The organism is Mycobacterium simulans (genome assembly GCF_900232995.1).
In the GTDB taxonomy this organism is placed as follows: domain Bacteria; phylum Actinomycetota; class Actinomycetes; order Mycobacteriales; family Mycobacteriaceae; genus Mycobacterium; species Mycobacterium simulans.
Genome location: NZ_OCVX01000003.1, coordinates 160,837 through 216,523, shown reverse-complemented (window position 1 = coordinate 216,523; position 55,687 = coordinate 160,837). Strand labels below are relative to the sequence as shown.

The 55,687-nt window shown below is 63.7% G+C and carries 66 protein-coding genes and 3 pseudogenes (1 of these 69 cut by a window edge); 58 read left to right on the top strand and 11 right to left on the bottom strand.

What is annotated here, in order from left to right:
* The first annotated feature begins 224 nt into the window (after positions 1-224).
* Positions 225-1,001, top strand: a complete 777-nt coding sequence (locus MSIMFI_RS01705; RefSeq protein WP_191495896.1) for a crotonase/enoyl-CoA hydratase family protein — start codon at positions 225-227, stop codon at positions 999-1,001.
* A 4-nt stretch (positions 1,002-1,005) separates the two neighbouring features.
* Here the strand turns inward: MSIMFI_RS01705 and MSIMFI_RS01700 are convergent, their stop codons facing one another.
* Together MSIMFI_RS01700 and MSIMFI_RS01695 are read right to left on the bottom strand one after the other, a co-directional pair.
* On the bottom strand, positions 1,006-1,482 hold the full coding sequence (locus MSIMFI_RS01700; RefSeq protein WP_186245577.1) for a DUF3060 domain-containing protein: 477 nt from the start codon (positions 1,480-1,482) through the stop codon (positions 1,006-1,008).
* A 26-nt stretch (positions 1,483-1,508) separates the two neighbouring features.
* Positions 1,509-1,886, bottom strand: a complete 378-nt coding sequence (locus tag MSIMFI_RS01695) for a DUF3060 domain-containing protein (RefSeq protein WP_186241666.1) — start codon at positions 1,884-1,886, stop codon at positions 1,509-1,511.
* 196 nt (positions 1,887-2,082) lie between these two features.
* On the opposite strand from MSIMFI_RS01695, the gene MSIMFI_RS01690 reads away from it, so the two are divergent.
* The 8 genes from MSIMFI_RS01690 (at position 2,083) to MSIMFI_RS01655 (ending at position 10,459) form a co-directional block, all read left to right on the top strand.
* Positions 2,083-2,730: a TetR/AcrR family transcriptional regulator gene (locus tag MSIMFI_RS01690; protein ID WP_191497968.1), complete on the top strand. Its 648-nt coding sequence runs from the start codon at positions 2,083-2,085 to the stop codon at positions 2,728-2,730.
* A 238-nt stretch (positions 2,731-2,968) separates the two neighbouring features.
* The gene (gene rpsL / locus MSIMFI_RS01685) at positions 2,969-3,343 is read left to right on the top strand and encodes a 30S ribosomal protein S12 (RefSeq protein ID WP_003879423.1); all 375 of its coding nucleotides are present in this window, start codon (positions 2,969-2,971) and stop codon (positions 3,341-3,343) included.
* Positions 3,343-3,813 (top strand): 30S ribosomal protein S7, encoded by a 471-nt coding sequence (gene rpsG, locus MSIMFI_RS01680; protein ID WP_067324208.1) that lies wholly within the window; start codon positions 3,343-3,345, stop codon positions 3,811-3,813. Before rpsL ends, rpsG begins: the two co-directional genes overlap by 1 nt.
* A gap of 73 nt (positions 3,814-3,886) precedes the next feature.
* A complete protein-coding gene (gene fusA, locus MSIMFI_RS01675) occupies positions 3,887-5,992 on the top strand; it encodes an elongation factor G (protein ID WP_191495895.1) in 2,106 nt (701 codons plus the stop codon).
* A gap of 83 nt (positions 5,993-6,075) precedes the next feature.
* Positions 6,076-7,266: an elongation factor Tu gene (gene tuf / locus MSIMFI_RS01670; protein ID WP_186241668.1), complete on the top strand. Its 1,191-nt coding sequence runs from the start codon at positions 6,076-6,078 to the stop codon at positions 7,264-7,266.
* Between the two features lie 259 nt (positions 7,267-7,525).
* On the top strand, positions 7,526-8,335 hold the full coding sequence (locus MSIMFI_RS01665) for an SHOCT domain-containing protein (RefSeq protein WP_186241669.1): 810 nt from the start codon (positions 7,526-7,528) through the stop codon (positions 8,333-8,335).
* 63 nt (positions 8,336-8,398) lie between these two features.
* Positions 8,399-9,226: a mycofactocin-coupled SDR family oxidoreductase gene (locus MSIMFI_RS01660; RefSeq protein ID WP_191495894.1), complete on the top strand. Its 828-nt coding sequence runs from the start codon at positions 8,399-8,401 to the stop codon at positions 9,224-9,226.
* 9 nt (positions 9,227-9,235) lie between these two features.
* On the top strand, positions 9,236-10,459 hold the full coding sequence (locus MSIMFI_RS01655) for an NAD(P)/FAD-dependent oxidoreductase (protein ID WP_191495893.1): 1,224 nt from the start codon (positions 9,236-9,238) through the stop codon (positions 10,457-10,459).
* Between the two features lie 494 nt (positions 10,460-10,953).
* On the opposite strand, the gene MSIMFI_RS01650 is transcribed toward MSIMFI_RS01655, so the two are convergent.
* Genes MSIMFI_RS01650 through mftR form a run of 4 tightly spaced genes read right to left on the bottom strand, consistent with a single transcriptional unit; the run spans position 10,954 to position 14,396 of the window.
* Complete coding sequence (locus MSIMFI_RS01650) at positions 10,954-12,171, bottom strand: VOC family protein (protein ID WP_191495892.1); 1,218 nt, start codon at positions 12,169-12,171, stop codon at positions 10,954-10,956.
* Complete coding sequence (locus tag MSIMFI_RS01645) at positions 12,168-12,704, bottom strand: RNA polymerase sigma factor (protein ID WP_191495891.1); 537 nt, start codon at positions 12,702-12,704, stop codon at positions 12,168-12,170. Before MSIMFI_RS01645 ends, MSIMFI_RS01650 begins: the two co-directional genes overlap by 4 nt.
* A gap of 52 nt (positions 12,705-12,756) precedes the next feature.
* Complete coding sequence (locus MSIMFI_RS01640) at positions 12,757-13,803, bottom strand: DUF2332 domain-containing protein (protein WP_191495890.1); 1,047 nt, start codon at positions 13,801-13,803, stop codon at positions 12,757-12,759.
* Positions 13,800-14,396: a mycofactocin system transcriptional regulator gene (gene mftR, locus MSIMFI_RS01635; RefSeq protein WP_191495889.1), complete on the bottom strand. Its 597-nt coding sequence runs from the start codon at positions 14,394-14,396 to the stop codon at positions 13,800-13,802. The genes MSIMFI_RS01640 and mftR overlap by 4 nt, the downstream gene beginning before the upstream one ends.
* 88 nt (positions 14,397-14,484) lie before the next feature.
* Here mftR and mftA point away from each other — a divergent pair, with 88 nt between their 5' ends.
* The 7 genes from mftA (at position 14,485) to mftG (ending at position 21,123) form a co-directional block, all read left to right on the top strand.
* Positions 14,485-14,574 carry a mycofactocin precursor MftA gene (gene mftA, locus MSIMFI_RS01630; protein ID WP_066907308.1) on the top strand — a complete coding sequence of 30 codons (90 nt, stop codon included), beginning with the start codon at positions 14,485-14,487 and terminating at the stop codon, positions 14,572-14,574.
* A 3-nt stretch (positions 14,575-14,577) separates the two neighbouring features.
* Positions 14,578-14,910, top strand: coding sequence for a mycofactocin biosynthesis chaperone MftB (gene mftB / locus MSIMFI_RS01625; protein ID WP_396819281.1), 333 nt, complete (start codon positions 14,578-14,580; stop codon positions 14,908-14,910).
* Positions 14,907-16,106: a mycofactocin radical SAM maturase gene (mftC, locus tag MSIMFI_RS01620; protein ID WP_191495887.1), complete on the top strand. Its 1,200-nt coding sequence runs from the start codon at positions 14,907-14,909 to the stop codon at positions 16,104-16,106. The genes mftB and mftC overlap by 4 nt, the downstream gene beginning before the upstream one ends.
* Positions 16,107-16,108: 2 nt before the next feature.
* Complete coding sequence (gene mftD, locus MSIMFI_RS01615; protein ID WP_191495886.1) at positions 16,109-17,293, top strand: pre-mycofactocin synthase MftD; 1,185 nt, start codon at positions 16,109-16,111, stop codon at positions 17,291-17,293.
* Positions 17,294-17,519: 226 nt separating this feature from the next.
* Positions 17,520-18,248 (top strand): mycofactocin biosynthesis peptidyl-dipeptidase MftE, encoded by a 729-nt coding sequence (mftE, locus tag MSIMFI_RS01610; RefSeq protein ID WP_186241679.1) that lies wholly within the window; start codon positions 17,520-17,522, stop codon positions 18,246-18,248.
* Complete coding sequence (mftF, locus tag MSIMFI_RS01605) at positions 18,245-19,657, top strand: mycofactocin biosynthesis glycosyltransferase MftF (protein WP_186241680.1); 1,413 nt, start codon at positions 18,245-18,247, stop codon at positions 19,655-19,657. The genes mftE and mftF overlap by 4 nt, the downstream gene beginning before the upstream one ends.
* A gap of 8 nt (positions 19,658-19,665) precedes the next feature.
* The gene (gene mftG, locus MSIMFI_RS01600) at positions 19,666-21,123 is read left to right on the top strand and encodes a mycofactocin dehydrogenase MftG (protein ID WP_191495885.1); all 1,458 of its coding nucleotides are present in this window, start codon (positions 19,666-19,668) and stop codon (positions 21,121-21,123) included.
* On the opposite strand, the gene MSIMFI_RS28850 is transcribed toward mftG, so the two are convergent.
* The gene (locus tag MSIMFI_RS28850) at positions 21,050-21,868 is read right to left on the bottom strand and encodes a PE family protein (RefSeq protein ID WP_396820117.1); all 819 of its coding nucleotides are present in this window, start codon (positions 21,866-21,868) and stop codon (positions 21,050-21,052) included. The genes mftG and MSIMFI_RS28850 overlap by 74 nt on opposite strands.
* A gap of 55 nt (positions 21,869-21,923) precedes the next feature.
* Positions 21,924-22,358, bottom strand: a pseudogene (locus MSIMFI_RS01590) (cytochrome P450); the annotation flags it as partial.
* A gap of 368 nt (positions 22,359-22,726) precedes the next feature.
* On the opposite strand from MSIMFI_RS01590, the gene rpsJ reads away from it, so the two are divergent.
* The 11 genes from rpsJ to rpsQ are packed head-to-tail and all read left to right on the top strand — an operon-like array spanning position 22,727 to position 28,375.
* The gene (gene rpsJ / locus MSIMFI_RS01585) at positions 22,727-23,032 is read left to right on the top strand and encodes a 30S ribosomal protein S10 (RefSeq protein WP_003873519.1); all 306 of its coding nucleotides are present in this window, start codon (positions 22,727-22,729) and stop codon (positions 23,030-23,032) included.
* 15 nt (positions 23,033-23,047) lie between these two features.
* Positions 23,048-23,701 (top strand): 50S ribosomal protein L3, encoded by a 654-nt coding sequence (rplC, locus tag MSIMFI_RS01580; protein ID WP_186241683.1) that lies wholly within the window; start codon positions 23,048-23,050, stop codon positions 23,699-23,701.
* Positions 23,701-24,381 carry a 50S ribosomal protein L4 gene (gene rplD, locus MSIMFI_RS01575; protein ID WP_191495884.1) on the top strand — a complete coding sequence of 227 codons (681 nt, stop codon included), beginning with the start codon at positions 23,701-23,703 and terminating at the stop codon, positions 24,379-24,381. Before rplC ends, rplD begins: the two co-directional genes overlap by 1 nt.
* Positions 24,381-24,683 carry a 50S ribosomal protein L23 gene (rplW, locus tag MSIMFI_RS01570; protein ID WP_085233441.1) on the top strand — a complete coding sequence of 101 codons (303 nt, stop codon included), beginning with the start codon at positions 24,381-24,383 and terminating at the stop codon, positions 24,681-24,683. The genes rplD and rplW overlap by 1 nt, the downstream gene beginning before the upstream one ends.
* Positions 24,684-24,715: 32 nt before the next feature.
* The gene (gene rplB, locus MSIMFI_RS01565; RefSeq protein WP_191495883.1) at positions 24,716-25,558 is read left to right on the top strand and encodes a 50S ribosomal protein L2; all 843 of its coding nucleotides are present in this window, start codon (positions 24,716-24,718) and stop codon (positions 25,556-25,558) included.
* A 39-nt stretch (positions 25,559-25,597) separates the two neighbouring features.
* Positions 25,598-25,879: a 30S ribosomal protein S19 gene (gene rpsS, locus MSIMFI_RS01560; RefSeq protein ID WP_006245110.1), complete on the top strand. Its 282-nt coding sequence runs from the start codon at positions 25,598-25,600 to the stop codon at positions 25,877-25,879.
* Positions 25,880-25,907: 28 nt separating this feature from the next.
* Positions 25,908-26,465, top strand: coding sequence for a 50S ribosomal protein L22 (rplV, locus tag MSIMFI_RS01555; protein WP_186241686.1), 558 nt, complete (start codon positions 25,908-25,910; stop codon positions 26,463-26,465).
* Positions 26,465-27,310 carry a 30S ribosomal protein S3 gene (gene rpsC, locus MSIMFI_RS01550; protein WP_191495882.1) on the top strand — a complete coding sequence of 282 codons (846 nt, stop codon included), beginning with the start codon at positions 26,465-26,467 and terminating at the stop codon, positions 27,308-27,310. The genes rplV and rpsC overlap by 1 nt, the downstream gene beginning before the upstream one ends.
* A 3-nt stretch (positions 27,311-27,313) precedes the next feature.
* Positions 27,314-27,730, top strand: a complete 417-nt coding sequence (gene rplP, locus MSIMFI_RS01545; RefSeq protein ID WP_191495881.1) for a 50S ribosomal protein L16 — start codon at positions 27,314-27,316, stop codon at positions 27,728-27,730.
* Positions 27,730-27,972, top strand: coding sequence for a 50S ribosomal protein L29 (rpmC, locus tag MSIMFI_RS01540; RefSeq protein ID WP_186241688.1), 243 nt, complete (start codon positions 27,730-27,732; stop codon positions 27,970-27,972). Before rplP ends, rpmC begins: the two co-directional genes overlap by 1 nt.
* A gap of 7 nt (positions 27,973-27,979) precedes the next feature.
* Positions 27,980-28,375 (top strand): 30S ribosomal protein S17, encoded by a 396-nt coding sequence (gene rpsQ / locus MSIMFI_RS01535; RefSeq protein ID WP_191497967.1) that lies wholly within the window; start codon positions 27,980-27,982, stop codon positions 28,373-28,375.
* Between the two features lie 500 nt (positions 28,376-28,875).
* On the opposite strand, the gene MSIMFI_RS27675 is transcribed toward rpsQ, so the two are convergent.
* Positions 28,876-29,175 carry a hypothetical protein gene (locus MSIMFI_RS27675; protein ID WP_224770273.1) on the bottom strand — a complete coding sequence of 100 codons (300 nt, stop codon included), beginning with the start codon at positions 29,173-29,175 and terminating at the stop codon, positions 28,876-28,878.
* Here MSIMFI_RS27675 and MSIMFI_RS01530 point away from each other — a divergent pair.
* The 17 genes and pseudogenes from MSIMFI_RS01530 to MSIMFI_RS01450 all read left to right on the top strand — a co-directional run bounded on the left by MSIMFI_RS01530 (position 29,056) and on the right by MSIMFI_RS01450 (position 45,675).
* Positions 29,056-30,297, top strand: a complete 1,242-nt coding sequence (locus MSIMFI_RS01530) for a cytochrome P450 (protein WP_224770218.1) — start codon at positions 29,056-29,058, stop codon at positions 30,295-30,297. The genes MSIMFI_RS27675 and MSIMFI_RS01530 overlap by 120 nt on opposite strands.
* A gap of 114 nt (positions 30,298-30,411) precedes the next feature.
* A complete protein-coding gene (locus MSIMFI_RS01525) occupies positions 30,412-32,760 on the top strand; it encodes an arylsulfatase (RefSeq protein WP_224770035.1) in 2,349 nt (782 codons plus the stop codon).
* Entirely contained in the window at positions 32,741-33,415 is a 675-nt protein-coding gene (locus MSIMFI_RS27670; protein ID WP_224770034.1) for a hypothetical protein, read from the top strand. Before MSIMFI_RS01525 ends, MSIMFI_RS27670 begins: the two co-directional genes overlap by 20 nt.
* A gap of 6 nt (positions 33,416-33,421) precedes the next feature.
* Positions 33,422-34,357, top strand: a complete 936-nt coding sequence (locus tag MSIMFI_RS01515; RefSeq protein WP_191495878.1) for a DUF4436 domain-containing protein — start codon at positions 33,422-33,424, stop codon at positions 34,355-34,357.
* Between the two features lie 129 nt (positions 34,358-34,486).
* On the top strand, positions 34,487-35,407 hold the full coding sequence (locus MSIMFI_RS01510) for a DUF4436 domain-containing protein (RefSeq protein WP_191495877.1): 921 nt from the start codon (positions 34,487-34,489) through the stop codon (positions 35,405-35,407).
* Between the two features lie 14 nt (positions 35,408-35,421).
* Entirely contained in the window at positions 35,422-36,318 is an 897-nt protein-coding gene (locus tag MSIMFI_RS01505) for a formylglycine-generating enzyme family protein (protein ID WP_191495876.1), read from the top strand.
* A 152-nt stretch (positions 36,319-36,470) separates the two neighbouring features.
* A complete protein-coding gene (locus tag MSIMFI_RS01500) occupies positions 36,471-37,430 on the top strand; it encodes a DUF4436 domain-containing protein (RefSeq protein ID WP_191495875.1) in 960 nt (319 codons plus the stop codon).
* A 191-nt stretch (positions 37,431-37,621) separates the two neighbouring features.
* Positions 37,622-37,795: pseudogene (locus tag MSIMFI_RS29500) on the top strand (hypothetical protein); the annotation flags it as partial.
* A 202-nt stretch (positions 37,796-37,997) separates the two neighbouring features.
* Positions 37,998-38,312 (top strand): PE family protein, encoded by a 315-nt coding sequence (locus MSIMFI_RS01490; protein WP_191495874.1) that lies wholly within the window; start codon positions 37,998-38,000, stop codon positions 38,310-38,312.
* Positions 38,309-39,610, top strand: coding sequence for a PPE family protein (locus tag MSIMFI_RS01485; RefSeq protein ID WP_191495873.1), 1,302 nt, complete (start codon positions 38,309-38,311; stop codon positions 39,608-39,610). The genes MSIMFI_RS01490 and MSIMFI_RS01485 overlap by 4 nt, the downstream gene beginning before the upstream one ends.
* A gap of 59 nt (positions 39,611-39,669) precedes the next feature.
* The gene (gene esxG, locus MSIMFI_RS01480; RefSeq protein ID WP_186241698.1) at positions 39,670-39,963 is read left to right on the top strand and encodes a type VII secretion system protein EsxG; all 294 of its coding nucleotides are present in this window, start codon (positions 39,670-39,672) and stop codon (positions 39,961-39,963) included.
* 35 nt (positions 39,964-39,998) lie between these two features.
* Positions 39,999-40,289, top strand: a complete 291-nt coding sequence (locus tag MSIMFI_RS01475; RefSeq protein WP_191495872.1) for a WXG100 family type VII secretion target — start codon at positions 39,999-40,001, stop codon at positions 40,287-40,289.
* Positions 40,290-40,403: 114 nt separating this feature from the next.
* Positions 40,404-40,940, top strand: a pseudogene (locus tag MSIMFI_RS01470) (DUF1906 domain-containing protein); the annotation flags it as partial.
* A gap of 1,501 nt (positions 40,941-42,441) precedes the next feature.
* Positions 42,442-43,611: a PPE family protein gene (locus tag MSIMFI_RS01465; RefSeq protein WP_186245581.1), complete on the top strand. Its 1,170-nt coding sequence runs from the start codon at positions 42,442-42,444 to the stop codon at positions 43,609-43,611.
* Between the two features lie 116 nt (positions 43,612-43,727).
* Entirely contained in the window at positions 43,728-43,937 is a 210-nt protein-coding gene (locus MSIMFI_RS01460) for a PE domain-containing protein (protein ID WP_186241705.1), read from the top strand.
* 11 nt (positions 43,938-43,948) lie between these two features.
* Positions 43,949-45,142: a PPE family protein gene (locus MSIMFI_RS01455; RefSeq protein ID WP_191495870.1), complete on the top strand. Its 1,194-nt coding sequence runs from the start codon at positions 43,949-43,951 to the stop codon at positions 45,140-45,142.
* Positions 45,143-45,351: 209 nt separating this feature from the next.
* Positions 45,352-45,675, top strand: a complete 324-nt coding sequence (locus MSIMFI_RS01450; RefSeq protein ID WP_186245582.1) for a DUF732 domain-containing protein — start codon at positions 45,352-45,354, stop codon at positions 45,673-45,675.
* A gap of 93 nt (positions 45,676-45,768) precedes the next feature.
* Here MSIMFI_RS01450 and MSIMFI_RS01445 read toward each other — a convergent pair whose 3' ends face one another.
* Complete coding sequence (locus tag MSIMFI_RS01445; protein WP_191495869.1) at positions 45,769-47,262, bottom strand: MauE/DoxX family redox-associated membrane protein; 1,494 nt, start codon at positions 47,260-47,262, stop codon at positions 45,769-45,771.
* Positions 47,263-47,755: 493 nt separating this feature from the next.
* Here MSIMFI_RS01445 and MSIMFI_RS01440 point away from each other — a divergent pair, with 493 nt between their 5' ends.
* The 14 genes from MSIMFI_RS01440 to rplO all read left to right on the top strand — a co-directional run bounded on the left by MSIMFI_RS01440 (position 47,756) and on the right by rplO (position 55,223).
* A complete protein-coding gene (locus MSIMFI_RS01440; RefSeq protein WP_191495868.1) occupies positions 47,756-47,971 on the top strand; it encodes a hypothetical protein in 216 nt (71 codons plus the stop codon).
* Complete coding sequence (locus tag MSIMFI_RS01435; protein ID WP_224770033.1) at positions 47,968-49,191, top strand: MFS transporter; 1,224 nt, start codon at positions 47,968-47,970, stop codon at positions 49,189-49,191. Before MSIMFI_RS01440 ends, MSIMFI_RS01435 begins: the two co-directional genes overlap by 4 nt.
* 502 nt (positions 49,192-49,693) lie before the next feature.
* Positions 49,694-50,137 carry a hypothetical protein gene (locus MSIMFI_RS01430; protein ID WP_224770032.1) on the top strand — a complete coding sequence of 148 codons (444 nt, stop codon included), beginning with the start codon at positions 49,694-49,696 and terminating at the stop codon, positions 50,135-50,137.
* Positions 50,134-50,583 (top strand): transglycosylase family protein, encoded by a 450-nt coding sequence (locus tag MSIMFI_RS01425; RefSeq protein ID WP_191495867.1) that lies wholly within the window; start codon positions 50,134-50,136, stop codon positions 50,581-50,583. Before MSIMFI_RS01430 ends, MSIMFI_RS01425 begins: the two co-directional genes overlap by 4 nt.
* Positions 50,584-51,137: 554 nt before the next feature.
* Positions 51,138-51,506: a 50S ribosomal protein L14 gene (gene rplN, locus MSIMFI_RS01420; RefSeq protein ID WP_003403649.1), complete on the top strand. Its 369-nt coding sequence runs from the start codon at positions 51,138-51,140 to the stop codon at positions 51,504-51,506.
* On the top strand, positions 51,507-51,824 hold the full coding sequence (gene rplX, locus MSIMFI_RS01415; RefSeq protein ID WP_067235443.1) for a 50S ribosomal protein L24: 318 nt from the start codon (positions 51,507-51,509) through the stop codon (positions 51,822-51,824). It abuts the gene before it with no gap.
* 2 nt (positions 51,825-51,826) lie between these two features.
* Positions 51,827-52,399, top strand: coding sequence for a 50S ribosomal protein L5 (gene rplE / locus MSIMFI_RS01410; RefSeq protein WP_186241712.1), 573 nt, complete (start codon positions 51,827-51,829; stop codon positions 52,397-52,399).
* Positions 52,400-52,403: 4 nt separating this feature from the next.
* A complete protein-coding gene (locus MSIMFI_RS01405; protein WP_011739072.1) occupies positions 52,404-52,589 on the top strand; it encodes a type Z 30S ribosomal protein S14 in 186 nt (61 codons plus the stop codon).
* A gap of 22 nt (positions 52,590-52,611) precedes the next feature.
* Complete coding sequence (rpsH, locus tag MSIMFI_RS01400; protein WP_191495866.1) at positions 52,612-53,010, top strand: 30S ribosomal protein S8; 399 nt, start codon at positions 52,612-52,614, stop codon at positions 53,008-53,010.
* Between the two features lie 10 nt (positions 53,011-53,020).
* Complete coding sequence (gene rplF / locus MSIMFI_RS01395) at positions 53,021-53,560, top strand: 50S ribosomal protein L6 (protein ID WP_191495865.1); 540 nt, start codon at positions 53,021-53,023, stop codon at positions 53,558-53,560.
* Between the two features lie 2 nt (positions 53,561-53,562).
* Entirely contained in the window at positions 53,563-53,931 is a 369-nt protein-coding gene (gene rplR / locus MSIMFI_RS01390) for a 50S ribosomal protein L18 (protein ID WP_186241714.1), read from the top strand.
* Between the two features lie 19 nt (positions 53,932-53,950).
* Positions 53,951-54,607 (top strand): 30S ribosomal protein S5, encoded by a 657-nt coding sequence (gene rpsE, locus MSIMFI_RS01385; protein WP_186241715.1) that lies wholly within the window; start codon positions 53,951-53,953, stop codon positions 54,605-54,607.
* A complete protein-coding gene (gene rpmD / locus MSIMFI_RS01380; RefSeq protein WP_085249099.1) occupies positions 54,604-54,786 on the top strand; it encodes a 50S ribosomal protein L30 in 183 nt (60 codons plus the stop codon). Before rpsE ends, rpmD begins: the two co-directional genes overlap by 4 nt.
* Complete coding sequence (gene rplO / locus MSIMFI_RS01375; protein ID WP_186241716.1) at positions 54,783-55,223, top strand: 50S ribosomal protein L15; 441 nt, start codon at positions 54,783-54,785, stop codon at positions 55,221-55,223. Before rpmD ends, rplO begins: the two co-directional genes overlap by 4 nt.
* A 71-nt stretch (positions 55,224-55,294) precedes the next feature.
* Here the strand turns inward: rplO and MSIMFI_RS01370 are convergent, their stop codons facing one another.
* On the bottom strand, positions 55,295-55,687 hold the end of the coding sequence (locus MSIMFI_RS01370; RefSeq protein ID WP_191495864.1) for an LLM class flavin-dependent oxidoreductase. It continues 543 nt past the right edge of the window; only the last 393 of its 936 coding nucleotides appear in the window; its start codon lies off the right edge, out of view — the gene reads right to left on this strand; its stop codon occupies positions 55,295-55,297.

The following is a 55,687-nucleotide window of genomic DNA, read 5'->3' as shown; positions in this document are numbered from 1 at the left end:
CCCAGACCCTCCCCGCGAATCCCCCGATTTCCTGATCCCGTCGCGCAGGCCGCAGCTTCAGCGGTAGTGGGTTTGCACTACGATCCGTATGTGGCGTGTGTCGTGAGCGATCACCGAAGCAGCCCGATCTACCAGCGGTACACCCGGATGCGCAGCAATGCTCCGGCCCGCCGAAGGGGCGCCACCGATTTCGTTCGTCGATTTCCTCGGGTGTGGGTGGCGATATGAGTGATTCGGTGCGTGTGGAGCGCAATGGTCCGGTGACCACTGTGATCATTAACCGGCCAGCGGCACGCAACGCGGTCAACGGCCCAACCGCGGCCGCGTTGCACACCGCGTTCGCGCAATTCGACCGTGACGACACCGCTTCGGTGGCCGTATTGTGCGGTGCGGGCGGCACCTTTTGCGCGGGTGCTGATTTAAAGGCTTTCGGTACACCGGAAGCCAACGCTGTGCACCGAACGGGCCCGGGTCCGATGGGCCCGTCGCGAATGATGCTGTCAAAACCGGTGATCGCCGCGGTCAGCGGCCACGCCGTGGCCGGGGGATTGGAATTGGCGCTGTGGTGTGATCTGCGAGTGGCTGAGGAGGATGCCGTTTTCGGCGTGTTCTGTCGCCGCTGGGGGGTTCCCCTGATCGACGGCGGCACCGTGCGGCTGCCGCGATTGATTGGACACAGCCGCGCCATGGACATGATCCTCACGGGTCGCGCGGTAAAGGCCGACGAAGCGCTGGCGATGGGGTTGGCTAATCGAGTCGTTCCCAAAGGCCAAGCCCGGCAGGCGGCCGAGCAGTTGGCGGCCGAACTTGCCGCATTGCCACAACAGTGCCTGCGAACGGATCGGCTATCGGCGCTGCACCAGTGGGGTTTGCCCGAGTCGGCAGCGCTCGACGTAGAGTTCGCCAGCATCTTCCGCGTCGCCGGCGAAGCGATGGAGGGTGCCGGACGATTCGCAGCGGGTGCCGGCCGACACGGCGCACCCGCGACTCCCGCCGACTAGCGCGTCACTCCTTCTTGATGCTGTTGCCCGAACCGAGGTTGTCGATTGTCGGGTCACCATTTTTGTAAGTGATGGTGTTGTCAAGCCCCACCACACTGAGGCGCTGGTCGATCTTGTCGAAGGTGATCTTGTTGTTCGCGCCGCCGATGGTCACCGTCTGGCAGGTACCGGTCACGGTCAGGGTGTTGTCCGAGCCGGCCACGTTCAGTGATTTCCCGTCGGCGCAGTCAAGGGTCGCGGTCGTCCCGAGTGAGCCGTAGGTAAGCGTGTTGCCGATCTCGATCGAAGCGGTTGTGGTCGCGCCGGTTGTGGTTGTGGGCGCCGCGGTTCCGGGGCTGGTCGTCGTCGTTGCGGTAGTGGGCTTCGCGGGACTGGTGGTGGTTTCTCCCGGCGGGTTGGCAGTCGAACTGCAGCCAGCCAGCCCGAAGGTTGCCAGGATTGCGGCTAACCCGAAAGCGAACGCGGTGTAGTGGGAGCGCATGGTTCCTCGATTCACGTCGGAGTGCTTCAGGGGCCTACCCGCTGGATCCGGTTGACCATGCCTAGTTCGCGGCCGCGGTCCCAGATGAATGGGTCACCGTTCTTGTAGAACACCGTCGCGTCCCAACCGTAAACCGTGATGTCGTTGACGACTGCGTCGGCGACGACCGTGTTGGATGAGCCCATGACGGTGACCGCCCAGCAGGTGCCCTTCGCGGTGACGATGTTGGAGGTGCCATTGACAATCAGGGTGGATTCGTTGCAATCCAGGGTCCGCTCGAGACCCTGCCCGGTGACATGCGTGTCGCCGTTCTTGGCGTGCGCGACAGGCGGTGGGGCGGCGGGCGTTACAGCGATGGTGATGACGCAGGTAGCCAGCACCGCTAAGACGGTTGTCCGGTTCACCGCGGGCCCCCCTTCGTTGGCGGGTGGTCTGCTGGATCGAGACCTGGGTTGAGATTACGTGCATTCGCGTGCGCCGCGACAGACCTAAGCGCATTTGTCGCCGGGCCCCGGCGTCAGCTGCTTTCATGACCGAGTCAACTAGAGTCATTAGTTGACCCGACCGTCGCCCGCCATCCCAACCGAAGGGCAAGCCGCCATGCCAGCTCAGCCGGAATCACCGTCAGTGGGTAGCCGCCCACGCGGCGGCAAATCCCCGGCCCGCCCGGCCAAGTTGAGCCGCGAATGCATCGTCGACGGCGCCCTGACCTTCCTGGACCGCGAGGGCTGGGACTCACTGACCATCAATGCGCTGGCCACCCAGCTCGGGACCAAGGGACCGTCGCTGTATAACCACGTCAACAGCCTGGAGGATTTGCGTCGCGCGGTGCGGATTCGAGTCATCGACGACATCATCACGATGCTGAACCGCGTCGGCAAGGGCCGCGCGCGCGACGACGCGGTGCTGGTCATGGCCGGTGCTTACCGCAGCTACGCCCACCACCACCCCGGCCGATACTCGGCGTTCACCCGCATGCCGCTGGGCGGCGACGACCCCGAATACACCGCTGCAACCAGAGGCGCCGCCGCTCCGGTCATCGCGGTGTTGTCGTCCTACGGCTTAGACGGTGACGAGGCGTTCTATGCCGCGCTCGAGTTCTGGTCGGCATTGCATGGGTTCGTGTTGCTGGAGATGACCGGCGTGATGGACGACATCGATACTGACGCGGTGTTCACCGACATGGTGTTGCGGCTGGCGGCCGGCATGGAGCGGCGCACCGCGCAGGGCGGCAGCGGGCCGAGCTGAGATGTCACCCGCACCGCTTTGACCTGCCAGACGGGCGGCAGGTATTGTGGTAGCTCGTGCCTGGCGGCTTACGGCGCCTGACGTAAGGGAACGGATGCCGGGCTAATTCGCATGTCCATGATGCATCGGAGCGCCTCCGGTGTTCGGTGCGTGCGACACACCCGGCCGCGGGGTAGTGCGTTCGGGGAAAACCGCAGTACAGACGTGACATAGAACGCCCAACACAGAAAGCCAGTAGATGCCAACCATTCAGCAGCTGGTCCGCAAGGGTCGTCGGGACAAGATCGGCAAGGTCAAGACCGCGGCTCTGAAGGGCAGCCCGCAACGCCGTGGCGTATGCACCCGCGTGTACACCACCACTCCGAAGAAGCCAAACTCGGCGCTTCGGAAGGTCGCACGTGTGAAGCTGACAAGTCAGGTTGAGGTCACGGCATACATCCCCGGTGAGGGCCACAACCTCCAGGAGCACTCGATGGTGCTGGTGCGTGGCGGCCGGGTGAAGGACCTGCCCGGTGTGCGGTACAAGATCATCCGCGGATCTCTGGACACCCAGGGCGTGAAGAACCGCAAGCAGGCTCGCAGCCGTTACGGCGCCAAGAAGGAGAAGAGCTAATGCCGCGCAAGGGGCCCGCGCCCAAGCGTCCGTTGGTCAACGACCCGGTCTACGGGTCGCAGCTGGTCACCCAATTGGTGAACAAAGTCCTGCTGAAGGGGAAGAAATCGCTGGCTGAGCGCATTGTTTATGGTGCGCTCGAGCACGCTCGCGAAAAGACCGGAACTGATCCCGTCATCACCCTCAAGCGCGCTCTCGACAACGTCAAGCCGGCCCTGGAGGTGCGTAGCCGACGCGTCGGCGGTGCGACCTACCAGGTGCCTGTCGAGGTGCGTCCCGACCGGTCGACCACGCTGGCGCTGCGCTGGCTCGTCAGCTTCTCGCGGCAACGTCGGGAGAAGACGATGATCGAGCGCCTGGCGAACGAGATCCTGGATGCCAGCAACGGACTCGGGGCCTCCGTCAAGCGGCGTGAAGACACGCACAAGATGGCCGAGGCAAACCGCGCCTTCGCGCACTATCGCTGGTAGTAGCCGCCGGCTAGCACGCTGGGCGCACCCGATAGCGAACTAACCAAGCAACCGAAAGAGTGGGAAGACTTCTGTGGCACAGAAGGACGTGCTGACCGACCTGAGCAGGGTCCGAAACTTCGGCATCATGGCGCACATCGATGCCGGTAAGACCACGACAACCGAACGCATCCTGTACTACACCGGCATCAACTACAAGATCGGTGAGGTCCACGACGGCGCCGCCACCATGGACTGGATGGAGCAGGAGCAGGAACGCGGCATCACCATCACCTCCGCCGCGACCACGACGTTCTGGAAAGACAACCAGCTCAACATCATTGACACGCCTGGGCACGTCGACTTCACCGTCGAGGTGGAGCGCAACCTGCGCGTGCTCGACGGGGCGGTGGCAGTCTTTGATGGCAAGGAGGGCGTCGAACCGCAGTCCGAGCAGGTCTGGCGGCAGGCCGACAAGTACGACGTCCCGCGCATTTGCTTCGTCAACAAGATGGACAAGATCGGCGCCGACTTCTACTTCTCGGTGCGCACGATGGAGGAGCGCCTTGGGGCCAACGCGGTTCCCATCCAGCTGCCCATCGGCTCCGAGGCAGACTTCGAGGGCGTCGTCGACCTGGTCGAGATGAACGCCAAGGTGTGGCGCGGTGAGACGAAGCTCGGCGAGACCTACGACACCATCGAGATCCCGGCCGACCTTGCCGAGCAGGCCGAGGAGTACCGCACCAAGCTGCTCGAGGTCGTCGCGGAGACCGATGAGGAGCTGCTGGAGAAGTACCTCGGCGGCGAAGAACTGACCGTCGACGAGATCAAGGGCGCGATCCGCAAGCTGACGATCGCTAGCGAGATCTACCCGGTGCTGTGCGGCAGCGCGTTCAAGAACAAGGGCGTGCAGCCAATGCTCGACGCCGTCGTCGACTACCTGCCGTCGCCGCTGGACGTGCCCCCGGCAATCGGGCACGCCCCCGGCAAGGAGGAAGACGAGGTTGTCCGCAACGCGACAACCGACGAACCCTTCGCGGCGCTGGCGTTCAAGATCGCGACGCACCCCTTCTTCGGCAAGCTCACCTACATCCGGGTGTACTCCGGCAAGGTGGACTCCGGCGCCCAGGTCATCAACGCCACCAAGGGCAAGAAGGAGCGTCTGGGCAAGCTGTTCCAGATGCACTCGAACAAGGAAAACCCGGTGGACACCGCCGCAGCCGGACACATCTACGCGGTGATCGGGCTCAAGGACACCACCACCGGTGACACCCTGAGCGACCCGAGCAACCAGGTCGTATTGGAATCGATGACGTTCCCGGCTCCGGTGATCGAGGTGGCCATCGAGCCCAAGACCAAGAGCGACCAGGAGAAGCTGAGCCTGTCGATCCAGAAGCTCGCCGAAGAGGACCCGACCTTCAAGGTGCACCTGGATCAAGAGACCGGCCAGACCGTGATCGGCGGCATGGGTGAGCTGCACCTAGACATCCTGGTGGACCGGATGCGCCGCGAGTTCAAGGTCGAGGCGAACGTCGGCAAGCCGCAGGTGGCGTACAAGGAGACCATCAAGCGGCTCGTGCAGAACGTCGAATACACCCACAAGAAGCAGACGGGTGGCTCCGGCCAGTTCGCCAAGGTCATCATCAACCTCGAGCCGTTCACCGGTGAAGAGGGCGCGACCTATGAGTTCGAAAGCAAGGTCACCGGTGGGCGCATCCCGCGTGAGTACATCCCGTCGGTAGATGCCGGTGCGCAGGATGCCATGCAGTATGGCGTGCTGGCCGGCTACCCGCTGGTGAACCTGAAGGTCACGTTGCTCGACGGCGCCTACCACGAGGTGGACTCCTCGGAAATGGCCTTCAAGATCGCAGGGTCGCAGGTGCTCAAAAAGGCTGCGGCGCAAGCGCAGCCGGTGATCCTGGAACCGATCATGGCGGTCGAGGTGACCACACCCGAGGACTACATGGGTGACGTGATCGGAGACCTGAACTCCCGCCGTGGCCAGATCCAGGCCATGGAGGAGCGGGCAGGTGCGCGCGTCGTTCGGGCGCACGTGCCGCTGTCGGAGATGTTCGGCTATGTCGGCGACCTTCGGTCCAAGACTCAAGGCCGGGCGAACTACTCCATGGTGTTCGACTCGTACTCCGAAGTGCCGGCGAACGTGTCGAAGGAAATCATCGCCAAGGCGACTGGCGAGTAAGCTGGCCCGGTTACTACCGCGGCAAAACTAGATAACAATCAAAACTGCTTTTACAAGCACCAACAGTCCAGGAGGACACAGAAGTGGCGAAGGCGAAGTTCCAGCGGACCAAGCCCCACGTCAACATCGGGACCATCGGTCACGTTGACCACGGCAAGACCACACTGACCGCGGCTATCACCAAGGTCCTGCACGACAAGTTTCCGGACCTGAACGAATCCAAGGCGTTCGATCAGATCGACAACGCGCCCGAGGAGCGCCAGCGCGGTATCACGATCAACATCGCACACGTGGAGTACCAGACCGATAAGCGTCACTACGCGCACGTCGACGCCCCGGGCCACGCCGACTACATCAAGAACATGATCACCGGTGCCGCCCAGATGGACGGCGCGATCCTGGTGGTCGCCGCCACCGACGGCCCGATGCCGCAGACCCGCGAGCACGTGCTGCTGGCCCGTCAGGTCGGCGTGCCCTACATCCTGGTCGCGCTGAACAAGGCCGACGCGGTTGACGACGAGGAGCTGCTGGAGCTCGTCGAGATGGAGGTCCGCGAGCTGCTGGCCGCCCAGGAATTCGACGAGGACGCCCCGGTTGTGCGGGTGTCGGCGCTCAAGGCACTCGAGGGCGACGCCAAGTGGGTAGAGTCCGTCGAGGAGCTGATGAACGCCGTTGACGAGTCGATCCCGGACCCGGTCCGCGAGACCGACAAGCCGTTCCTGATGCCCGTTGAGGACGTCTTCACCATCACCGGCCGCGGCACCGTGGTCACCGGTCGTGTGGAGCGCGGCATTATCAACGTGAACGAGGAAGTCGAGATCGTCGGTATCCGCCCGTCCACCACCAAGACCACCGTCACCGGTGTGGAGATGTTCCGCAAGCTGCTCGACCAGGGGCAGGCCGGTGACAACGTCGGTCTCCTGCTGCGTGGCGTCAAGCGTGAGGACGTCGAGCGCGGCCAGGTCGTGACCAAGCCCGGCACCACCACGCCGCACACCGAGTTCGAGGGCCAGGTCTACATCCTGTCCAAGGACGAGGGTGGCCGGCACACGCCGTTCTTCAACAACTACCGTCCGCAGTTCTACTTCCGCACCACCGACGTGACCGGTGTGGTGACGCTGCCCGAGGGCACCGAGATGGTGATGCCCGGTGACAACACCAACATCTCGGTGAAGCTGATCCAGCCCGTCGCCATGGACGAGGGTCTGCGGTTCGCGATCCGCGAGGGCGGCCGCACCGTCGGCGCCGGCCGGGTCACCAAGATCATCAAGTAGACAAGAGAATCTGTCGCCATCAGGCCCGGATTGCCCATCGCGGCAATCCGGGCCTGATTCTTTGTCGGGTTGCCGCGAGGTCCGCGACACTAACATCACGCACACGACATGCCGAAAAATGGGTACCTGCCTTGAATTTCGGTGAAACGGTGACCAGCACCGCGCGATCCGACGCCTTGTTGTGATCGGTAACCCCATCGTGGGCGCTAGTCTGACACGAGCAATCCGGCCCCAAACCTGAAACGTGAGGAGCAGGCCCGTGTTGGCGCGCTATATCAAGATGCAGTTGTTAGTGCTGTTGTGCGGCGGCCTGGTCGGGCCGATCTTCTTGATCGTCTACTTCACCCTCGGGTTCGGCAGCCTGATGTCGTGGATGTTCTACGTCGGTCTGATCATCACCGTGGCCGACGTACTGGTTGCGCTCGCGTTGACCAACTGGGGAGCCAAGACGGCTGCCAAGACAGCCGAGCTGGAGCAAAACGGGGTACTGGCGCTCGCGCAAATCACCGGGCTCACCGAGACCGGGACCCGCATCAATGAACAACCGGTCGTTAAGGTGCACCTGCACATTTCCGGGCCCGGGATTGTGCCGTTCGACAGCGAAGACCGAGTCATCGCCAGCGTAACCCGGCTGGGGAATCTGACGGCGCGCAAACTCGTCGTGCTGGTCAATCCGACAACTCAGCAATACCTGATCGACTGGGAACGAAGCGCTCTGGTCAACGGGCTGGTGCCGGCGCAGTTCACCGTCGCCGAAGATAACCAGACCTACGACCTAAGTGGGCAGGCCGGCCCGTTGATGGAGATTCTGCAGATCCTCAAGGCCAACGGCATTCCGCTCAACCGGATGGTCGACATCCGGTCGAATCCGGCGCTGCGTCAGCAGATCCAGGCCGTGGTCCGCCGCGCGGCCCAGCAAACACCGGCGGCCGCGGGCGGGGCGCCCGCTACGACCCAGCAAGCGTCGATCGCCGAGCGGCTTCAAGAGCTGGAATCGCTGCGTGCCAGCGGAGTGGTGAACGACGACGAATATGCCAGCAGGCGGGCTCAGATCATTTCCGAAATCTGACTCTCCAGCCGGGCCCCGAGGCAAGTTAGAACACGTTTCAGTTTCGCTGCTAGCCTGTCAATCGTGGCTGAACAAGCTGGATCACTGCACGGGCGGGTGGCGTTCGTCACCGGCGCCGCCCGTGCCCAAGGCCGGTCGCACGCCGTGCGCTTGGCCCGAGAAGGTGCCGACATCATCGCCTTAGACATCTGCGCGCCGGTGTCTGCCAGCCTGACGTATGCGCCGGCGACCCCGGAGGATCTCAACGAGACCGTCCGCGCGGTGGAAGCCGAGGGCCGCAAGGTGCTGGCCCGAGAGGCCGACATCCGCGACGACGCGGCGCTGCGGCAACTGGTGGCCGACGGCGTCGAGCAATTCGGCCGGCTCGACATTCTGGTGGCCAACGCTGGAGTGCTGGGCTGGGGCCGGGTCTGGGAACTCACCGATGAACAGTGGGACACGGTCATCGGCGTCAACCTGACCGGCACCTGGCGCACCCTGCGGGCCGCGGTGCCCGCGATGATCGAGGCCGGCAACGGGGGTTCCATCGTGGTCGTCAGCTCATCGGCGGGTCTGAAGGCGACGCCGGGCAACGGACATTACGCCGCCAGCAAGCACGGACTCACCGCGCTGACCAACACATTGGCGATCGAGCTTGGCGAATACGGGATCCGGGTCAACTCCATCCATCCCTACTCGGTCGACACCCCGATGATCGAGCCGGAGGCGATGATGCAGGTGTTCGCCAAGCATCCCCGATACGTGCATAGCTTTCCGCCAATGCCGTTGCAGTACAAGGGCTTCATGACTTCCGACGAGGTATCCGATGTCGTTGTGTGGCTCGCTGGTAACGGCTCGGGAACACTGTCCGGCACCCAGATTCCGGTGGACAAGGGCGCCTTGAAGTACTAGCTGGCGATCGTGTATGAACACCACGTGACCAGTAGCGAAGGCGTAAACGAGTTTGACACGACGTTTGAAAAAGGGATCGTGATCGTCGGCGGCGGACTGGCCGCGGCCCGAACCGCCGAGCAACTGCGTCGGGCAGGATATGCGGGCCGTCTGACCATCGTCAGCGACGAGGTGCACTTGCCCTACGACCGGCCGCCGCTGTCCAAGGAGGTGCTGCGCAGCGAGGTCGACGATGTGGCTCTCAAACCGCGCGAGTTCTACGACGAGAAGGACATCACGCTTCGCCTGGGTTCGGCTGCCTCCAGCCTGGACACCGCCGCGCAGACGGTGACCCTGGTCGACGGAACCGTGCTGGATTACGACGAACTGGTAATCGCGACGGGTTTGGTGCCCCGGCGCATTCCCAGCTTTCCCCATCTCGAGGGCATTCGGGTGCTGCGGTCGTTCGACGAATGTATGGCGCTGCGCGAGCACGCATCGTCGGCCAAACGCGCTGTGGTCGTTGGTGCCGGGTTCATCGGCTGTGAAGTCGCGGCTAGTCTGCGCGGACTTGGTGTCGACGTGGTGTTGGTCGAGCCGCAGCCGACGCCGCTGGCCTCGGTTCTCGGCGAGCAGATCGGGGCGCTGGTGACGCGATTGCACCGCGACGAGGGGGTCGATGTGCGCACCGGGCTCGGGGTGGCAGAAGTGCGGGGAGAGGGACACGTCGACACCGTGGTGCTCACGGATGGCACGGAGGTGCCCACCGATCTGGTGGTCGTCGGCATCGGGTCACACCCGGCGACCGATTGGCTCGACGGCAGTGGCATCGAGATCGACAACGGCGTGATCTGTGATGAAGCCGGGCGCACCAGCGCACCCAACGTGTGGGCGCTCGGCGACGTTGCGTCCTGGCGTGACGCGACGGGACACCAAGTGCGCGTGGAACATTGGAGCAATGTCGCGGACCAGGCTCGGGTCGTGGTACCGGCGATGTTGGGCAGCGACGTGCCGTCCAACGTGGTCGTGCCATATTTTTGGAGCGACCAGTATGACGTCAAGATCCAGTGCTTGGGGGAGCCGGAGGCCACCGACACCGTCCACCTGGTCGAGGACGACGGCCGCAAGTTCCTGGCTTATTACGAGCGCGACGGTGTGCTGGTTGGCGTAGTCGGTGGCGGGTTACCCGGCAAGGTGATGAAGGTGCGCGCCAAGATCGCCGCGGGCGCCCCGATCTCCGAAATGCTGGATTGACCGAGGCTGTCGGTTCCATTCACAGGGCCCAGAGGTGGGGCCGCACCAGGAGGTGCGCAGCCCCACCATCTGCGCCCGTGGCGTGTTTCATTCCGTGTTTCAATCGAGGTGCAAACATATGAACGCAAACGCCTCGACCTCGCCTGACGTCTCGCCTTCGTTCTTGCTGATGAAGAGCTGTTCGTACGACATTGGGCCACCTCCTCTCCCTCTGCGTACCGACAGGACCCGAATATTCGATCGCCGCCTTAGGGCTATCGTGCAGCAGTGACGGAACCCACGTTGTCCACCGGACGGCCAGTCATGGGATGATGGCGGGCTCCCCCAGTTAGCTGACACTGGGTGTCCTCCCATCGGATGACATGACCTTCGAGGCGTTGCCCGCCAGTCTGGTGGTTCTGAAGCCGGCCGTACCAGCGTGCCCAATGGTTGGCGCCCGTGTCGTGGTACCGGAGATGCTGGGCAGCGACGTGCCGTCCGACGTGGCGGTGCCGTTAGAGCTCGCCCCGGTAGAACCGCGCGCCCTGATCGTCGCTGCATTCGGCGGTTATCCCGTATGGCTGACGCGCCGGCTCTTGAAGCACGGCGCCGCCGGCCTCCAGAACCCGCGCGACGGCGGCGTCGATGTCGGCGACCGTCCACATCGGCACGGTCGTCGGACGGGTGCTGCCGCCCGCCACGCCAGCCATCGGATGGGTAGCCTGCACCTGCCAGCCGTCCGCGATGCTGCCGGGTTCGAAGGTCCATTGCAGCACCCGGCCGTAGAAGTCGCGAAACACCGTCGAATCTGATACCTCGTAGGTGACATACGACAGCTCACCAGGTCCGGTTCCGTTGAGCGCCGGACGTTTCCGACCCGCAGCCGGCTCAAAGACCGCGAACGCCGTCCCCTGGGAGTCGGTGGCGTCGAGGATGCTGCCGTGCTCGGTTTGACGGGTATCGCCCGCCGCGCCGCCAGCTTCGGTGATCGCTCGGCGGGCGGCTTCCAGGTTGCTAACGGCGTAGCAGCAGAACAGCGTTGGGGTACCGGCGCTGGCGTAGATTCCGGTCGGTAGGTCGGTATTGGTCACCCGGTGTGTCGGGGGGTCGTACGTCCAGCCCAAGACGTGTCCGTAGAACGCGGCCGCGCGGTCGGCGTCGGGAACCCGCACCGAGATGTAGCCGATGTCGCCGTGCTGGATCGGAGTGCCGACCGGTCCACTGAGCATCCAGCGGTGACCGAACGGATCGATGATGGTCGCGTTGCGGCTTCCGTAGTTCTCGTCGACCTCTCGCACGACAGTGGCACCGTGCTCGCGAGTTCGCTGCAGTGCCGCGTCGGTGTCGGGCACATGCAGCATTAGGCTGACCGAGACCGCTTGTGGTTCGGGAGCTTTCAGCCCTAGTTCCGGATATTCGTCGGCCAGGTACATTACTCCGCCAGCTATCTCGATCTCGGCGTGCCCAATTCGCCCGTCGTCCATCACGATTGGATGTCCAACTACGACCCCCCCGAAGGCGTCGGTATACCAGGCGATGGCCTCGCGTGCGTTCGCAACGCAGAGGTAGGGCAGTGCGGCGGGACGTGGCGGTGCTTCGGAAACTTCACTCATGACAACTCCTTGCGGTAAGGAAAGTGCCGACTCCAGGCGCCGCCGCAGTTGCGCGGCGAACGCCGGATCGGGTTGCACCGGAAGGTCGTCGGTGTGCAGCACGCGCATTGGATCACTCATGACGTGCCTCCGTCCGGATACTGCTTTCTGAACGCCCTTCGTGCCCGCACCAACAGCGCTTCGGTGGCGTGCACGGTTCGCCCGATCAGCTCGGCGCACTCGCCGACGGTGCAGTCGTCCATGTAGCGCAGCACCAGCACCGTGCGGTGTGGTTCGGTCAGCCGGGCCAGCACGCTTTCGGCGACCATGCGATCCAGTTCGGCGTCCCACTCGTCCCAGGAGTCCAAGCGGTCAACCTGCTCCGGCGGCTCGGCTACCGGCACGGGGTCACGACGGCGCCGATAGTGGTCGGCGAGCTTGTGGCGGGCCACACCGATCAGCCACGGAATCTCCATCGGCGGCGGATCGGTCTTGTGTGGGGCAGCGCGCAGCGTCTCGCAAGCGGCCAGAAAGGTCTCCGACGTCAAGTCCTCCGCCGTCCCGCGGTCGCCGCAGCGCCGGACGAAGTACCCGTACACCACGGGAAGAGCCTCGTCGTACAGCGCCAATAGCGCGCGGGCAGCGTCGCGATAGCGGTCCGCTTGGGCGCTCACACTCTAATCGTCGCGGTTGCGACCCAAACTCCGACGGGGGAAACCAAAAAATCTACTGCCAGTGCACGGGCGGGCCGTGCGGATGGCATTCGCCGAGAACCCGCGACTGGCCGTCCGGCCAGCTACGAGCGCGCACCAGGAACTTGATCGGGGCACCGGGACCCTCCCGAGCGGGCTCGAGGGCGAGGTGCGCAAACGGCGATCGGGCGTCGGCTTGGGTGGCCAGTGCATCGATGGCCCCGGCGACCGCTGCCTGTTCTTCGGAGGAAAGGTACTGCCAGGTGATCGAATGCCATAACACGGTCAGCGCGCCGCCGGCCAAGGCCAGTGCGGCGACCGCTTCGGCCGCCGTCTGCCGCTCGAGCCGCGCTGGGACGCTACGGGCGACCGCAACGGCACCGCGCAGCCGGCTCACCCGAGCGTCCTGGTCGGGCCAGACGTAGCTCAACGCCGTCATCTCCCCGTCGGCGCCGGTGACGTCGATCGGCGCGATGTCATAACCGTGCCGCTCGACGATCCGCACCGCACCATGCGGTGGCAGCACACCCAGCCACGCGTCATCGATGATGACCGGCGAATCGGGTGGCCCCCACTGGCCGCCGACGTAGCGGTAGTGGTACTGGTCCGCCCGCAGGTTGAGTCCGGCGCTCGACCCGATCTCGAAAAGCCTTATTGGCAAATCGAATCCATGGTTTATTCGCAGCAGGCCGCCAATAAGCGCCGCAGCTCGGCCCACTTCATTGGTCTGCGGTGGTTGATCAAGAGCTGCACGCAGCGCGTCGGCATAATTAGCTGCGACACAAAGGATTTCGGGCCAGGCGGCCTGGGCTTGCCAGGTACCGCCGGTGCTGGGATACCAGCGGCGCAATCCGGGTGCCCGGCCGTCCAGCACCAACCGGTGCAGGCCGCCAAGCAGCCGAAGCGGCATTGCTTGCCGCGCCGGGGCATCCTCATGGCCGGACAGAATCGTCGCGAAGACCCCGCCGGCTTCGAGGTCGGTGGCCACGAGCTCAAACAGCTCGCCGTACATCGGCGAACCCGAGGAGGCGCAGAACCGCCCCTGGGAACGCAGCGTGTGCAGCAAGTGCTCGGCGTTCATGGGTTGAGCCGGTCCAGTCCGGCGTCGACGACGTCGAACGCGTTGCCGAGTGCCTCTGGCAGCGAGACGGACCCGTCGCTCAGCCAGTGTTCATAGGCGCTCAGTGCAACCCCGAGCATCGTCCAAGCGACGGTCTGGGGCGCTAGGTCGGTCGCTCGGGCGCCCGTCCTCCGCGCGACGAACTCGGCGATCACTTCGCGCCAACCGGCATACATGGTCATCGAGTACGCCTGCAGCTCAGGAGTTTGCAGGATGACTCGCATGCGCTGGCGGTGCCGGATGGTCTCGCACTCGTCAAAGGTATTGAACGCCAACAGCGCAGCGCGTAGCGCCTTGTTAAGCGGAACCCCCGCATCAACGTTGTCGAGCAGGTCCCGAAGGTGTGCCAGATGGGTGTCGAAATCGCCCCATGGAATGGCGTTCTTGGAGGCGTAGTAGCGAAATAGGGTGCGGCGTGCGATGCCGGCCGCCTGCGCGACGTCGTCGACGCTGACCTCGGCGAACCCCCGGTCGGCAAATAAGTCGATGGCAACGTTGCTGATGTGATTCGGTGTCGTCGAGCGGCGCCGGCCCACTCGCGAGTCGTGCAGCATCAGACCCGCCCTTCCATTTCGGCACTCGATGCCATATTGTGGCCAGGTCGACCGATCGATGTCGAGTCCCTAGCGAAAGGCTATTCACATGGATCACGAGACCGAGACCGCCACCGAGCTTGTCACCGAGACTCTGGTCGAAGAGGTTTCCATCGACGGCATGTGCGGGGTCTACTGACCTGTGCCTGATTGCCCGGCTCCTTCTCGGGCCGCTACACGGCCCGCATCGTCGCCAGGCGGTGTGTTCGACCCCGATCGCGGCTGGCAACTGCACCCTCAGGTGGCCGTACGACCGGAGCCGTTTGGGGCACTGCTCTATCACTTCGGCACTCGCAAGCTGTCGTTCCTGAAAAACCGCACCATCCTCACCGTCGTGCAGTCGCTGGCCGAACATCGTGACGTCCGGTCCGCATGCCGTGCCGCCGGGGTCGACGATTGCGATCAGGACCCATATCTGCATGCGCTGGGTGTGCTGGCTGGTTCCGACATGCTGGTGGCCAAGGAGGTCGAGTGAAAGCGGCAGTGCCCCGGCTCGTCGAGCAGTTCGAGCGCGGACTGGATGCGCCGATCTGTCTGACGTGGGAACTGACCTACGCGTGCAACCTCGCGTGTGTGCATTGCCTGTCGTCCTCGGGCAAACGCGATCCGCGGGAGTTGTCCACCCGCCAATGCATGGACATCATCGACGATCTGGAACGCATGCAGGTGTTCTACGTGAACATCGGCGGTGGCGAGCCCACTGTGCGCCCGGACTTTTGGGAATTGGTGGACTACGCCACCGCACACCATATCGGCGTGAAATTCTCCACCAATGGCGTGCGAATCACTCCCGAGGTGGCCGCGCGGTTGGCGGCAAACGACTACGTGGATGTCCAGATTTCGCTCGACGGTGCGACCGCCGAAGTCAATGATGCCGTTCGTGGCCCCGGGTCATTCGCCATGGCGGTGCGCGCGCTGGAAAACCTTGCCGACGCCGGCTTCTCCAATGCGAAGATCTCAGTTGTCGCCACCCGCCACAATATCGACCAGTTAGACGAATTCGCAGCCCTGGCAAGCCGTTACGGTGCCACCCTGCGAATTACCCGACTGCGTCCGTCGGGGCGGGGCGCGGATGTCTGGGACGACTTGCACCCCACCGCGGCCCAGCAGATTCAGCTGTATGACTGGCTGGTCGCCAAGGGTGAGCGAGTTCTCACCGGTGACTCCTTCTTTCATCTGGCGCCGCTCGGCGAGTCCGGCGCGCTGGCCGGGCTGAACATGTGCGGCGCCGGCCGGGTGGTTTGTCTGATCGACCCAGTGGGTGACGTGTATGCGTGCCCGTTCGCGATCCATGATCGTTTTCTCGCGGGAAACGTGTTGTCCGACAGTGGCTTTGGGACTGGCTTCGCTTCCATTTGGAAGAACGCGCCGCTGTTTCGTGAGCTACGTGAGCCCCAATCCGCTGGAGCCTGCGGCAGCTGCGGGCACTACGACAGCTGCCGGGGTGGCTGCATGGCGGCAAAATTCTTCACCGGCCTGCCGCTGGACGGACCGGATCCCGAGTGCGTCCAGGGCCACGCCGCGCCGGCATTGGCGCGTGAACGTGACACGCCCCGAACGCGAGTCGACCACTCGCGGGGGCGGCGGATCAGCGCGCCGGTGCCACTCACGCTGACGGTGCGACGTCCGGCGGTAGCGCCGGACAAGCTCTGCAACGAAAGTCCCGTATAGCCATGGCCGACCAATGGTTTGAAACGGTAGCCATCGCGCAGCAACGCGCGAAGCGTCGGTTGCCGAAGTCCGTTTACTCGTCTCTGATTTCGGCAAGTGAAAAGGGAATCACGGTCGCCGATAATGTCGCGGCATTCAGCGAACTCGGTTTTGCGCCACATGTCGTTGGCGCACCGGAAAAGCGTGACTTGTCGACGACGATTATGGGGCAAGATATTTCGCTACCAGTAATCATCTCGCCGACCGGCGTCCAGGCGGTCGATCCCGATGGTGAAATCGCCGTCGCGCGCGCCGCGGCGGCCCGGGGCACGGCGATGGGATTGTCATCGTTCGCCAGCAAGCCGATCGAGGAAGTCGTCGCCGCCAACCCCAAAATCTTCTTCCAGGTCTACTGGCTGGGTGGCCGCGACGCGATCGCCGAGCGTGTGGAACGGGCGCGGCAGGCCGGCGCGGCCGGAATGATCGTCACCACCGATTGGACGTTCTCGCACGGGCGCGACTGGGGCAGCCCCAAGATCCCCGAAGAAATGAACCTGCGGACCATCCTGCGGCTGTCCCCAGAGGCGATCACCAAGCCCCGGTGGTTCTGGAAGTTCGCCAAGACGATGCGACCACCCGACCTACGGGTGCCCAACCAGGGTCGCCGCGGCGAGCCTGGCCCGCCGTTCTTCGCCGCCTACGGGGAGTGGATGGGCACACCTCCACCGACCTGGGAAGACATCGCCTGGCTGCGGGAATTGTGGGGCGGACCATTCATGCTCAAGGGCGTGATGCGCGTCGACGATGCCAAAAGGGCTGTAGATGCTGGTGTTTCGGCGATCTCGGTGTCCAACCACGGCGGCAACAACTTGGATGGCACACCCGCGTCGATCCGTGCGCTGCCCGCCGTGGCGGCAGCCGTCGGCGACCAGGTCGAGGTTCTGCTTGACGGTGGCATCCGGCGGGGGAGCGACGTAGTCAAGGCCGTGGCGTTGGGAGCACGTGCGGTGATGATTGGCCGCGCCTATCTGTGGGGCCTGGCCGCGGCCGGTCAGTCGGGCGTGGAGAACGTCCTCGACATCTTGCGCGGCGGCATCGACTCCGCCCTGATGGGGCTCGGGCGGACATCGGTTCACGACCTCGGACAGGACGACATCCTGGTTCCCGCGGGGTTCGCGCGTGAGTTAGGTATGCCGCCTTCTAAATGAGTCAAATCGGGGCCGAGTTGGGATGTTTCCCCGTACGGGATGTGGGCCGTCTCGGCGGTGCCCCTATTACCACAGACTTCGGGACCCGGGAAGGCCGTTGTAAATCACCCTTGCGGAAAATCTGGTACTGGCGGGACAGCCGGGGCGGACGAGTTTAATTTCGCCGGTCTAAGTGGCTAAGCGGGAAAAAAATTCAGCAAAAGAGGTAACAATCGGTGCACGCCAGGTGAATTCGGCTTACCATCGGCGAGTGCCCGTACTCGGCGAACTGGGGAGTGCGACGTCGAGGCAGTTACAAATGTCCACCTCGCCGTCAATAGTGATCCCGCTGGGATCCACCGAACAGCATGGTCCACACCTGCCGCTGGATACCGATACCCGGATTGCGACCGCCGTCGCCCGGGCTGTCACCGAACGCCTCGATTGGCTGCTGGCGCCAGCCATCGCCTACGGTGCCAGCGGCGAGCATCAAAGTTTCGCAGGAACGATCTCTATCGGTACCGAAGCCCTGACGATGCTGCTGGTGGAGTATGGCCGCTCGGCGGCCTGCTGGGCCGAGCGTCTAGTCTTCGTAAATGGCCACGGCGGCAATTTCGGTGCGTTGAACCGCGCGGTAAGCCTGCTGCGATCCGAAGGTCGCGACGCGGGATGGTGCCCCTGTACCTCAGCTGGCGCTGACGCCCACGCCGGCCATACCGAAACGTCCCTGTTGCTGCATCTTTCACCTGCCGATGTGCTGACCGACCGCTGGCGCGCGGGCAATGGCGCTTCGTTGTCTGAGCTGCTGCCGTCGATGCGCCGTGGTGGCGTTGCGGCGGTCAGCCCGACAGGAGTGCTGGGGGACCCGACGACCGCGACCGCCGACGACGGGAAACGGATTTTTGCGGAGATGGTCGACGACTGTGCGCGTCGAATCGCCAGGTGGTTGCCGGGGCCCGACGGGATGCTGACATGACCGCAACGCGCCTGCCCGACGGGTTCGCCGTGCAGGTTGACCGTCGCGTGCGGGTGCTCGGCCACGGCGCGGCCCTGCTGGGAGGCTCACCGACGAGGTTGCTGCGGTTGGCTCCCGCCGCCCAAGACATGATCTCCGACGGCCGCCTCAAGGTTCGCGACGAGGTCAGTGCGCAGTTGGCCCGCACCCTGCTGGACGCCACGGTCGCGCATCCGCGCCCGGCGAGTGGCCCGTCACATCGTGATGTCACCGTCGTTATCCCGGTTCGCGACAACGCATCTGGTCTGCGCCGTTTGGTGACTTCGCTACGCGGACTGCGCGTCATCGTGGTCGACGACGGTTCGGCATACCCGGTTGAGCTGGACGACTTCGCTGGCGCACACTGCGACATCGAAGTGCTGCACCACCCCCGCAGCAAGGGACCGTCGGCCGCGCGCAACACCGGGCTGGCGGCATGCACCACCGACTTCGTAGCCTTCCTGGATTCCGACGTGGCGCCGCAACGTGGATGGCTGGAGGCGCTGCTGGGCCACTTTTGTGATCCCACCGTTGCACTCGTCGCGCCGCGGATCGTGGGTCTGTCACAAAGCGAGAATGTGGTAGCTCGCTATGAGGCGGTGCACTCGTCACTTGATCTGGGTCAGCGGGAAGCGCCGGTGCTACCGCACAGCACGGTGTCCTACGTGCCCAGTGCGGCGATCATCTGCCGCAGCTCGGCCATCCGGGAGGTTGGCGGGTTCGACGAGACCCTGCAGTCCGGCGAAGACGTCGACCTGTGCTGGCGGCTCATCGAGGCCGGTGCCCGGCTGCGCTATGAGCCAATCGCGCTGGTCGCGCATGACCATCGCACGGAATTGCGGGACTGGCTCGCGCGCAAGGCCTTTTACGGCGGCTCAGCTGCTCCGCTATCGCTACGGCATCCTGACAAGACCGCGCCGGTGGTGATCTCCGGCTGGGCATTGATGGCTTGGGTCCTCATGTCACTGGGTACCGGCGTTGCTCAGCTGGCTTCGCTGATCATTGCCCTGGTGACGGGCCGTCGCATCGCGAAGGCCATGCGCGGCGCCGAGACGTCGTTCTGGGATGTCCTCGTGGTTGCCACCCGCGGGTTGTGGTCGGCGGCGTTGCAACTCGCATCGGCGCTTTGCCGGCACTACTGGCCGGTGGCCTTGCTCGCGGCAATTCTGTCGCGCCACTGTAGGCGGGTCGTTCTGATAGCGGCTGTCGTGGATGGTGTCGCGGACTGGCTGCGCCGCAGGGAGGCCGCCGACGGTGGTGCTGAACCGATCGGGCTACTGACCTTCTTGTTGCTCAAGCGCGTCGACGACCTGGCCTACGGCATCGGCCTGTGGTACGGGGTGCTGCGCGAACGCAACATCGGTGCGCTCAAGCCGCAGATCCGGACGTAACCGCCGCCTTGACTGCAGCCGTCCGGCATAGCGATGTTTTGATCGTCGGTGCTGGAAGCGCTGGATCGGTTGTTGCCGAGCGTCTTTCCGCCGATCCCAGTTGTGTGGTGACCGTGCTCGAGGCCGGCCCCGGACTCGCCCATCCCGGAGTGCTGGCCCAGACCGCCAACGGGCTGCAATTGCCCATCGGTGCCGGCAGCCCCCTGGTCCAGCGGTATGAGACCCAGCTGACCGATCGACCGGTTCGTCAGCTGCCGATCGTGCGAGGAGCAACGCTGGGCGGTTCCGGCGCCATCAACGGCGGCTACTTCTGCCGTGGATTACCGCGCGACTTCGATCGCTATTCGATCTCCGGCTGGGCGTGGTCGGATGTCCTCGAACACTTTCGGGCAATCGAAACCGACATGGATTTCGACGGTCCGGCCCACGGCAACGCTGGGCCGATCCCGGTTCGTCGGACACACGACATGACTGGGACCACCGAAATTTTTATAGCTGCCGCCGAGCGCGCCGGTTTTCACTGGATCGCTGATCTCAATGATGTGGGACCGGAGGTCGTTTCGGGAATTGGTGCGGTCCCGCTCAATATCGTCGATGGGGTGCGGACCGGCTCGGGGGCGGGATATTTAATACCTGCCCTGAGCCGGGTCAACCTGACGCTTGTAGAGCAGACGCGGGCACTTCGATTGCGCTTTTCCGGCGCCTTCCCAGGGCAAACGGCCGTGGGCGTTGACGCGATGGGCCCAACAGGCGCGACCACCTTTACCGCCGACCGAATCGTGTTGTGCGCCGGTGCGATTGAATCGGCACATCTGCTGATGCTTTCCGGTATCGGCGACCCTGCAATGCTACGGGCCGCTGGATTGCTAGTGGTGGCGGCGCTGCCGGTCGGCATGAGTTGTAGCGATCACCCCGAATGGGTACTGCCGACCACGTGGACCGTCGCCGCCCAACGTCCAGCTGTAGAGGTGGTGCTCAGCACCGATGATGACCTCGAGATTAGGCCGTATACAGGCGGTTTCGTCGCAATGACCGGCAACGGCACCCCAGGACATCCCGACTGGCCGCATATCGGGGTAGCACTCATGCAGCCCCGTGCCCGGGGGCGAATCAGCGTGGTTTCACCCGATCCCTGGGTCGCACCCCGTATTGAGCACCATTACGACAGCGAGCCGGAGGACGTAGCAGCGCTACGTCGCGGCACGGAATTGGCGCGCGAAATAGCGGGTTTGACAACAGGAATCGGTGAGCCAGCGTGGTCGACGTGTCAGCATCTGTGTGGCAGCGCGCCGATGGGCGTCGAGGGTGATCCGAAAGCCGTTGTGGACCAACGGTGCCGCGTTCGCGGAATCGAGAACCTGTGGGTAATTGATGGTTCCATCCTGCCGGTGATCACCAGCCGTGGTCCGCACGCAACCATCGTGATGCTGGCGCACCGCGCGGCGGGGTTCGTTGAGCGCAGCTGACCGCTAAGAGGCCGGGCGTTGCCGCCCTCGGCTGGACCGCGTCTGCCCGACCCGCCGCCGACGTTGCCCCCGCCGGCACCGCCCGCGCCGCCGGCCCGGCGGGCAATGGCGTTAGCGCGGCTGGCGAGCTGACCTCTGCCGCCACGGGCCCCGCCGACTCGGCCGCTACAAGAGGTTGGAATGGCTGACGGACCGTCGGCCCGACCGACCCCGCCGCCGCAGTTGAACCCGTCGGCACCGCCCGTCCCATCGGCACCACCGAAGGACCGACCGAACCCGGCGCTACCACTGCTGTGGTCGGCTGCGCAGGTACCGCCGTGGCCGCACTGAATGCCGCCGTTGGCGTCGTTGCGCCGGTGGCCGGCGCCCCATGGTAGGCGGCGCCGGTCAGCAGACCACCCAACAGCGCCTGGCCGGGGGCACCGACCGCAGAGGCACCTTGCCCGGCGGTCTGCAAGGTCGAGTTGTTCGTGGCCTCGCTGAGCGCGTACTGCTCCGCGCCGGAACTCATCAGCTGCACAAACTGATTGTGGAACGCCTCCGCCTGAGCGCTGAGCAGCTGATATGTCTGTGCGCGCGCCGCGAACAGCGCCGCTAGCCACGTCGATATCTCATCGGCACCCGCGGGGAACACCGCCCCCGATGTAGGGGCCGCTGCCAGTGCGCTGGCATTGCTGATCGTCGAACCTATGCTCGCAAAATCTGTTGCGCCGCAGCAACATAGTCCGGCGCCGCACTGACAAATGACATGTCGCCCCCTCCAGCTAGACAGAGATCGTTATGCCCGGCGCGCGGTCCACTTAAACCTTTGGTCCGGCGGTATCAGCGCAGCGAGAGTATCGAATCGGCAGCTGCGTGAGGCCGCCGACGAACGTGGTGACGATGCGGGTTCGCCGTTCAACTCGATCGACTTCAGCCGCGACAAGCGCTCGGCGAAGAAACTGCCTACTTCCCTGCGGGCCAGCCCGGCACCCAGGCTGAAGTGCACGCCGAAGCCGAATGCCAAGTGTTTATTGGTGTTTCGCGACATCGAAGCGAAACGGTTCGTCGAACACTTCCTCGTCCCGGTTGGCGGAGACATACGACAGATACGCCGACTCGCCCTTGGCGATGGGCACTCCAGGTATGACGGTGTCCTCGGTGGCGGTGCGCATGAACTCGCTGACGGCTGGGGCGCCAGCCTCGGAGTTCAGTCCGGGCTGAACCCACTCCGTTTGTCGCCGGACGGAGCCTGGCGCTCACAGTGGTCGGGATTTGGCCGAAGCGGTGATCTAAGGCATACTGTTCAGGTTGTCTTGCGCCAGGTTTGCGCCTGGCCGGGCATACGACCAGCGCCCAAACGGGCGCGTCCGGTCCCAACCTTGGAGAGCGACCAATTTCGGCCGGTTCCGAGGCTGCGTGCGGGTGACACGCCCGAGCGCGGGGGCCGGTGGACCACGACTAGTAAACAGCGGCGCAGTATCCGGCGCGACGCTAACTCGGCCAGGAATGGGCCTGGGTCGACCGGCGCGCTGGGGGCACCAGGTCCGGGGACCGGGCCTTCGAAACGGGACGAGTGGGACAGGTCCGGACGGGCCTCAAGCGGGAGATGAGGTAGGAAAGCGTGGCGGGACAGAAGATCCGCATCAGGCTCAAGGCCTACGACCATGAGGCTATTGACGCTTCGGCGCGAAAGATCGTCGAGACCGTCGTCCGCACGGGCGCTAGCGTCGTGGGTCCGGTGCCATTGCCGACCGAAAAGAACGTGTATTGCGTCATTCGCTCCCCGCATAAGTACAAGGACTCGCGCGAGCACTTCGAGATGCGCACCCACAAGCGGTTGATCGACATCCTCGATCCGACGCCGAAGACCGTTGACGCCCTCATGCGTATCGATCTGCCGGCCAGTGTCGACGTCAACATCCAGTAGGAGATTCGGCGAGCAATGGCAAGAAAAGGCATTCTGGGTACCAAGCTGGGCATGACGCAGGTATTCGACGAAAACAACAGGGTTGTGCCGGTGACTGTGGTCAAGGCGGGGCCGAACGTGGTGACCCGCATCCGCACCCCGGAGCGTGACGGGTACTGCGCTGTGCAGCTGGCGTATGGCGAGATCAGTCCTCGCAAGGTCAACAAGCCATTGACCGGTCAGTACACCGCCGCGGGTGTCAACCCACGACGTCACCTGGCCGAATTGCGACTGGACGACGCGGACGCGGCTAACGAGTACGAGGTCGGCCAGGAGTTGACGGCCGCGATCTTCGCCGACGGCAGCTACGTCGACGTGACAGGCACCTCCAAGGGCAAGGGCTACGCCGGCACCATGAAGCGCCACGGTTTCCGCGGTCAGGGTGCCAGCCACGGCGCCCAGGCGGTGCACCGGCGCCCGGGCTCGATTGGCGGCTGCGCCACTCCGGCGCGGGTGTTCAAGGGCACCCGGATGTCGGGCCGCATGGGCAACGACCGGGTAACCGCCCAGAACCTGTTGGTGCACAAGGTCGATGCCGAGAACGGCGTGCTGCTGATCAAGGGTGCGGTCCCCGGGCGCACCGGTGGACTGGTGGTGGTCCGCAGCGCGATCAAGCGAGGTGAGAAGTAATGGCTGCCCAGGGTTACAAGACACTGAAGATTGACGTCAAGACGCCGGTCGGCAAGGTTGACGGCTCCATCGAGCTGCCGGCCGAGCTGTTTGACGTCCCGGCGAATATCGCGCTGATGCACCAGGTGGTCACCGCACAGCGGGCGGCGGCCCGGCAGGGCACGCATGCGACGAAGACGCGCGGCGACGTCAGTGGCGGGGGCCGCAAGCCCCATCGGCAGAAGGGAAACGGCCGCGCTCGGCAGGGCTCGACGCGGGCCCCCCAGGTCACCGGCGGCGGGGGTGTGCACGGTCCCCAGCCGCGCGACTACAGCCAGCGAACCCCCAAGAAGATGATCGCGGCGGCGTTGCGCGGAGCGTTGTCCGACCGAGCACGCAACGGGCGCATCCACGCGGTCACCGAACTGGTGGAAGGCCAAACCCCTTCCACTAAGAGCGCCAAGGCATTCCTGGGCACGCTGACGGATCGCAAGCAGGTCCTGGTGGTCATCGGACGCAGCGACGAGGCGGGTGCAAAAAGCGTGCGCAACCTGCCCGGCGTGCACATCCTGACGCCCGACCAGCTCAACACCTATGACGTGCTGCGCGCCGATGACGTGGTGTTCAGCGTGGAGGCGCTCAACGCCTACATCGCAGCGAACACAGCCAGCACGGAGACGCCCGAGGAGGTTTCGGCCTGATGGCGACCATCGCTGATCCCCGCGACATCATCCTGGCCCCGGTCATCTCAGAGAAGTCCTACGGGCTGCTCGACGACAATGTGTACACGTTTGTGGTGCACCCCGATTCGAACAAGACGCAGATCAAGATCGCGGTCGAGAAGATCTTTTCCGTCAAGGTCGCGTCGGTGAACACCGCGAATCGGCAGGGCAAGCGCAAGCGCACCAGGACCGGGTACGGAAAGCGTAAGAACACCAAGCGCGCCATCGTCACGTTGGCGCCGGGTAGTAAGCCGATCGACCTGTTCGGAGCACCGGCCTAGTCGCCGCGCGCGAGAGAGAGATCTGATTAGACATGGCAATTCGTAAGTACAAGCCGACGACGCCGGGCCGTCGCGGTGCCAGCGTTTCCGATTTCGCCGAGATCACGCGGTCACCCCCGGAGAAGTCGCTGGTGCGGCCGCTGCACGGTCATGGCGGGCGTAACGCGCATGGCCGGATCACCACGCGGCACAAGGGCGGGGGCCACAAGCGTGCCTACCGGGTGATCGACTTCCGCCGCAACGACAAAGACGGTGTCAACGCCAAGGTTGCGCACATCGAGTACGACCCGAACCGCACGGCAAGGATTGCCCTCCTGCACTTTCTGGACGGCGAGAAGCGCTACATCATTGCGCCGAACGGACTTTCGCAGGGCGACATCGTGGAGTCGGGCGCCAACGCCGACATCAAGCCGGGCAATAACCTGCCGTTGCGCAATATCCCGGCCGGTACCTTGATTCACGCCGTCGAGCTGCGGCCCGGGGGCGGCGCCAAGCTGGCGCGCTCGGCCGGATCGAGCATCCAGCTGCTCGGCAAGGAGGCCAGCTACGCGTCGTTGCGTATGCCCAGTGGTGAGATCCGCCGGGTCGACGTCCGCTGCCGCGCGACCGTCGGCGAGGTGGGCAATGCCGAGCAGGCAAACATTAACTGGGGCAAGGCCGGTCGCATGCGATGGAAGGGCAAGCGCCCCTCGGTCCGCGGGGTGGTGATGAACCCCGTCGACCACCCGCACGGCGGTGGGGAGGGCAAGACCTCCGGTGGCCGTCACCCAGTCAGCCCGTGGGGCAAGCCCGAGGGCCGCACCCGTAACCCGAACAAGGCGAGCAACAAGCTCATCGTCCGACGTCGGCGCACCGGCAAGAAGCACGGGCGCTAACGCCGTGCAAATGAAGGAAGTTTCAGGGAGTAGCCAACTATGCCACGCAGCCTGAAGAAGGGCCCGTTCGTCGACGACCATCTGCTCAAGAAGGTCGACGTGCAGAACGAGAAGAACACCAAGCAGGTCATCAAGACCTGGTCGCGGCGCTCGACGATCATTCCGGACTTCATCGGTCACACCTTCGCGGTGCACGACGGCCGCAAGCATGTTCCGGTGTTCGTCACCGAGTCGATGGTGGGTCACAAGCTTGGTGAATTCGCGCCTACGCGCACCTTCAAGGGACACATCAAGGACGACCGAAAAGCGAAGCGGCGATGAGCGCTTGCGCGCAGAGCAGAGGGTATAGATGAGTACCACCACTGAGTTCCCGTCGGCGGTCGCCAAGGCACGGTTTGTGCGGGTGTCGCCTAGAAAGGCGCGCCGGGTCATCGACCTGGTTCGCGGTCGGTCGGTATCAGACGCGCTCGACATCTTGCGCTGGGCGCCACAGGCCGCCAGTGAGCCGGTGGCCAAGGTGATCGCCAGTGCGGCCGCCAACGCCCAGAACAACAACGGGCTGGACCCGGCGACTCTGGTGGTGGCCACCGTTTACGCCGACGAGGGTCCCACCGCCAAGCGGATCCGTCCGCGCGCCCAGGGCCGGGCGTTCCGGATCCGCAGGCGAACCAGCCACATCACCGTGGTAGTGGAGAGCCGGCCGACCAAGGACCAACGTTCAGCGAAGTCGTCGCGCGCGCGCCGTGCCGAGGGCAGCAAGGCCGCCGCCAAGGCACCGGCGAAGAAGGCGGCAACCAAGGCGCCGGCCAAGAAGGCGGCCGCGAAGGCACCGGCAAAGAAAGCACCCGCGAAGAAGGCTGCTGCCAAGACTTCTGAGGCTTCTGAAGCGAAGGGAGGCTCAGACTAGTGGGCCAGAAGATCAATCCGCACGGCTTCCGGCTAGGCATTACCACCGACTGGAAGTCGCGCTGGTACGCCGATAAGCAGTACGCCGAGTACGTCAAGGAAGACGTAGCGATCCGCCGGCTGCTGTCCAGTGGTCTGGAACGCGCGGGGATCGCCGACGTGGAGATCGAGCGGACCCGCGACCGGGTCCGGGTGGACATCCACACCGCCCGTCCTGGCATTGTCATCGGTCGCCGCGGTACCGAGGCCGACCGGATCCGTGCCGACCTGGAGAAGTTGACCGGCAAGCAGGTACAGCTCAACATCCTCGAAGTCAAAAACCCTGAGTCCCAAGCGCAATTGGTGGCCCAGGGGGTTGCCGAGCAGTTGAGCAACCGGGTTGCGTTCCGTCGGGCGATGCGCAAGGCAATCCAGTCGGCGATGCGTCAGCCCAACGTCAAGGGAATCCGGGTACAGTGCTCTGGCCGGCTCGGCGGTGCGGAGATGAGCCGCTCGGAGTTCTACCGCGAGGGCCGCGTGCCGCTGCACACGTTGCGGGCAGACATCGACTACGGCCTGTACGAAGCCAAGACCACCTTCGGCCGGATCGGCGTGAAGGTGTGGATCTACAAGGGCGACATCGTCGGCGGCAAACGCGAATTGGCCGCCGCCGCGCCCGCGGGCGCCGAGCGCCCACGTCGCGAGCGGCCGTCGAGCACCCGTCCGCGTCGCAGCGGTGCCTCCGGCACCACGGCGACCGGTACCGACGCCGGTCGCGCCGCGGGTGGTGAGGAAACCGCCGCTGGGTCGTCGGGAGATGTGGCCACGGCCGTCGACACGCAGAGCACGCAGAGCACGGAGAGCTGAATCATGTTGATTCCCCGCAAAGTTAAACCCCGAAAGCAACACCATCCCCGCCAGCGCGGCATCGCCAGTGGCGGCACGACGGTGAACTTCGGCGACTACGGCATCCAGGCCCTCGAGCACGCTTACGTCACCAACCGGCAGATCGAGTCCGCTCGTATCGCCATCAACCGGCACATCAAGCGTGGCGGCAAGGTGTGGATCAACATCTTCCCGGACCGCCCGTTGACCAAGAAGCCCGCCGAGACCCGGATGGGTTCGGGTAAGGGCTCGCCGGAGTGGTGGGTGGTTAACGTCAAGCCCGGCCGGGTGCTGTTCGAGCTGAGCTATCCCAACGAGCAGACCGCCCGGGCCGCGCTGACCCGTGCTATCCACAAGTTGCCGATCAAGGCACGCATCGTGACTCGAGAGGAGCAGTTCTGATGGCAGTGGGAGTTTCCCCTGGCGAACTGCGCGAGCTTACCGACGAAGAGCTGACCGAGCGGTTGCGCGAATCCAAGGAAGAGCTGTTCAATCTGCGCTTCCAGATGGCGACCGGGCAGCTTACGAACAACCGCCGGCTCCGCACGGTGCGTCAGGAAATCGCGCGGATTTACACCGTGCTGCGTGAACGAGAACTGGGTCTGGCTTCTGGGCCCGATGGTGCCCCCGAGAACGAAGCGTGAAGGAATCGTGATGGCAGAGGCTAAGACCGGCGCGAAAGCGGCCCCCGCAGCGAAGAAGGCGACGGCCAAGAAGGCTGCACCGAAGGCGGCAGCACCGAAGGACGCTGCGCCGAAGGACAAGGGCCCCAAGAACACTCCGCGCACTCCGAAGGCGCGCGGCCGTCGTAAGACCCGCATCGGCTATGTGGTGAGCGACAAGATGCAAAAGACCATTGTGGTCGAATTGGAAGATCGCATGCGGCACCCGCTGTACGGCAAGATCATCCGCACCACCAAGAAGGTCAAGGCGCACGACGAGAACAGCACTGCGGGCATCGGTGACCGTGTCGCGCTGATGGAGACGCGTCCGCTGTCAGCGACCAAGCGCTGGCGTCTCGTCGAGATCCTCGAGAAGGCCAAGTAAGGGCCGCGAGCAGACACAAAACCCCGACACGCTAAGCGTGTCGGGGTTTTGTGTCTACACGCCAGCGGAGCAACTTGCGGAGCAGCTAGCGGAGCAGCTAGCGGAGCAACGTCTGTCCGCTGCCCGTACGACACAAAAGTGGTCTAACAGACGCCGGTCGGGGGACACCGGTTGGCGAATTGCGCTGTTAGTTTTGCGATTCCGTGATTCGCATACCGCCCACCTTGCGCCGCATTGCTGGGCGTGGATCGAGAAGGAGGTCAACCCATGTCCCACGAAATCCTGTTCGGCGAAAAAGAGGCCGCGTACTCGGTGCCCGTCTTCAAGGCCGGCGACGGCGTCGAATGAGGGTCGGCCGCCCAGGTGAATTCACCCGTGCGGCTGCCGTAGTGACGTTTGTCCCCCAATCAGAGGATACGATCGCGTTCACTAAATTGGGCCGGTCGGCGGACACCGCTCTGCCAACCGCGTCAGTAAGTTTGGCGATACCGATTCACAAATCAACCACGAGGAGTTTCATGTCCCACGAAATCCTGTTCCGCGACATCGAGATTGCTTACTCGCTGCCGATCTACCAGGCCGACGGCGTCGTCGAGTGAGTTGAGCTGCCCATTAAGGCTGCGCCCGTCACGGGCGCAGCCGGGCATGCTCGATGCGAGCCGGTAGTCATGCGAACCACCATCGAACGGCCACGCTTCGACCCGCTCTGCGTCGATCTCACGAATCCGGACACCTTCGCCAACGGTTTCCCCCACCAGGTCTTCGGGATCCATCGTCGTGAGGCCCCGGTGTTCTGGCATGAGCCGACCGAGCACACACCCGACGCCGAAGGCTTCTGGTCGGTAGCCGGCTATGCCGAAACCATTGCGGTGCTGCGTGACTCAGTGACTTTCTCGTCCGTCACCGGCGGTCAGCGACCTTACGGCGGCACGGTCCTGCAGGACATGTCGGTCGCTGGCCAGGTGCTCAGTATGATGGACGGTCCACGGCACGCGGCCATCCGCCGACTGGTCAGCTCCGGCCTCGGGGCGCGAATGATCCGTCGAATCGAAGACGACCTGCGCCAGCGGGCCCGCCGATTGTTCGACGAGATCGAGCCCGGCGTGGCGTTCGACTTCGCGGCCGACGTCGCTCCCGAGCTGCCGACGCAGACGATCTGCATGCTGCTCGGAGTGCCGGAGAGCGACCGGCATTGGCTGTTGGCGGAGTTCGAATCGGGCTACGACTTTCGCGGCTCTGAAAAAGCCTACGTTTCATGGGTTTTCGGTGAAAACGCCGAATCCCGCAGGGACAGCTACGGCGAGGAGCTTATCGCGCGCAAACGCGCCGAACCGGCCGACGACATGCTGTCGATCGTCGTCAACGCCACCATCGACGATCCCGATGCACCGGTCCTGTCGGACACCGAGCAGTATCTGTTCTTCCATCAGCTGTTCAGTGCGGGCACCGACACCGTCCGCAACGCACTCGCCGGCGGACTGCTGGCTCTGGCAGAACACCCGGATCAGTGGCAGCGGCTTCGCCGCGACTCGGAGTTGGTGCCGACGGCGATCGAGGAGATAGTGCGGTGGACCACGCCGTCGCCGTCGAAGCGCCGCACGGCCACCCGCGATGTCGCGTTGGGCGGAAAGGCGATCGAGGCCGGGCAGAAGGTGCTGGTGTGGGAGGGCTCCGCCAACCGCGATGCGCACGTGTTCGACCGCGCGGACGAGTTCGACATCACCCGACGACCCAACCCGCACCTGGGCTTTGGTCAAGGGGTGCACTATTGCATGGGCGCTAATCTGGCACGTCTGCAACTGCGGGTGTTCTTCGAGGAACTGCTGCCTCGCTTCGAGCACATCGCGGTTGTCGGCCCCGTCGAATGGCCGCGCAGCAACCGCCGCAATGGACCGCAGCGCCTGATCGTGGAGCTGCGATAAGCGCCGCCGGACCTGAGCTCTCAGGCGTTTCTGAGTTGGGCTGACTAGCCTGTGGCAGGTGTAATCTGCACGCGATGTCTGGGTAAGTCCACTACGGGAGTGAGGCCGGCGAAGGTGACCGAGTTTAACGGCAAGATCGAGCTGGACATTCGCGACTCGGAGCCGGACTGGGGTCCCTACGCTGCGCCGACGGCACCGGAGAACTCTCCTAACATCCTCTACTTGGTCTGGGACGACACCGGAATAGCGACCTGGGACTGCTTTGGCGGCCTTGTTGAGATGCCCGCCATGACCCGGATCGCCGAGCGCGGCGTGCGATTGTCGCAATTTCACACCACCGCATTGTGCTCACCAACGAGGGCGTCGCTACTGACCGGTCGCAACGCGACCACCGTCGGTATGGCCACCATCGAAGAATTCACCGACGGTTTCCCCAACTGCAACGGTCGCATCCCTGCCGACACCGCGCTGCTGTCCGAGGTACTCGCCGAACGGGGCTACAACACCTATTGCGTCGGCAAGTGGCATCTGACGCCACTCGAGGAATCCAGCATGGCGTCGACCAAGCGGCACTGGCCGACCTCGCGCGGCTTCGAGCGATTCTACGGGTTCATGGGCGGCGAAACCGACCAGTGGTATCCCGACCTGGTGTACGACAACCACCCGGTCAACCCGCCCGGCACTCCCGAGGACGGTTACCACCTGTCCAAGGACATCGCCGACAAGACGATCGAGTTCATTCGCGATGCCAAGGTGATTGCGCCGGACAAGCCGTGGTTCAGCTACGTGTGCCCCGGGGCCGGGCACGCCCCGCACCACGTCTTCAAGGAATGGGCCGACAAGTACGCCGGCCGATTCGATATGGGCTACGAGAAATACCGCGAGATCGTGCTGGAAAAGCAGAAGTCGATGGGGATCGTTCCGCCCGAAACCGAACTATCGCCCATCAACCCCTATCTCGACGTGAAAGGCCCGTCGGGTGAGTCGTGGCCATTACAGGACACGGTGCGCCCCTGGGACTCGCTGGGCGATGAAGAGAAGAAGCTGTTCACCCGGATGGCCGAGGTATTCGCCGGCTTCCTGAGCTACACCGATGCCCAGATCGGCCGAATTCTGGACTATCTCGAGGAATCCGGCCAGCTGGACAACACCATCGTCGTCGTGATCTCGGACAACGGTGCCAGCGGTGAAGGCGGACCCAACGGATCGGTCAACGAGGGCAAGTTCTTCAACGGCTACATCGATACCGTCGAGGAGAGCATGAAGCTCTTCAATCACCTTGGTGGGCCACAGACCTACAACCACTACCCGATCGGGTGGGCGATGGCCTTCAACGCACCCTACAAGCTGTTCAAGCGCTACGCATCGCATGAAGGCGGTATCGCCGACCCGGCAATCATCTCCTGGCCCAACGGTATTGCGGCGCGCGGCGAGGTCCGCGACCACTACGTCAACGTCTGCGACATCACTCCGACGGTTTACGACCTGTTGGGTATGACGCCCCCGGCGACGGTCAAGGGCATCGGCCAGAAGCCGCTGGACGGCGTGAGTTTCAAAGCGGCTCTTGATGATCCGACCGCCCTCACGGACAAAGAAACCCAGTTCTACACCATGCTGGGCACTCGCGGAATCTGGCACAAGGGTTGGTTTGCCAACACCGTTCACGCCGCCACACCAGCCGGTTGGTCGCATTTCGACACCGATCGGTGGGAACTGTTCCACATCGAAAAAGACCGCAGCCAATGCCACGACCTGGCCGCCGAGCACCCCGAGAAGCTCGGGGAACTCACGGCGCTGTGGTATTCGGAGGCCGCCAAGTACAACGGGCTGCCGCTATCGGATTTGAACATCGTTGAAACGATGACGCGGTCGCGGCCCTATTTGGTCAGCGATCGATCCAGCTACATCTACTATCCCAATTGCGCCGACGTCGGCATCGGCGCGGCCGCCGAGATTCGCGGCCGATCATTCGCCGTGGTGGCCGAGGTGACTGTGGATACCACCGGTGCCGAAGGTGTGCTGTTCAAGCAAGGCGGCGCGCACGGCGGACACGTGCTGTTCCTCCAGGACGGGCGTTTGCACTATGTCTACAACTTCCTCGGCGAACGCCAACAACTGATCTCGTCGAACGGTCCGATCCCGTTGGGCAGGCACCTGCTCGGCGTCTGCTACACCCGGACGGGAACCGTGGCCAACAGCCACACCCCGCTCGGAGAGGCAACGCTGTTCTTCGACGAACATGCGGTCGGCACATTGTCGGACGTAACAACACATCCCGGAACGTTCGGGTTGGCCGGCGCGGGCATTACCGTTGGGCGCAATGGGGGTTCGGCAGTGTCGAGCCGCTACAAAGCACCGTTTACCTTCACTGGCGGTACCATCGCCCAGGTCACCGTCGACGTCTCCGGTCGACCATATGTGGATGTGGAAAGGGAACTGGCGCTTGCCTTCTCGCGCGACTAGCGCTCCAGCTAGACTGCTGTGCGCGGTCCTCGGCGCGGCCGGCCTGGTCTGCCTGTCGGCGGCCGGCTGCGGGCGCGTCACCAATGGGTCCGCCGGATCGACGGCGTATTCCGACCCGGTAGAGCCGGTGCCTGGCATCGCGCCGACGCTGCCTGACCACATTCCGCCCAATTCGCTGTCCTGCGTTGCGTCGCCGATCGGCAACGGCCACCCCACGGCGGCCACCGTGTCGGACCCGGCTGCGCCGCGGATCACGATCAGCGTGCCAGATGGCTGGAATTCGGCTGCGGGTACCGGTGATACGGCATTGACGTTGACTGGCCCCGCAGGCATGACGGGGACGGTGAAAATCGCCCCGACGGAGCTGCCGCCCGACAGCGCGTTCATGCGTTACACCGCCGGTGTGGGCGGGTCGATGCCGCGTCAGAAATTCTCCGTCACGGGTGCGCAGTTCTGTGGGTACAGCAGCCAGCGGCTGAGCGGCACACTGCGGGGGCCCTCCGGCGGGATCGACTTCGCCGACCGCGTCACCCACATCTGGACGAACACCAAGCAATACCTCGTGAGCATCCATCTGGAGGGGCCGGTCGGGACGGCCGACTTCAGCACGGCGAAATCCACGTTGACGCAGGACTTCGCCGTCGTTATACCCTGAACGACTATGACTACCGAGCCTTCGCCACCCCCGGCGCCGCCGGAGGCACCCGGGGGGCGCGGACGGCGCGCCGCAATCGGTTTAGGCATTCTTGTGGCCGTCGTCGCTGTGTACGCCCTATCGCTGCTTGGTGTTCATTTACTTGCCAGGTCCGCGCCTCCGCTGCCTCCAGTGGACTTCAGCAAGTACTCGGCCGACGACACCATTGTGCAGGTGCGCCTGGACGACCTGAAGACCGTCGCAAATCGCCTCAAAGTGAATGTGCTTGTGTATCCAAAAGATTCGCTGTACGACAAGGATTTCGGCGTGCTGACTACCAACGCTGCCGTGCGCCTGTATCCAGAAAATGGCCTGGGGGATCTGCAGTACCCGGTCGGAAAGGCGCCGGCGCAAGTCGCTACCACGATCGAGGCGCACGGCGATCCGGGCAATTGGCCGTTCGACTCGTACAAGACGGAGGTAATCGCGGCCGACGTATTCACCGGGCCTGGCCAATATCGCGAAAAGGTCGCCGCCCGCGTCGATGTAACCGGATCGTTGGACGGCTGGGACGCTACCGTTACCCGCGTTCACGACCCGGATGAACCAGACCCAACCGTTCAGGACGACGTGATCATCACGCTGCACAGATCGAAGAGTTCGCTGATCTTCGATGTGGGTATCTGCCTGGTCCTTCTCGCCTTGCCCGCGTTGGCATTGTGGGTGGCCATCCCGATGGCGTTGGGCAGGACGACGTTCTTGCCGCCGTTCGCAACCTGGTACGCCGCGATGTTGTTCGCCATCGTCCCGCTGCGCAACATCTTCCCCGGTTCACCGCCGCCCGGCTCGTGGATCGACCAAGCGTTTGTGCTTTGGGTGTTGATTGCACTGGTCGTCGCGATGTTTCTGTTTGTCGTCGCCTGGTCTCGACAACGAGATCGAAAGCCGACGCGGAAGACCTAGAAAACGCCTAGTTCAGCTGCGGGTGTCCATCGCGCTTGAGACTCACTGCACGACGTTTTGACGCGCTGGTGGCGCTGGTTCGTTACCATCTGACCGGTCGACAAGCTGGCTTTCAGAAGAGGGTGACCGATGACCGCTGTGGCTCCACCGGAACAAACCCCGCCGCCGTCCCACGCGGCGCCGCCAGCCAAGTCGCGGGGACGGCGTTTGGTGGTCGGTATCGGCATTCTGGTGGCTTTCATCGTCGTCTATGCGCTATCGCTATTTGGTGTGCATTGGCTGGCCAGATCAGGGGGTTCGCTCAAGCCGCCGGATCTGGGTACAACCGATGACACCGTGGTGCTGGTGCGGCTCGAGGAGCTCAAGACCGTCGCAAATCGCCTCTCGGTGAAGGTGCTGGTGATCCCCGAGGACAACATGTTCGACAAGCGCCTCGAGGTGCTCACCACCGACACTTCCGTGCGCTTCTACCCCGAGAACGACCTGGGAGACCTCGTCTACCCCGCAGGAAAATCGCCGGCCCAAGTCGCCACCACGCTTGAGGCGCATGGAGATCCGGGCAACTGGCCATTCGACAGTTACACCACCGATACCATCTCGGCCGATGTACTTGTTGGGCAAGGCGACGACCGCAAATACATACCGGCTCGCGTCGAGGTGACCGGGTCGATCGACGGCTGGGACGTGAGCGTCCAGCGCGTTGGCGAAGCCAGCCAAGATTCGGATCGCCCTGACAACGTGATCATCACCTTGCACAGGTCCAAGGGCCCGCTGATCTTCGACCTAGGGATCTGCCTGGTCCTGTTCAGCCTGCCCGCGCTGGCGTTCGCGGTGGCCATCCAGATTGCTTTGGGCAAGCGGAAATTCGTGCCACCCTTCGTGACATGGTTCGCTGCCATGCTCTTCGCGGTCATACCCATCCGCAACTTCCTTCCCGGCGCCCCGCCGCCGGGAGCATGGGTCGACCAAGCGCTCGTGCTGTGGGTATTGATAGCGTTGGTCGCAGCGATGGCCATGTACATGGTCACGTGGTATCGACAATCCGATTAGCGCGCGTTACCTCGGTGTTCACAGAACTGGTTGATTTGCCCGGCGGATCATTCCGCATGGGCGCTACGAGCTTCTACCCGGAAGAGGCGCCCATCCACACTGTGACGGTGAATCCCTTCGCGGTGGAACGGCACCCGGTGACCAACGCGCAATTCGAGGAATTCGTCCGTGCGACAGGCTATGTGACGGTCGCCGAACAGCCGATCGACCCGGCGCTTTACCCGGGGATAGATCCGGCCGATCTACGTCCGGGCGGCATGGTTTTCCGTCCCACGCCGGGCCCGGTCGACCTGCGTGACTGGCGACAGTGGTGGGACTGGGTAGCGGGGGCGAATTGGTGCCACCCGTTCGGGCCGGACAGCGATCTCGCGGACAAGGCCGACCACCCGGTTGTGCAAGTGGCGTATCCCGATGCCGTGGCTTACGCGCGGTGGGCCGGGCGACGGCTGCCGACCGAGGCGGAGTGGGAGTATGCGGCTCGCGCCGGATCCACGACGACTTACTCGTGGGGCGACGAACCCAACCCCGACGGTCGACTGATGGCCAATACCTGGCAGGGCAAGTTCCCGTACCGCAACGACGGCGCGCTCGGCTGGGTGGGGACTTCGCCGGTTGGGACGTTCCCGCCCAACGGATTCGGCTTGGTCGACATGATCGGAAATGTGTGGGAGTGGACCGCCACAGAGTTTTCCGCACACCACCGGCTTGATCAGCCGCCGAAATCCTGTTGCACGCCTTCGGGCCCCGCCGATCCGAGCGTCAACCAGGCTTTGAAGGGCGGCTCGCATTTGTGCGCGCCGGAGTACTGCCACCGCTACCGGCCGGCCGCGCGGTCACCGCAGTCGCAGGACACCGCGACCACCCACATCGGGTTTCGGTGCGTGGCGAATTCGGCGTCCGCGGAACGCTAAGCGACCGGCGGGTCACCACCCGATTGCCCGCGGGTGACCGATTTGCTGTAGACGGGCGCGGCCGCCGCCGGCTCGCTAACATCCGACCCCGTGTTGCCCCGGCGAGCTAGATTTCACCAGCGAGACTCGCACCGTTGCTACGATCTGACTCCATGTCGTATCCCGGGGGCCCCACGACCTCAGCGGCGGCGGCGGAGTCCCCGCCGGCGCCCGAGGCTGGGTCGGGGGTGGAGTCTCCCGAGCACAAGCACATGTCGCGAAGAAAGCACCTTGTGCTCGATGTCTGCATCATCGTGGGCGTCGTCGTTGTCTACGTCTTTTCGCTGCTCGGTTATCACTGGCTAGCCAGCACGCCAGGACCGCTACCCAAGCCGGATGTCGGAACCAACGACGACACCGTGGTTTTGCTGCGCTTCGAGCAGCTGCACACCGTTTCGAATCGCCTTGACGTGAAAGTCCTTGTGATGCCCGACGATTCGATGATCGACAAGCGTCTTGACGTGTTGACCGTCGACACGTCGGTGCGTTTATATCCGGAGAATGACCTGGGCGACCTGCAGTACCCGGTGGGCAAGTCGCCGGCGCAGGTTGCGACCACCATCGAGGCGCACGGCGACCCCGGTAACTGGCCGTTTGACACTTACACCACCGACACCATCCAGGCCGATGTGCTGGTGGGGGCCGGTGAACACCGTCAATACAAGCCGGCCCGGGTGGAAGTGACCGGATCGTTGGAGGGTTGGGACATCAGCGCCACTCGGGTGGGGGACAGCAGCCAGACGTCCGATCGTCCCGACAACGTCAGTATCACGCTAAAGAGGGCCAAGGGTCCGCTGGTCTTTGACCTCGGAATCTGCCTGGTCCTATTTACCTTGCCGACGCTGGCTCTGTTCGTGGCCATTCAGATGCTCACCGGCCGGAGAGAATTCTTGCCGCCGTTCGGTACCTGGTACGCCGCGATGTTGTTCGCTGTCGTGCCGTTGCGCACCATCCTCCCCGGTTCGCCACCGGCGGGTTCGTGGATCGACCAAGCCGTGGTGATATGGGTGCTGATAGCGCTGGCCACTGCCATGGTCGTGTACATCGCCGCGTGGTACCGACACTCGCGGTAGGCGAATGAGCGGGTGCGGGTTCAGAGGGTACTAGCAACTCCAACGAATTATCCGCTCGTCGAGGCGAGAACAGAGTTCGACCTCACCGAGACCTTGGTGCCGCGGGCAAAAGGCCGTAACCTTGCGCTCGCCGAAGCCCACTCCGCTCGGCGGCCGGCGCAGGCGGTCATCACCATCGAGCCCACGGTGACCACGCCAACTGGCCATTCGCCACATATAGGGCCGACACCATCTTGGCCGATGTGGTTGTTGGGACCGGCGACAACCATCAAGACAAACCCTCCCACGGTGGGACGTCGGCATCAACCCCACTCCTTTTCTACGGGGAACGGGGTTCGACGTTACGGCCCCGAACCATGTCGTAATCGTGACCGCGGCCATCAATGCGATCAAGACGGGTGCTTATACCCCGGTTAGCTGGACAGATCAATACATGTTGGCCGGGTAGCCAGTGTCCATGCTCCTTCAGTAGTCATAGTCGAACGCGGATGCGTTTGGTGACATTCGCCTAGTTGACGAGTGCTTCCTCGTCTTGGTGGGCGAGATGAGGATGGAGGAGCGTGGGTAGTGACATTGCGGGTGGTTCCTGAGGGTTTGGCGGCGGCTAGTGCGGCGGTGGAAGCGCTGACCGCGCGGTTGGCGGTCGCGCATGCAGCTGCGGCGCCGTTGATTACGGCGGTGGTGGCGCCGGCAGCCGATCCGGTATCGCTGGCGACCGCGGTTGGGTTTAGCGCCCACGGCGAGGAGCATGCCGCGGTGGCCGCTGAAGGAGTTGAAGAGCTCGGCCGTTCTGGGGTCGGGGTGAGCGAGTCTGGCGCCAGTTATGTGGCCGGTGATGCGTCCGCCGCAGTGGCGTATGTGGCTTCGTGGAGTTTGGTATGACGGCGCCAATTTGGGTTGCTATGCCACCGGAGATGCATTCGGCATCGCTGAGCGCAGGTCCGGGGCCCGGGCCACTGCTGGCGTCTGCGGCAGCATGGGTGTCGCTGAGTACTGAATACGCTTCTGTAGCAGCTGAACTCGCTGCGATGCTGGGTGCGGTTCAGACCGGCGCGTGGCAGGGCCCAAGCGCGGAATGCTGTGTGGCTGCATACCTGGCTTATGTGGATTGGTTGACCATGACCAGTGCCGATTGCGCAGTGACGGCCGCTCAGCACGAGGCTACGGCGACGGCCTACGTGAGCGCATTGGCGGCGATGCCGACGTTGGCGGAGTTGGCCGCTAACCACGCCACTCATGCGGCATTGTTGGCAACGAATTTCCTTGGTATCAATACGATACCGATCGCGCTTAATGAGGCCGACTATGTGCGGATGTGGATCCAGGCCGCCACCACGATGACCAGCTATGACGCGGTCTCGAGTGCGGCGGTGGCGTCGGCGCCGCGCACCACGCCCGCGCCGGTACTGGTCAAGCGCCGTGACGCGGGGGTCACCGGGGTCGCAGAAGATCTCGCCGTCAACCCCATTGGGGAAATCATGTGGGAAATTTTAAACTTGGTAGTTAATTACATAACTAACCTGATAACTCAGCTAAAACTCTTGGCATGGGCTTTTTACACTTATGGACTTGGTTTCGCGGAGCTGCTACTCGCGGAGCTAATCGTCCTAGTGAAGTGGATGCTGGTGCATTCGTTGCCAACCGGGCCCATTGGTGCTTGGGTACTCGAGTGGATACACTTTCTGACAGATTTTTTCGAGGAAGCCTTTGTGGCAAATACCATGCTCGCGTTGCTCATGGCGTATTACGCACTACAACAGTTTTGGTCAGTAATCGTGGCAGCGTTCCCCGCAATCGGGGCGATGTCGTTGGTGTCCGACCTGCTTTCGGGTTCACTGACCGGCGGCAGCGCAATCGCGCTGCCGATCGCGTTGCCGCTTGGTATCGGAGGGGGCGTTTCGTCCGGTCTCGGGGCGACCGTGGCGCCTATTGCGGCAAGCGCCGTATCAATCCCGCACGCAGGCTTGGATTCTGGGATCCGGGAGGCGAGTTTGGTTTCCGCGGCGGTGGCTTCGGATCAAGGAGCTGGGGTGTTGGGATTTGCCGGGACTGCTGGCAAGGAGGCTCTTGGGCCGCCCGCGGGATTAACGACATTGGGCGGTAGCGAGTTTGGTGGTGATCCACGGGCGCCGATGTTGCCAGCCACCTGGCAGTCGAACTTAGTTGGCGCCGTGGGCTAACCGCATACGTCAGCTGAAGACCTGATAGCTAACAACCCGAAACAGTGAAAGGAATCGCAATGAGTTTGTTGGATGCACATATTCCACAGTTGGTGGCGTCGCAGTCGACGTTCGCTGCTAAGGCCGGGCTAATGCGGCACACGGTTGGTCAGGCCGAACAGTCAGCGATGTCGGCGCAAGCGTTCCACCAAGGTGAGTCCGCGGCTGCGTTTCAGGCCTCCCACGCCCGGTTTGTGGAAGCGGCCGCCAAAATCAATTCATTGCTCGACATGGCCCAAGCCAACCTAGGCGATGCAGCGGGCACCTATGTGGCCACCGATGCCGCCGCCGCGTCCACATACACCGGATTCTGAGTCAGTCACTACCCAAACCCTCGAAAGGACTTGTGATGTCACAGATTATGTACAACTACCCGGCGATGATGGCCCACGCAGGAGACATGTCCGGGTATGCCGGCACATTGCAGAGCTTGGCTGCGGATATCGCCAGCGAACAAGCCGCGCTCTCGAACGCTTGGCAAGGTGACACCGGGCTGACCTATCAAGGCTGGCAGACCCAATGGAACCAGGCCACGGAGAACCTCGTGCGCTCGTATCAGTCGATGGCCTCCACGCACGAATCGAACACCATGGCCATGTTGGCCCGCGACCAGGCCGAAGCCGCGAAGTGGGGCAGCTAGTTCGGCGGCTGCGGCGAACGGCTGAGATGGACCCCAAGCCAATGACGTCGCGATGACCGTCTCGACGTCTTGCTATCGTTGAGACCTTGGGGCGGCGAGGTTTTCATGGTGTTGGTCAGCCGCACCTATGCGAATGCGCTACGCGCACTTGGTCTTGCGATCGTAAGCAACTACCAGTACGGCAAGCCTGGTGGATCTGCACCATCGGACTACACCCGCGGGTACGACGGTGGTCTGGCAGACGCTAAGACAGCGATGCGACTGCACACGGCTGCCGGGGGCCCGGACACGGCACCCATCTTCTTCAGTGTTGACGCGGATATCGACCTCAGCACTTGGAATGGCGTCGCTGTCAAATGGTTTCGTGGTATCAACTCGGCATTGGGAGTCAACCGCACCGGGATCTACGGGAGCTCCCGAGTATGTGCCTGGGCTATCAAAGACGGCGTTATTGGGTCCTCAACCACAGCTGGGCACCGATGGGCATGGCAGACGAAGTCGTGGTCGGATGGCGAGCGCGAGCCCAGGGCGGTCCTGTATCAGGCTGCGGTCGACTCCGCCGCGCACCCAGGCCCGCTGGTAGGCGGGACACGCGTGGATGTCGATGACATCCTTGCCGCCGATTTCGGGCAATGGCAATTCAACCGATGATCCACAAACCGGACAGCCGGTCACAATTGTGGCCGTCGCGCTGCGCCGCCGCCAAGGCCAGCAGAGCCACTGATGATCCAGGGGCTCGTCCCGTCGATCGGGGCGGTCGGCGAGGCCCGCGACAACGCGCTCTGCGAGACGACGATCGGGCAGCAGCAGACCGAGCACACCACTTCTGCGTGGGCGCACTGATACGACATAGCCAGGCTCATGCATCACCTCGACCGTTGATCAGCCGAGATCGAGGCAGACGACCACACTCAACAGCGGATCGGGTAGCACATCGGTTGTGAGGCATGGCATCACACCCCCAGCCAACGTTAGCCAAGCGTCGCGGTGACGAGGCTCACTTCACCGAAGACGGCCGCCATCTCGTCGTCAGGAAACTCAAACCCATCGTGCGCGTACAGTTCTTTGATGGTGCGGGCCGTTACCCGCCACCCGTGTGTGGTCAGGTACTCGATGACGTGCTACGACTTGCCGGAGTAGATCAACTCAGACATGTTGAGGTCGAGTCCCATCCGATTCCAGCGCGCCGACAGTTGCTGTGCGTGCTTAGCGCACAATGCAGCGGGGTCGGAGAGATTTTCGGTGGCAACCCGGCTAGCTGGCGCGCTGAGCACCGCGATGCAAGCGGATCGTTCAGCAGGCGCCAGGTCCCTGCGAGGCCGTCGCCCGATAGGCCGCGATCAAGGTGGCCGTCGCAGCCACGCTGGAACCCGCGTCCCAGCAGTCTGTGTCAGTCCTTCCCGATTGGCTAGTCATGTTGGCTAGTCATGCGGTTAGCTCCCGGCGAGGGGTAATGCAGAGAGTGGTACTGACATCGATCAGACAACGGATTCTTGCACGGCCGCTGGCGCTGCGCCGCGCCCGCTCAGTCGATGACGTCGCCACAAAACACACCTGTAAAGCCATAAGGAACTTCAACTTCGGTGAAGAGAACGTCGTGAGACATGCTGAATACCTTCCTTTCATGACTGCCGTCGTTCGAAGACTAGTCAGTAAGGATGGTGTCTGAATCCCGGTCAGCGGGTAGGCGTTGTCCCCCGATCGGGGGACATGAGGCCTGTGAACCTCTGTTGAACGTTAGCCAGCATCAAGATGCGGGCGCCTTCGGCAACGTTACCTACTACGCGTAGCGGCAGTGGACCAACGACGGCCTGGCTCGTCCAGATCGGATCGCAACTTGGGGACGATGTCCCCTAATTGGGGGACATAAAGATTCGTGCTGCCTGGAATTCGGATTTGGGTCCGGGGCGCCTAGCGTTTGAGACAACGGCGGAGTTTGAGAGCGCACGAAAGATGGATTACCAAACAGCATTTCGTCGGTAGCCAAACATCGGACGAGCTGGGAGCGGCGCTTCACAGAACTCTGTCAAACGGTCAGACACCAACGGCGGTGATCCGGTCCAGAGTCCGCTGACAGGACATTTCCGATTGTCCGAAGCGTCACTGCGAGAGATTGGCAAACCAATCGCAGTCGCGGGGGGGAGGAATGGCGTTGGATTTCGGAGGTATACCGCCCGAGATCAATTCGGGCCGCATGTATTCCGGTCCTGGCTCAGGGTGCATGCAGGCCGCCGCGCGGGCCTGGGATGAAGTGGCGGCAGAACTGGCCTCGGCCGCGGCTGGCTACGCGTCGGCAATAACCGGGCTGACTAGCTTGCAGTGGCTCGGCCCGACGGCAGTCATGATGGCCACGTCAGTGTGGTCTTACGTCGCGTGGCTGAGCGCAACCGCCGCCCAGGCTGAACGTGCAGGGAACCAGGCACGGGCGGCCGCGGCAGCCTACGAGACCGCGTTCGTGATGACGGTGCCGCCGTCAGTGATCGCATCGAACCGCCTTTCCTTGATGAGGCTAATCGCGACCAACTTTTTCGGGCAGAACGCGCCGGCCATTGCGACCACCGAGGCAGAATACGCCGAGATGTGGGCGCAGGACGCCGCGGCGATGTACTGCTATGCGGACTCCTCCGCAACCGCGTCGGCGTTGACACCATTTAGGGCTCCGCCAGTAATCAGCCATCTCGTCGGCCTATGTGGGCAGGCCGCCAAGACTCCGGCAGGTGCCTCTGAGTCCACATTGTCGAGGGCAGCAGACCTAATCTCCGCCGCCCAAGTCCCCCAACTCCTAAAGCAACTGTCGTCGTCTGGGTTAGCCGCTTCGCTGAACCCAAACGATTGGTGGATTGTGAAGCTGCTGGGTTCGATTACCACTGCGGAGCGGCTCACAATCGTTCATACCCTGGGCCTTTCATACTTCTGGGCTGGAACGACGCAATCTGCGATACAGATTTCGCAGCAGTTGACGTCGGGCAGCCTGACGACTTCCGAGTTCGGTGGAGCCTGGTACCCGACGCCGCCATCTGCAGGCGTCAGCGGCCCCAGCGGAGTCCGAGCTGCAGCGGCAGCAAGTTCGGCAGGGTCGACGAAGGTAGGGGCATTATCGGTCCCGCCCAGTTGGGCCACATTGCCCTGCGTAGTTAACCCAGCAACCTCGTGGCACGGGGGCGGCGAGATCGACATCATCGTCCGCGCACAGACTAGCGGTCCAGCGGCGGTTGTGCGAGGCATACCGCCTATGGGCGCAGACAGTCGGGCCGCCGCCGGCGCCACGAATCGGTACGGGTTCCGTTACGGCGTGTTAGCACGACCGCCGTCGGCCGGGTGACGCCAACGCAGCAGTCCCCGTCAACGATGCAGACCAGCGTGGTCGGCATATTTGTCCCGTAGCGACCAAACACAACGAAATGGTTTGCAACACAACTCTATTAAGAGAGAAGCAATATGTCGCCTGAGTCCATACAGCCGACAGCGCTGACAGCGCCTGCCCATACTTGGCAGGAGATCCGCTCGGCGTTGGCCGTGGTGCCTGCGGCAGCCGATGAGGTGTCGGTGCTGGCAGCAGCTCGGTTCACCGCTCACGCTCTAGAGCTCAGCGCGCAGACTGCGGCGATGCACCAGGTGTTGGTCGACCTGACAGCCTCGTTCGGATAAGGCTCAGGGCGATGGATTTTGGGGCGCTACCGCCGGAGATCAACTCCGGGCGCATGTATGCGGGTCCGGGATCGTCGTCGATGCTAGCCGCGGCCTCGGCGTGGAATGCGCTTGCCTGCGAATTGAATTCGGTCGCAGCCAGCTACGAGACCATAGTCTCCGAGCTGACCGGCGAGGAGTGGCTGGGACCGGCGTCGGCCTCAATGGCCGCGGCGATCGTACCGTTCGTGGCGTGGATGAACGCGACCGCTGCCGGGGCTGACCTGGCAGCTACGCAGGCCCGGGCGGCCGCGACCGTGTTCGAGACGGCGTTGGCGGCGGTGGTGCCCCCGCCGCTAATCGCGGCCAACCGGACCCAGCTTTCGTCGCTAGTTGCGACGAATGTGTTGGGCCAGAACGCGGCAGCGATCGCGGCTAATGAAGCCGAATACGCTGAGATGTGGGCCAAAGACGCCTTGGTCATGTACAACTACGGCGGTACCTCGGCGAGCGCGGCGACAGTGACACCGTTTTCGAGCCCACCCGAGATCGCAGGCCCCGCCGACGTGGCGGTTGCGGCCAGGGCGGCCACTAGCACCTTTACAGGCACCGCGCACTCAACGTTGGCGCAGGTGATCAACACGGTGCCCGCAATGCTGCGCACCCTGTCGTCGCCGGTCGCCAACCCATTCAAAAACCTGCAGCCGGCCAAAGGGCCGCTATCTTGGTTGTGGGAGATTTGTTTCGGGACGCCCAATTTCCCCAATTCGCTTTCCGGATTGCTGACCGCGTACGGGCCGTATGCGAGCTTCTTCTACAACACGGAGGGGCTGCCGTACTTCAGCGTAGGTATGCTCAACAGCTTTGTTCAATCAGCTAAGTCTGTGGGGATGATCGGCGGGGTAGCCGCATCCGCCGTGCCCGCGACCAAAGGTTTAGCCGGCCTAAGTGGGCTGTTGGGCGGTGGCCAGGTGTCAGCGGGTCTAGGCAACGCGGCCTCTGTAGGGCGTCTGTCGGTGCCCCCGGTCTGGGGCGGACAACTCCCGGGATTCCCGGTCGGGAGCGCACCGCTACCGGTTAGCACCGTCAACCTCTCTCAAGAAGCAGGGGCCGGGGACCTGCTAAGCGGCATGCCCATGGGGGGTGCCAGAGCGGGCGCAACGGGTTCTGGCCCTCGATATGGAGTCCGCCCTACCGTGATGGCGCGCCCACCCTTCGCTGGATAAGTCCCACGTTTATGGACGGGTGCGCGGTAGTTAACCGGCAGGTAGCCGGGGCCGCCATGCGTGCCGCGCGGCTAGCTGCCCAGGCTTGGTCGAGCGGCCACCCATCTCGAACCGGTGCACTGAATCGCTCGGCGCTGCCGCCCGAAATCAGCTCGAAGCGAATGCATTCCGGCACCGGCTTGAGCGCCGTGTTGGCAGAGAGGGGTGCAATGGGACTACTACTCGTGCTAATCGGTGTCTGCGCCATGGTCGGCCTCGCTGCGCTGGCGCACGCCGATCCGGATGACGGTGCAGGTGGTGACGACGCAAAATTTCTGGTTGCCCTACACGACGCTGACATCACCTACGCGAGCCCCGCTCAAGCTATCGGCGCAGCAAAAGCGGTGTGCGGTTGTCTGAATGACGGCGAATCGGGCCTCGAACTAGTTCACGACGTGGAGACCCGCAATCCTGGTTTCGATATGGACGACGCGGCCGAGTTTGCCGTGATTTCGGCGAAATACTATTGCCCACAACAACTCACAAAGCGCTGAGTCGAAGCTCGCTGCGCGGGTCGGTGGCTTTGGCTTGGCTGAACGGACCTGCCTGTCCGCCGACTTTTGACGATGCTCACCCCCGCTATTGCGCTACTTGGGGGCGGGACATGTCGCCGGGAAAGTGACTGGCTGGTTGAGCTGCTTCATCCCTTTTCGATATTGCGCCGACCCTGGCAGGTCCGGGGTCGCGGCCGACCATATCGTCGAGGTACAGGTCGCTGTTTCGCAGGCGCCGCCGAAGGTTAATGACTCGCCGGTCGTCACGGTCACGCATTGGCATTTCGCCACGGCGGGGTTAGTGGGATCGATTTCGCACTCCACATCGAGGCAATTCGCCCACGGCACTCCCGACGGGCAGCTCAGCACGGCGAAGTTGGGGTTGACGTTCACCGTCGAGAATGCTGACCGCACTTTCCTTCCCGACTGAGCTCGCTCGGAGCAGGATTTGAATCCCACCGAGTAGCCGTTCACTACAACGCAATCGCATACCGAGATGTTGGGATCGGTGGCCGAAGGGACACAGGGTGCGGTGGTGCACAGCGCGAAGGTTTGATTGCATAGCCAGGCACCGTCAACCTCAAGCGCGTTCACATCGGGGGCCGCGCTGCTTTTGCCGGCCGACTCATACGTGGCGGCGCTAAGGGCACTGACGGAAGCCATACCGACGGTCGCGCGGCGCAGCAACCCTCGACGGTTGAACCCGGGCACGTCAGATATCTGTTCAGACATCTGCACCGCCCGGCCGACGAGCACCCCGATGGCAGCCGCGCCGCGCGCCTGCGCGGCGACCACATTCACGTCACCGTCGATCAGGACCGCGCTGGGCGTGGCCGTGATGTTGTAAGCGGCGAACGAGGCTCGCTGATCGTCGATAAGCTCAAACGGCACACTGTGATCCGCGGAGTGACCGCCATTGATGAGGGCGACGGTGATGCGCTCATCGCGTTGCCACGCGACGACGTCAGGTAATAGCTGCTCGCATGCGCCGCAGCCGGGTTGGCTGAAGATGAGCACGAGCGGCTTGCGCCGCTGCAGCAGTCTGTCGAGGGTCCACTTATCCCCCTCTCGGTCCCACAACGCTAAACCGGCCGCGGCGTTGCCTGGGCGCGCCTTCCAACGCCGATACGACGTAGGCCCGGTCCATAAGATGAGCATTACGCTCATCAAAGCCATTAAGGGCCAGATGAATTGACCATCCGACGCCACAATTGCGGCCAATCCCGCCAAGCACCCATTCCTGGCAAGTGTCGGCCATCCGATCGGCCCGTTCGAAAGTCGACCGAAACAATGGCATTCCAGACGGCGCCCGCGGGCTATGTTCGCCAGCACCGCCGCACTGAACCCCGTCAGCACCGTCAGCGCTGCCAGGGCGCCATACCTGGGTGCGGTCAGCAAGAGCACTGCAACACCGAACTCCGTTGCGATCATGGTCGGCGCAAGGATTGCTGCGACCATTCTTGGCACGCCGAACGCCTCTACCGCATGCCGCAAATCATTCGTATCTGCTAGCTTCGCCGTCACGGCGACGGTGAACACCGCTGCCAGTGACAGTCGCGCCGCCAATATCCACATGTGCATCAACATGTGCGCTGACCTCCGAACTCGCCGACCGAAGTAACAACCACGACATGGATTTCCGCGAAACTTGCGTTAGACCGTGCCCCGTGGCGAATCTGCTTGTTGTTCGGAGCATTCCGAACGTCCGCCGCCAGGTGAACGGAAACGCAGTGGCTTTCCAGGACATTAACCGTTGGCAACCCTACGGGCCTTGGGCGGACGGCCGCATTACAGCTAGCACCTAGTTTCTAGGTACTGCTGGCAGCGGGCTGCAGATGCATGCCAGCACCGATGGCATGGGCGACCGTAAACAGCAGGGTTAAGTTCCGTAGCAGCGCCGCAAGTTTCCCCCATCAAGGCGAACCCAGGTTCGGTGGACACACGGCGTTGGGCGGTGATGCCGCCGAGTTGTGGGCTGGCTTACGTGCTGATGCCCACCCGACCGGATTTGGAGGGGTTGTGCCGAACCATCGGATCGCGCTGCCGGTACCTAGCTCGAACGCCACCATGAAGGTGTCCGGTGGGCTATGGCGCAGCACCGCAATATCCGGTGAGACCTCTTGAGGTGCTGACGATCTTGCGCTCGGTCGCCTCGACCCCGATCAGTTGCCTGATATCGTCGGCAGTCCTTGGCGTGCCGGTAAGCACGACGGAGACCGCGACTTCGTGGGCCATCCTGCACGGTCTCGGATCACCGATCAATGCCGCGGGTGCGGCACCCACGTTGGCGGCATGAAGGTGAAACCCGCCCCGGAGACCAAAACGATTGCGCCGCCGGGAATGTTGGCGCTGTTGACCGCTGCCGGGTTCGTGGTTACCGCGCAGATCTACCTCGTTGCGCCGATCCTGCCCGCGCTGGCACGAGACCTCAACAGCACGCCGGGCTTCGTCGGCTTGGTCGTGCCGGCATTCCTGATGCCTTATGGAGTGACGGTGCTGCTGTGGGGGCCACTTTCAGATCGGTGGGGACGCCGCCGGGTCATCCTGACCTCCTTGGCGGCCTTCACCATCTTGACTGCGGCCACCCCGGTGGTGGATAACGTGCCGGGATTGATCGTAATTCGGGTCGCCACCGCGATTGGTAGCAGCGGTGTGGTGCCGATCGGCCTCGCACTGATTAGCGACCTGGTGCCCTATCAGCGGCGCGGTAGCTCCCTCGGGTGGATGTTCGGCGGCATGGCCGGCGGCGGAGCTTTCGGTGCCGCCGCCGGTGCACTCGGTCAGCCTTTGTTGGGTTGGCAGGGGCTGTTCGGTGTGGTCGGTGTCTTGGGACTGATACTGGTCGGCCTCGGCCTGCGACTGATCCCGAGCACTCCGCGCGCACCAAAGCCAGCGCGGGCTCGCCAGGTGATCGCAGGGTTCGCCGACCTCCTACGCAGTGGGCGTGGTCGAAAAACCTACTGCTATGTCTTGCTCAACGCTGCGCTGCGATCCGGGATCTACACCTGGTTCGCTGTCTACTTGCATCAACACTATGGGCTGGGCGAAAGCCGTATCGGACTCGTCCTGATCGGCTACGGTATCCCAGGTTTGCTGCTTGGTCCTACCATCGGCCACCTGGCCGATCGCTATGGCCGCGCCAGGATCATCCCGGTCGGGCTGGCCATTACAGCCTGCGCAGCCTGGCTAATGAGTGCTGAACCTCCGCTTGTGCTCGCCCAAGCCGCCATCATCGCCCTCTCCGTGGGTTACGACATGACCCAACCTCTGTTTGCCGGCATAGTGACCGACCTGCCCGGGCCCCGCGGCCAAGCCATTGGCCTCAACACTTGCGCACTGTTTATCGGCAAAGGCGCTGGCAGCCTTGCCTTCCAAGCCTTGCTGCTAGGAGTGGGCTTTTCTGGCGCATTTGCCGGATACGCAACCCTGGCATTACTTGCTACCATTGCCGCGGTTCCGCTGTTCCGAGCCGAACGCCCCCATCGGGCGGGCTTGCGTGGATCGATCAGCTTGTAGGCCATGGCAATTCCGGCGGCGCTTGATCCTAGGGTCCGTGGGACGCGCTGACGCAACCGTACGGTGGCGAAGGTGCCGCCAGGACCTCGTCGGCGCCCCTGTGCCGCAACCGCGAATTAGTGTGCAGCTCAACGCATCCCGGCAAACCAGACAGCACATCGCCGGATGCTTGCACAACACCGAGGAACCCACCGGATTCGACTCCCGATCCTGCGCGACGCCCGTCGGATTGCCACCGAAACGTTATCAGACAGCCATGGAAAGTGTTGCACACAGCATTTAATTAGATGCACGGAGCGGAACGGCTTGCTTCGAACCTCCAAGCCGAGCTACCGCTGGCTACCAGCGCGATAGGGGACGCCTTACGATGAACGATTTCGTCTCGCCCGACGAGGACTTGGATGGATCCCATGGACCCACCGGTCAAGTCTCCAAGGATGCCGATAGCGGCGGCACGCGTCGCTCAACCAGACTCCGCAATCCCTGGCTTGCCGCCGTTGCTGTGGCTGCCACTGTGGCTTTGGGTGGGATGGTTTTTGGCGGCTGGGTCCAATATCAGCGGCACGAGAAGGACGAGGCAACCAAGGAAGCGCTTGGAGCCGCGCAGGAATATGTCGCCAAGCTGACAAACCTTGATTCACAGGCGGTCGACGCCAGGGTTGCCGACATCCTCGACGGATCGACCGGCGAATTCAAAGACTCCTTCAATAAATCAAGTCCGCAGCTCCGCCGGCAGCTGGTTGAGAGCCAGGTCCGCACGCGCGGCTTTGTCGTGGAGGCCGCGGTGAAGTCGGCCACGCCGAACAAGGTTGTGGTGCTGATGTTCGTCGACGAAGCGCTACGCAACCGAGACAGCGGGCAGATTCAGCTCGACCACAGTCGCATCAAGATAACCATGGTCAAACTCGACGGTCGTTGGGTGGCAAGAAAGGTGCAGTTGCTATGAAATTCGGGCTAACGGTGCAGTGGGCCAACAGCAAACGGATTCTGGCGCACAAGTGCCTCGCGATGACCACCATCGCGGGCGCCGTTGCGGTTTCGGCACTCACTGTATCGCCGGGCAGCTCGCGCGCCGACAGCGTCAATTGGGACGCGATCGCGCAATGCGAGTCCGGCGGCGATTGGGCGGCCAATACCGGCAACGGTCTTTACGGTGGTTTACAGATCAGTCAGCCAACATGGCATAGCAATGGTGGAGTCGGGTTACCGCCGAACACTAGCTCCAACGGGCAAATTGACGTTGGAGAGAAGATCATGGCCACCCAAGGGCCAGGCGCATGGCCGAAATGCAGCGCATGTAGTCGTAGCGCCGCCCCAACTGGCTCCCTGACACATGTGCTGACAGCAGTAATGGCATCCAGTGGCAGGTGCACGGGAAACAACGACGACTGAGCCCGCCGTGTTTGACGCGCTCCATGCTGATGATTTGGTACGCCTTCGTGAGAACCCGGCTGTTCGTGGTATTCGAAGTTTCTGCGTCGGTTGTAGGCTCGCTCGATCCAATCGCCGACCGCGATCTTGGCAGCTGCCCTAGTCGGCGATAGGTTTCTATGGTTGCCCACTTCGACTGTGAGCTGTCACCGACCGATCGGCGCTGATTAAGGAAGCCCGTGCGGCGCTTGCGCTCAGTGGTGACCGAAGTAGCTGCGCAAGCATTGCCGGGGCCCTCGTTGTCTTGTCATAGCGCAGACAACCGTGCCGTCACCGGCTGGTGCACCAGCCAACACCAACTCCATCCCCAAACGCTGCCTACGGGTATCGTCAGCTGAGTCAATGCGGAAATTTGGCTCTGAGCTGGCCGTCCCCTAGACTCTAGGGGTTGCCTTGGGCAGACCTCGGCCGGTGCGTGCAAGCGATACTGGCCCCGCGTGCCCTTCGGTGACGAGCAGACCGCGCACGTCAGGTGAATTCCTGCTGTGCACATATGAACCAGGTCAGGAGATCTAGTGATTCAGCAGGAATCGCGGCTGAAGGTCGCCGACAACACCGGCGCCAAGGAGATCTTGTGCATCCGGGTGCTCGGCGGTTCGTCGCGACGCTACGCCGGCATCGGCGATGTCATCGTCGCCACGGTCAAGGACGCCATCCCCGGCGGCAACGTCAAGCGTGGGGATGTCGTCAAGGCCGTCGTGGTGCGCACCGTCAAGGAACGCCGTCGCCCCGATGGCAGTTACATCAAGTTCGACGAGAATGCCGCGGTGATCATCAAGCCCGACAACGACCCGCGCGGGACCCGCATCTTTGGGCCCGTCGGCCGTGAACTGCGGGAGAAGCGGTTCATGAAGATCATTTCGCTGGCCCCGGAGGTGTTGTAGATGAAGGTCCACAAGGGCGACACCGTCTTGGTCATCGCCGGCAAGGACAAGGGCGCCAAGGGCAAGGTCCTGCAGGCTTACCCGGACCGCAACCGGGTGCTGGTCGAGGGTGTCAACCGGATCAAGAAGCACACCGCGATTTCGACCAACCAGCGCGGCGCCCGCTCCGGCGGCATCGTCACCCAAGAGGCGCCGATCCACGTCTCCAACGTGATGGTGGTCGACTCCGACGGCAAGCCCACTCGGATCGGTTACCGGGTGGATGAGGAGACCGGCAAGCGGGTCCGTATCTCCAAGCGCAACGGCAAGGACATCTAGGCATGACCACTTCGGAAAGTCCCGTGAAGACGCAGCCGCGTTTAAAAGAGCGCTACCGCAACGAGATTCGCGATGCGCTGCACAAGCAATTCGGCTACGGCAACGTCATGCAGATCCCGACGGTGACGAAGGTCGTGGTCAACATGGGGGTCGGCGAGGCCGCCCGCGATGCCAAGCTGATCAACGGCGCGGTAAGCGATCTGGCTCTGATCACCGGGCAGAAACCGGAGATCCGCAAGGCGCGGAAGTCCATAGCGCAGTTCAAGTTGCGGGAGGGCATGCCGATCGGCGCCCGGGTCACGCTTCGCGGGGACCGGATGTGGGAGTTCCTCGACCGACTCACTTCGATCGCGCTGCCGCGTATTCGTGACTTCCGCGGGCTGTCGCCCAAGCAGTTCGACGGTGTCGGCAACTACACCTTCGGGCTGGCCGAGCAGTCGGTGTTCCACGAGATCGATGTGGACAAGATCGACCGGGTCCGCGGCATGGACATCAACGTCGTCACCTCGGCGACTACCGACGACGAAGGGCGAGCGTTATTGCGGGCCCTCGGGTTTCCCTTCAAGGAGAACTGAGTAGATGGCAAAGAAGGCATTGGTCAACAAGGCCGCACGCAAGCCCAAATTCGCGGTGCGCGGTTACACCCGCTGCAGCAAGTGCGGACGCCCGCGCGCGGTGTTCCGCAAGTTCGGGCTGTGCAGGATTTGCCTGCGCGAGATGGCGCACGCGGGAGAGTTGCCCGGCGTGCAGAAGAGCAGCTGGTGACGGGACACAGGGGCTAAACCATATGACTATGACGGACCCGATCGCAGACTTCTTGACGCGTCTGCGCAACGCCAACTCGGCGTACCACGACGAAGTGAGCCTGCCGCACTCCAAGATCAAGGCCAACATCGCCCAGATCCTCAAGAACGAGGGATACATCAGCGACTTCCGTACCGAGGACGCTCGGGTGGGCAAATCGTTGGTTGTCCAGCTCAAGTACGGGCCCAGCCGGGAGCGCAGCATCGCGGGTTTGCGCCGGGTGTCCAAGCCCGGGCTGCGGGTGTACGCAAAATCCACCAACCTGCCGCGTGTTCTCGGCGGCCTTGGCGTGGCGATCATTTCGACCTCTTCGGGCCTGCTCACCGACCGTCAGGCGGCCAGACAGGGCGTGGGCGGCGAAGTCCTCGCATACGTGTGGTGAGGGAGTAGACATGTCGCGCATTGGTAAGCAGCCGGTCCCGGTTCCCGCCGGGGTCGACGTAACGATCGACGGCCAGAACGTCTCGGTCAAGGGACCGAAGGGCACCCTGGATTTGACGGTCGCCGAGCCAATCACGGTGTCGCGCAACGACGATGGCGCGATCGTGGTCACCCGTCCCGACGACGAGCGGCGCAACCGCTCACTGCACGGGCTGTCACGCACCCTGGTGTCCAACCTGGTTACCGGCGTGACGGAGGGTTACACCACCAAGATGGAGATCTTCGGGGTCGGCTACCGCGTGCAGCTCAAGGGCTCCAATCTGGAGTTCGCGCTGGGGTACAGCCACCCGGTGGTGATCGAAGCCCCCGAGGGCATCACGTTCGCGGTCCAGGCCCCGACGAAGTTCACGGTGTCTGGGATTGACAAGCAGAAGGTCGGCCAGATTTCGGCGAATATCCGCCGTCTGCGTCGTCCCGACCCCTACAAGGGCAAGGGCGTGCGCTACGAGGGTGAGCAGATCCGCCGCAAGGTCGGAAAGACAGGTAAGTAGTCATGGCGCAATCAGTCTCCGAGGCCCGACGAGTCGCTCGGCTGCGCCGGCACGAGCGGCTGCGTAAGAAGATCTCCGGCACCCCTGCGCGCCCTCGGCTGGTGGTGCACCGGTCCGCACGGCACATTCACGTGCAGCTCGTGAACGACCTCAATGGCACCACCGTCGCGGCCGCCTCATCGATCGAAGCCGACGTGCGCGGCTTGCAGGGCGACAAGAAGGCCCGCAGCGTGCGGGTCGGACAGTTGATTGCCGAGCGTGCCAAGGCAGCCGGCATCGACACCGTGGTATTCGACCGCGGCGGATACACCTACGGCGGACGGATCGCGGCCCTGGCCGATGCCGCACGCGAGAACGGATTGAGTTTCTGATGAACGAGAGGACCGCATAATGGCGGAGCAGCCGGCAGGCGGTGGCGACAGCCGTGACAGCCGCGACGGGCGGGGACGCCGCGACGGGGGTGGCCGCGGAGGTCGTGATCGGGACGGCGACAAGAGCAACTATCTGGAGCGGGTCGTCGCCATCAACCGCGTCTCCAAGGTGGTCAAGGGTGGTCGGCGTTTCAGCTTCACCGCGCTGGTCATCGTGGGCGACGGCAACGGGATGGTTGGTGTCGGCTACGGCAAGGCCAAGGAAGTTCCGGCCGCGATCGCGAAGGGCGTCGAGGAGGCCCGCAAGGGCTTCTTCCGGGTACCGCTCATCGGCGGCACCATCACCCACCCGGTGCAGGGCGAGGCGGCTGCCGGCGTGGTGTTATTGCGCCCGGCAAGCCCGGGTACCGGTGTGATCGCCGGCGGCGCCGCCCGTGCGGTACTGGAATGCGCCGGGGTGCACGACATCCTGGCCAAGTCGCTGGGCAGCGACAACGCGATCAACGTGGTGCACGCCACCGTCGCTGCCCTCAAGATGCTGCAGCGTCCCGAGGAGGTGGCGGCGCGGCGCGGCCTGCCGATCGAGGACGTCGCGCCGGCCGGGATGCTCAAGGCCCGGCGTGAAAGTGACGCGTTGGCTGTGGCAGCTGCACGTGAAGGAACGGCACAACCATGAGTCAGTTGAAGATCACCCAGGTGCGTAGCACCATCGGTGCTCGCTGGAAGCAGCGCGAGAGCCTACGCACCTTGGGTTTGCGGAAGATCCGCCACTCGGTGATCCGCGAGGACAACGCAGCGACCCGCGGACTGATCGCGGTGGTGCGGCACCTCGTTGAAGTGGAGGAGGCCAAGTGACCATCAAGCTGCACGACCTGAGGCCCGCGCGCGGCTCGAAGACCCCGCGCACTCGCGTCGGTCGCGGTGAGGGTTCCAAGGGTAAGACGGCGGGCCGTGGCACCAAGGGCACTAAGGCACGCAAGAACGTGCCGGTGACCTTCGAGGGTGGGCAGATGCCAATCCACATGCGGCTGCCCAAGCTCAAGGGCTTTCGTAACCGGTTCCGCACCGAGTACGAGATCGTCAATGTCGGTGACATTAGCCGACTGTTTCCTAACGGCGGCACCATCGGCGTGGATGAGCTTGTCGCCAAGGGGGCCGTTCGGAAGAACGCATTGGTCAAGGTCTTGGGCGACGGCAAGCTGACCGTCAAGGTCGAGGTGTCCGCGCACAAGTTCAGCGGCAGCGCGCGCGAGAAGATCACGGCCGCCGGCGGCTCAGCGACCGAGCTCTAGCAGTACCGCGAGCAGACACAGAATCGCACGAATCCGCGTCGCGGCGTGCGATTCTGTGTCTGCTCGCGGTACTAATTCAGCCGCGGAATCACTTCGGCGGCAAGGCGTTCCATTTGTTCACGGTTCTGCGCTACGTCGGGGCCGACGGGGTTGAGCAACAGCATCTGGGCACCCGCGTCGATCACCTCGCGCAGCCCACGGGCGACGTCATCCGGCGTTCCCGACACCGGCGTCGAGTCGATGCCTGGCATCGTGCCGTAGATGCGCCGGAGGCCCGTGAGCACACGTTCGCGGGCCCGTTCGGCATCGTCGTCGATCATCAGATAGACGCGTTTGCCGATGGTGAAATGCGCGGGGTCCTTACGCTGTTGGGCGAGTTCCTGGCGCAATATGGCGACCGCTTCGGCGAAGGCCGCCGTCGTCGACGATCCCGCGCCGAGGAATGCATCGCCGTGGCGGACCGC

Coding starts and splice junctions, on each gene's coding strand:
- rpsS (WP_006245110.1), top strand. CDS start 25,598: ATGCCACGCAGCCTGAAGAAGGGCCCGTTCGTCGACGACCATCTGCTC.
- rplW (WP_085233441.1), top strand. CDS start 24,381: ATGGCGACCATCGCTGATCCCCGCGACATCATCCTGGCCCCGGTCATC.
- mftA (WP_066907308.1), top strand. CDS start 14,485: ATGGATCACGAGACCGAGACCGCCACCGAGCTTGTCACCGAGACTCTG.
- MSIMFI_RS01690 (WP_191497968.1), top strand. CDS start 2,083: ATGCCAGCTCAGCCGGAATCACCGTCAGTGGGTAGCCGCCCACGCGGC.
- rpsL (WP_003879423.1), top strand. CDS start 2,969: ATGCCAACCATTCAGCAGCTGGTCCGCAAGGGTCGTCGGGACAAGATC.
- rplD (WP_191495884.1), top strand. CDS start 23,701: ATGGCTGCCCAGGGTTACAAGACACTGAAGATTGACGTCAAGACGCCG.
- mftF (WP_186241680.1), top strand. CDS start 18,245: ATGACCGCAACGCGCCTGCCCGACGGGTTCGCCGTGCAGGTTGACCGT.
- rpmD (WP_085249099.1), top strand. CDS start 54,604: ATGAGTCAGTTGAAGATCACCCAGGTGCGTAGCACCATCGGTGCTCGC.
- MSIMFI_RS01650 (WP_191495892.1), bottom strand. CDS start 12,171: ATGAGTGATCCAATGCGCGTGCTGCACACCGACGACCTTCCGGTGCAA.
- rpsE (WP_186241715.1), top strand. CDS start 53,951: ATGGCGGAGCAGCCGGCAGGCGGTGGCGACAGCCGTGACAGCCGCGAC.
- rpsG (WP_067324208.1), top strand. CDS start 3,343: ATGCCGCGCAAGGGGCCCGCGCCCAAGCGTCCGTTGGTCAACGACCCG.
- MSIMFI_RS27675 (WP_224770273.1), bottom strand. CDS start 29,175: ATGCCAGAACACCGGGGCCTCACGACGATGGATCCCGAAGACCTGGTG.
- MSIMFI_RS01515 (WP_191495878.1), top strand. CDS start 33,422: ATGACTACCGAGCCTTCGCCACCCCCGGCGCCGCCGGAGGCACCCGGG.
- rplB (WP_191495883.1), top strand. CDS start 24,716: ATGGCAATTCGTAAGTACAAGCCGACGACGCCGGGCCGTCGCGGTGCC.
- MSIMFI_RS01510 (WP_191495877.1), top strand. CDS start 34,487: ATGACCGCTGTGGCTCCACCGGAACAAACCCCGCCGCCGTCCCACGCG.
- MSIMFI_RS01500 (WP_191495875.1), top strand. CDS start 36,471: ATGTCGTATCCCGGGGGCCCCACGACCTCAGCGGCGGCGGCGGAGTCC.
- rpsH (WP_191495866.1), top strand. CDS start 52,612: ATGACTATGACGGACCCGATCGCAGACTTCTTGACGCGTCTGCGCAAC.
- rplE (WP_186241712.1), top strand. CDS start 51,827: ATGACCACTTCGGAAAGTCCCGTGAAGACGCAGCCGCGTTTAAAAGAG.
- rplV (WP_186241686.1), top strand. CDS start 25,908: ATGAGTACCACCACTGAGTTCCCGTCGGCGGTCGCCAAGGCACGGTTT.
- MSIMFI_RS01705 (WP_191495896.1), top strand. CDS start 225: ATGAGTGATTCGGTGCGTGTGGAGCGCAATGGTCCGGTGACCACTGTG.
- MSIMFI_RS01640 (WP_191495890.1), bottom strand. CDS start 13,803: ATGAACGCCGAGCACTTGCTGCACACGCTGCGTTCCCAGGGGCGGTTC.
- rplP (WP_191495881.1), top strand. CDS start 27,314: ATGTTGATTCCCCGCAAAGTTAAACCCCGAAAGCAACACCATCCCCGC.
- MSIMFI_RS01460 (WP_186241705.1), top strand. CDS start 43,728: ATGTCGCCTGAGTCCATACAGCCGACAGCGCTGACAGCGCCTGCCCAT.
- MSIMFI_RS01450 (WP_186245582.1), top strand. CDS start 45,352: ATGGGACTACTACTCGTGCTAATCGGTGTCTGCGCCATGGTCGGCCTC.
- MSIMFI_RS01445 (WP_191495869.1), bottom strand. CDS start 47,262: ATGTTGATGCACATGTGGATATTGGCGGCGCGACTGTCACTGGCAGCG.
- MSIMFI_RS01700 (WP_186245577.1), bottom strand. CDS start 1,482: ATGCGCTCCCACTACACCGCGTTCGCTTTCGGGTTAGCCGCAATCCTG.
- rplF (WP_191495865.1), top strand. CDS start 53,021: ATGTCGCGCATTGGTAAGCAGCCGGTCCCGGTTCCCGCCGGGGTCGAC.
- MSIMFI_RS01485 (WP_191495873.1), top strand. CDS start 38,309: ATGACGGCGCCAATTTGGGTTGCTATGCCACCGGAGATGCATTCGGCA.
- mftR (WP_191495889.1), bottom strand. CDS start 14,396: ATGCTGCACGACTCGCGAGTGGGCCGGCGCCGCTCGACGACACCGAAT.
- rplR (WP_186241714.1), top strand. CDS start 53,563: ATGGCGCAATCAGTCTCCGAGGCCCGACGAGTCGCTCGGCTGCGCCGG.
- esxG (WP_186241698.1), top strand. CDS start 39,670: ATGAGTTTGTTGGATGCACATATTCCACAGTTGGTGGCGTCGCAGTCG.
- rplC (WP_186241683.1), top strand. CDS start 23,048: ATGGCAAGAAAAGGCATTCTGGGTACCAAGCTGGGCATGACGCAGGTA.
- MSIMFI_RS01475 (WP_191495872.1), top strand. CDS start 39,999: ATGTCACAGATTATGTACAACTACCCGGCGATGATGGCCCACGCAGGA.
- MSIMFI_RS01405 (WP_011739072.1), top strand. CDS start 52,404: ATGGCAAAGAAGGCATTGGTCAACAAGGCCGCACGCAAGCCCAAATTC.
- mftD (WP_191495886.1), top strand. CDS start 16,109: ATGGCCGACCAATGGTTTGAAACGGTAGCCATCGCGCAGCAACGCGCG.
- rpmC (WP_186241688.1), top strand. CDS start 27,730: ATGGCAGTGGGAGTTTCCCCTGGCGAACTGCGCGAGCTTACCGACGAA.
- rplX (WP_067235443.1), top strand. CDS start 51,507: ATGAAGGTCCACAAGGGCGACACCGTCTTGGTCATCGCCGGCAAGGAC.
- MSIMFI_RS01455 (WP_191495870.1), top strand. CDS start 43,949: ATGGATTTTGGGGCGCTACCGCCGGAGATCAACTCCGGGCGCATGTAT.
- MSIMFI_RS01425 (WP_191495867.1), top strand. CDS start 50,134: ATGAAATTCGGGCTAACGGTGCAGTGGGCCAACAGCAAACGGATTCTG.
- MSIMFI_RS01435 (WP_224770033.1), top strand. CDS start 47,968: ATGAAGGTGAAACCCGCCCCGGAGACCAAAACGATTGCGCCGCCGGGA.